At 63.1% G+C, this 55979-nt stretch carries 59 protein-coding genes, 3 tRNA genes, 1 other RNA gene, 1 pseudogene and 1 riboswitch (2 of these 65 cut by a window edge); of the genes and pseudogenes, 35 read left to right on the top strand and 29 right to left on the bottom strand.

The annotated features are described in order from the left end of the window. Positions 1-207 carry the 3' portion of a 30S ribosomal protein S7 gene (locus OB905_11400; GenBank protein MCU4926579.1) on the top strand. Its footprint begins 402 nt before the window's first position, so the window shows 207 of its 609 coding nt (coding positions 403-609); its start codon lies beyond the left edge, outside the window; its stop codon occupies positions 205-207. A gap of 118 nt (positions 208-325) precedes the next feature. Here OB905_11400 and OB905_11395 read toward each other — a convergent pair whose 3' ends face one another. Further along, entirely contained in the window at positions 326-1081 is a 756-nt protein-coding gene (locus OB905_11395) for a DUF5781 family protein (GenBank protein MCU4926578.1), read from the bottom strand. Positions 1082-1339: 258 nt separating this feature from the next. On the opposite strand from OB905_11395, the gene OB905_11390 reads away from it, so the two are divergent. Then, positions 1340-3526, top strand: coding sequence for an elongation factor EF-2 (locus OB905_11390; protein MCU4926577.1), 2187 nt, complete (start codon positions 1340-1342; stop codon positions 3524-3526). A gap of 27 nt (positions 3527-3553) precedes the next feature. Here OB905_11390 and OB905_11385 read toward each other — a convergent pair whose 3' ends face one another. Both OB905_11385 and serS read right to left on the bottom strand, forming a co-directional pair. Beyond that, positions 3554-4789, bottom strand: a complete 1236-nt coding sequence (locus OB905_11385) for an endonuclease/exonuclease/phosphatase family protein (GenBank protein MCU4926576.1) — start codon at positions 4787-4789, stop codon at positions 3554-3556. 105 nt (positions 4790-4894) lie between these two features. After that, positions 4895-6274, bottom strand: coding sequence for a serine--tRNA ligase (gene serS / locus OB905_11380; GenBank protein MCU4926575.1), 1380 nt, complete (start codon positions 6272-6274; stop codon positions 4895-4897). Between the two features lie 119 nt (positions 6275-6393). Here serS and OB905_11375 point away from each other — a divergent pair, with 119 nt between their 5' ends. The 3 genes from OB905_11375 (at position 6394) to OB905_11365 (ending at position 8700) form a co-directional block, all read left to right on the top strand. Next, positions 6394-6849 (top strand): universal stress protein, encoded by a 456-nt coding sequence (locus tag OB905_11375; GenBank protein MCU4926574.1) that lies wholly within the window; start codon positions 6394-6396, stop codon positions 6847-6849. A 107-nt stretch (positions 6850-6956) separates the two neighbouring features. Further along, positions 6957-8168: a potassium channel protein gene (locus OB905_11370; GenBank protein MCU4926573.1), complete on the top strand. Its 1212-nt coding sequence runs from the start codon at positions 6957-6959 to the stop codon at positions 8166-8168. Between the two features lie 136 nt (positions 8169-8304). After that, positions 8305-8700: a YccF domain-containing protein gene (locus OB905_11365; protein ID MCU4926572.1), complete on the top strand. Its 396-nt coding sequence runs from the start codon at positions 8305-8307 to the stop codon at positions 8698-8700. Positions 8701-8730: 30 nt separating this feature from the next. On the opposite strand, the gene OB905_11360 is transcribed toward OB905_11365, so the two are convergent. The 3 genes from OB905_11360 to OB905_11350 form a co-directional block, all read right to left on the bottom strand. Beyond that, a complete protein-coding gene (locus tag OB905_11360) occupies positions 8731-9108 on the bottom strand; it encodes a hypothetical protein (protein ID MCU4926571.1) in 378 nt (125 codons plus the stop codon). Positions 9109-9170: 62 nt separating this feature from the next. Then, positions 9171-9770, bottom strand: a complete 600-nt coding sequence (locus tag OB905_11355; protein MCU4926570.1) for a magnesium transporter — start codon at positions 9768-9770, stop codon at positions 9171-9173. Further along, positions 9770-10339 carry a magnesium transporter gene (locus tag OB905_11350; protein ID MCU4926569.1) on the bottom strand — a complete coding sequence of 190 codons (570 nt, stop codon included), beginning with the start codon at positions 10337-10339 and terminating at the stop codon, positions 9770-9772. Before OB905_11350 ends, OB905_11355 begins: the two co-directional genes overlap by 1 nt. 291 nt (positions 10340-10630) lie before the next feature. Between OB905_11350 and OB905_11345 the strand changes: the two genes are divergently transcribed. Further along, on the top strand, positions 10631-11572 hold the full coding sequence (locus tag OB905_11345) for a WbqC family protein (protein MCU4926568.1): 942 nt from the start codon (positions 10631-10633) through the stop codon (positions 11570-11572). A 53-nt stretch (positions 11573-11625) separates the two neighbouring features. On the opposite strand, the gene OB905_11340 is transcribed toward OB905_11345, so the two are convergent. Both OB905_11340 and OB905_11335 read right to left on the bottom strand, forming a co-directional pair. Continuing rightward, positions 11626-12042, bottom strand: a complete 417-nt coding sequence (locus tag OB905_11340; GenBank protein ID MCU4926567.1) for a CrcB family protein — start codon at positions 12040-12042, stop codon at positions 11626-11628. Next, the gene (locus OB905_11335) at positions 12039-12428 is read right to left on the bottom strand and encodes a CrcB family protein (protein MCU4926566.1); all 390 of its coding nucleotides are present in this window, start codon (positions 12426-12428) and stop codon (positions 12039-12041) included. Before OB905_11335 ends, OB905_11340 begins: the two co-directional genes overlap by 4 nt. 5 nt (positions 12429-12433) lie before the next feature. After that, positions 12434-12499, bottom strand: a riboswitch (Fluoride riboswitch). Positions 12500-12583: 84 nt separating this feature from the next. On the opposite strand from OB905_11335, the gene OB905_11330 reads away from it, so the two are divergent. From OB905_11330 to OB905_11320, 3 genes are all read left to right on the top strand, one after another. Next, positions 12584-13516 carry a cation diffusion facilitator family transporter gene (locus tag OB905_11330; GenBank protein ID MCU4926565.1) on the top strand — a complete coding sequence of 311 codons (933 nt, stop codon included), beginning with the start codon at positions 12584-12586 and terminating at the stop codon, positions 13514-13516. 47 nt (positions 13517-13563) lie between these two features. Continuing rightward, entirely contained in the window at positions 13564-14493 is a 930-nt protein-coding gene (locus OB905_11325) for an MBL fold metallo-hydrolase (GenBank protein MCU4926564.1), read from the top strand. Between the two features lie 66 nt (positions 14494-14559). Continuing rightward, positions 14560-16518, top strand: coding sequence for a long-chain fatty acid--CoA ligase (locus OB905_11320; protein ID MCU4926563.1), 1959 nt, complete (start codon positions 14560-14562; stop codon positions 16516-16518). Between the two features lie 27 nt (positions 16519-16545). On the opposite strand, the gene OB905_11315 is transcribed toward OB905_11320, so the two are convergent. The 4 genes from OB905_11315 to OB905_11300 all read right to left on the bottom strand — a co-directional run bounded on the left by OB905_11315 (position 16546) and on the right by OB905_11300 (position 20260). Continuing rightward, the gene (locus tag OB905_11315) at positions 16546-17187 is read right to left on the bottom strand and encodes a TIGR02587 family membrane protein (GenBank protein MCU4926562.1); all 642 of its coding nucleotides are present in this window, start codon (positions 17185-17187) and stop codon (positions 16546-16548) included. A gap of 94 nt (positions 17188-17281) precedes the next feature. After that, positions 17282-17611, bottom strand: a complete 330-nt coding sequence (locus tag OB905_11310) for a hypothetical protein (GenBank protein MCU4926561.1) — start codon at positions 17609-17611, stop codon at positions 17282-17284. A gap of 60 nt (positions 17612-17671) precedes the next feature. After that, positions 17672-19015, bottom strand: coding sequence for a serpin family protein (locus tag OB905_11305; GenBank protein ID MCU4926560.1), 1344 nt, complete (start codon positions 19013-19015; stop codon positions 17672-17674). Positions 19016-19123: 108 nt separating this feature from the next. Next, positions 19124-20260, bottom strand: coding sequence for a thiolase family protein (locus OB905_11300; protein MCU4926559.1), 1137 nt, complete (start codon positions 20258-20260; stop codon positions 19124-19126). Positions 20261-20427: 167 nt separating this feature from the next. Between OB905_11300 and OB905_11295 the strand changes: the two genes are divergently transcribed. The 3 genes from OB905_11295 to OB905_11285 all read left to right on the top strand — a co-directional run bounded on the left by OB905_11295 (position 20428) and on the right by OB905_11285 (position 22868). Beyond that, positions 20428-21201 carry a DUF5806 family protein gene (locus OB905_11295; GenBank protein MCU4926558.1) on the top strand — a complete coding sequence of 258 codons (774 nt, stop codon included), beginning with the start codon at positions 20428-20430 and terminating at the stop codon, positions 21199-21201. A gap of 111 nt (positions 21202-21312) precedes the next feature. Further along, a complete protein-coding gene (locus OB905_11290) occupies positions 21313-22215 on the top strand; it encodes a phosphatase PAP2 family protein (protein ID MCU4926557.1) in 903 nt (300 codons plus the stop codon). Between the two features lie 56 nt (positions 22216-22271). Next, positions 22272-22868 (top strand): GNAT family N-acetyltransferase, encoded by a 597-nt coding sequence (locus OB905_11285; protein ID MCU4926556.1) that lies wholly within the window; start codon positions 22272-22274, stop codon positions 22866-22868. 8 nt (positions 22869-22876) lie between these two features. On the opposite strand, the gene OB905_11280 is transcribed toward OB905_11285, so the two are convergent. Then, positions 22877-23404 (bottom strand): hypothetical protein, encoded by a 528-nt coding sequence (locus OB905_11280; GenBank protein MCU4926555.1) that lies wholly within the window; start codon positions 23402-23404, stop codon positions 22877-22879. 187 nt (positions 23405-23591) lie between these two features. On the opposite strand from OB905_11280, the gene OB905_11275 reads away from it, so the two are divergent. Then, positions 23592-24080, top strand: coding sequence for a PaaI family thioesterase (locus OB905_11275; GenBank protein MCU4926554.1), 489 nt, complete (start codon positions 23592-23594; stop codon positions 24078-24080). A gap of 135 nt (positions 24081-24215) precedes the next feature. On the opposite strand, the gene OB905_11270 is transcribed toward OB905_11275, so the two are convergent. Together OB905_11270 and OB905_11265 are read right to left on the bottom strand one after the other, a co-directional pair. Beyond that, positions 24216-25556 (bottom strand): transposase, encoded by a 1341-nt coding sequence (locus OB905_11270; GenBank protein MCU4926553.1) that lies wholly within the window; start codon positions 25554-25556, stop codon positions 24216-24218. 462 nt (positions 25557-26018) lie between these two features. Further along, positions 26019-26594, bottom strand: coding sequence for a cysteine hydrolase (locus tag OB905_11265; GenBank protein MCU4926552.1), 576 nt, complete (start codon positions 26592-26594; stop codon positions 26019-26021). Between the two features lie 95 nt (positions 26595-26689). Between OB905_11265 and OB905_11260 the strand changes: the two genes are divergently transcribed. The 3 genes from OB905_11260 to OB905_11250 all read left to right on the top strand — a co-directional run bounded on the left by OB905_11260 (position 26690) and on the right by OB905_11250 (position 29891). After that, on the top strand, positions 26690-28285 hold the full coding sequence (locus OB905_11260) for an Hvo_1808 family surface protein (protein MCU4926551.1): 1596 nt from the start codon (positions 26690-26692) through the stop codon (positions 28283-28285). A gap of 100 nt (positions 28286-28385) precedes the next feature. Beyond that, positions 28386-29600 carry a nicotinate phosphoribosyltransferase gene (locus OB905_11255; protein MCU4926550.1) on the top strand — a complete coding sequence of 405 codons (1215 nt, stop codon included), beginning with the start codon at positions 28386-28388 and terminating at the stop codon, positions 29598-29600. 24 nt (positions 29601-29624) lie between these two features. Further along, positions 29625-29891 (top strand): hypothetical protein, encoded by a 267-nt coding sequence (locus tag OB905_11250; GenBank protein MCU4926549.1) that lies wholly within the window; start codon positions 29625-29627, stop codon positions 29889-29891. Positions 29892-29902: 11 nt separating this feature from the next. Here the strand turns inward: OB905_11250 and OB905_11245 are convergent, their stop codons facing one another. From OB905_11245 to OB905_11235, 3 genes are all read right to left on the bottom strand, one after another. After that, entirely contained in the window at positions 29903-30802 is a 900-nt protein-coding gene (locus OB905_11245) for an ABC transporter permease (protein MCU4926548.1), read from the bottom strand. Continuing rightward, positions 30799-31824 (bottom strand): ABC transporter ATP-binding protein, encoded by a 1026-nt coding sequence (locus OB905_11240; GenBank protein ID MCU4926547.1) that lies wholly within the window; start codon positions 31822-31824, stop codon positions 30799-30801. Before OB905_11240 ends, OB905_11245 begins: the two co-directional genes overlap by 4 nt. Before the next feature lie 311 nt (positions 31825-32135). Next, complete coding sequence (locus tag OB905_11235) at positions 32136-32738, bottom strand: TIGR00296 family protein (protein ID MCU4926546.1); 603 nt, start codon at positions 32736-32738, stop codon at positions 32136-32138. A gap of 102 nt (positions 32739-32840) precedes the next feature. On the opposite strand from OB905_11235, the gene rnpB reads away from it, so the two are divergent. Together rnpB and OB905_11225 are read left to right on the top strand one after the other, a co-directional pair. Continuing rightward, positions 32841-33222: RNase P RNA component (gene rnpB / locus OB905_11230), an RNA gene on the top strand. Between the two features lie 108 nt (positions 33223-33330). Further along, complete coding sequence (locus OB905_11225; protein ID MCU4926545.1) at positions 33331-33486, top strand: rubrerythrin-like domain-containing protein; 156 nt, start codon at positions 33331-33333, stop codon at positions 33484-33486. Between the two features lie 389 nt (positions 33487-33875). Here OB905_11225 and OB905_11220 read toward each other — a convergent pair. Beyond that, a tRNA-Arg gene (locus OB905_11220) sits at positions 33876-33948 on the bottom strand. A gap of 138 nt (positions 33949-34086) precedes the next feature. Between OB905_11220 and OB905_11215 the strand changes: the two genes are divergently transcribed. The 4 genes from OB905_11215 (at position 34087) to OB905_11200 (ending at position 37703) form a co-directional block, all read left to right on the top strand. Continuing rightward, positions 34087-34572: a DUF4870 domain-containing protein gene (locus tag OB905_11215; protein ID MCU4926544.1), complete on the top strand. Its 486-nt coding sequence runs from the start codon at positions 34087-34089 to the stop codon at positions 34570-34572. Positions 34573-34733: 161 nt separating this feature from the next. Continuing rightward, positions 34734-36191, top strand: coding sequence for a single-stranded DNA binding protein (locus tag OB905_11210; GenBank protein ID MCU4926543.1), 1458 nt, complete (start codon positions 34734-34736; stop codon positions 36189-36191). Between the two features lie 66 nt (positions 36192-36257). Beyond that, positions 36258-36689: an NFYB/HAP3 family transcription factor subunit gene (locus OB905_11205; GenBank protein MCU4926542.1), complete on the top strand. Its 432-nt coding sequence runs from the start codon at positions 36258-36260 to the stop codon at positions 36687-36689. Between the two features lie 3 nt (positions 36690-36692). Further along, complete coding sequence (locus OB905_11200; GenBank protein ID MCU4926541.1) at positions 36693-37703, top strand: histone deacetylase; 1011 nt, start codon at positions 36693-36695, stop codon at positions 37701-37703. Positions 37704-37716: 13 nt separating this feature from the next. Here OB905_11200 and cca read toward each other — a convergent pair whose 3' ends face one another. Next, positions 37717-39081, bottom strand: a complete 1365-nt coding sequence (cca, locus tag OB905_11195) for a CCA tRNA nucleotidyltransferase (protein MCU4926540.1) — start codon at positions 39079-39081, stop codon at positions 37717-37719. 95 nt (positions 39082-39176) lie between these two features. On the opposite strand from cca, the gene OB905_11190 reads away from it, so the two are divergent. The 3 genes from OB905_11190 (at position 39177) to OB905_11180 (ending at position 40119) form a co-directional block, all read left to right on the top strand. Continuing rightward, positions 39177-39249 (top strand) — tRNA-Asn (locus OB905_11190). A gap of 139 nt (positions 39250-39388) precedes the next feature. Further along, positions 39389-39934: a molybdenum cofactor biosynthesis protein MoaB gene (locus OB905_11185; GenBank protein ID MCU4926539.1), complete on the top strand. Its 546-nt coding sequence runs from the start codon at positions 39389-39391 to the stop codon at positions 39932-39934. A gap of 110 nt (positions 39935-40044) precedes the next feature. Beyond that, a tRNA-Ile gene (locus tag OB905_11180) sits at positions 40045-40119 on the top strand. A gap of 218 nt (positions 40120-40337) precedes the next feature. On the opposite strand, the gene OB905_11175 is transcribed toward OB905_11180, so the two are convergent. The 3 genes from OB905_11175 to OB905_11165 all read right to left on the bottom strand — a co-directional run bounded on the left by OB905_11175 (position 40338) and on the right by OB905_11165 (position 44249). Further along, complete coding sequence (locus OB905_11175; protein ID MCU4926538.1) at positions 40338-40694, bottom strand: SHOCT domain-containing protein; 357 nt, start codon at positions 40692-40694, stop codon at positions 40338-40340. A gap of 346 nt (positions 40695-41040) precedes the next feature. Further along, positions 41041-43308 (bottom strand): heavy metal translocating P-type ATPase, encoded by a 2268-nt coding sequence (locus OB905_11170; GenBank protein ID MCU4926537.1) that lies wholly within the window; start codon positions 43306-43308, stop codon positions 41041-41043. A gap of 197 nt (positions 43309-43505) precedes the next feature. Further along, a complete protein-coding gene (locus OB905_11165; protein ID MCU4926536.1) occupies positions 43506-44249 on the bottom strand; it encodes a DUF305 domain-containing protein in 744 nt (247 codons plus the stop codon). A 248-nt stretch (positions 44250-44497) separates the two neighbouring features. Between OB905_11165 and OB905_11160 the strand changes: the two genes are divergently transcribed. From OB905_11160 to OB905_11130, 7 genes and pseudogenes are all read left to right on the top strand, one after another. Further along, positions 44498-44728: a hypothetical protein gene (locus OB905_11160; GenBank protein MCU4926535.1), complete on the top strand. Its 231-nt coding sequence runs from the start codon at positions 44498-44500 to the stop codon at positions 44726-44728. A gap of 9 nt (positions 44729-44737) precedes the next feature. Beyond that, entirely contained in the window at positions 44738-45154 is a 417-nt protein-coding gene (locus tag OB905_11155) for a PIN domain-containing protein (protein ID MCU4926534.1), read from the top strand. A 63-nt stretch (positions 45155-45217) separates the two neighbouring features. Next, positions 45218-46576, top strand: a complete 1359-nt coding sequence (locus OB905_11150) for a methyl-accepting chemotaxis protein (protein ID MCU4926533.1) — start codon at positions 45218-45220, stop codon at positions 46574-46576. Between the two features lie 88 nt (positions 46577-46664). Next, positions 46665-46922 (top strand): annotated as a pseudogene (locus OB905_11145) (transposase). Positions 46923-46983: 61 nt separating this feature from the next. Beyond that, positions 46984-47157: a hypothetical protein gene (locus tag OB905_11140; protein ID MCU4926532.1), complete on the top strand. Its 174-nt coding sequence runs from the start codon at positions 46984-46986 to the stop codon at positions 47155-47157. Between the two features lie 163 nt (positions 47158-47320). Then, complete coding sequence (locus OB905_11135) at positions 47321-48376, top strand: ion channel (GenBank protein ID MCU4926531.1); 1056 nt, start codon at positions 47321-47323, stop codon at positions 48374-48376. 243 nt (positions 48377-48619) lie between these two features. Beyond that, positions 48620-49867 carry a hypothetical protein gene (locus OB905_11130; GenBank protein MCU4926530.1) on the top strand — a complete coding sequence of 416 codons (1248 nt, stop codon included), beginning with the start codon at positions 48620-48622 and terminating at the stop codon, positions 49865-49867. Positions 49868-49918: 51 nt separating this feature from the next. Here OB905_11130 and OB905_11125 read toward each other — a convergent pair whose 3' ends face one another. Genes OB905_11125 through OB905_11115 form a run of 3 tightly spaced genes read right to left on the bottom strand, consistent with a single transcriptional unit; the run spans position 49919 to position 51681 of the window. Then, complete coding sequence (locus tag OB905_11125) at positions 49919-50161, bottom strand: hypothetical protein (GenBank protein ID MCU4926529.1); 243 nt, start codon at positions 50159-50161, stop codon at positions 49919-49921. A gap of 58 nt (positions 50162-50219) precedes the next feature. Then, a complete protein-coding gene (locus OB905_11120) occupies positions 50220-50879 on the bottom strand; it encodes a TetR/AcrR family transcriptional regulator (GenBank protein MCU4926528.1) in 660 nt (219 codons plus the stop codon). 55 nt (positions 50880-50934) lie between these two features. Further along, positions 50935-51681: a hypothetical protein gene (locus OB905_11115; GenBank protein MCU4926527.1), complete on the bottom strand. Its 747-nt coding sequence runs from the start codon at positions 51679-51681 to the stop codon at positions 50935-50937. Between the two features lie 189 nt (positions 51682-51870). Between OB905_11115 and OB905_11110 the strand changes: the two genes are divergently transcribed. After that, entirely contained in the window at positions 51871-52341 is a 471-nt protein-coding gene (locus OB905_11110; GenBank protein ID MCU4926526.1) for a zinc ribbon domain-containing protein, read from the top strand. Positions 52342-52353: 12 nt separating this feature from the next. Here OB905_11110 and OB905_11105 read toward each other — a convergent pair whose 3' ends face one another. Further along, positions 52354-52899 carry a DUF502 domain-containing protein gene (locus OB905_11105; protein MCU4926525.1) on the bottom strand — a complete coding sequence of 182 codons (546 nt, stop codon included), beginning with the start codon at positions 52897-52899 and terminating at the stop codon, positions 52354-52356. A 224-nt stretch (positions 52900-53123) separates the two neighbouring features. Here OB905_11105 and OB905_11100 point away from each other — a divergent pair, with 224 nt between their 5' ends. Together OB905_11100 and OB905_11095 are read left to right on the top strand one after the other, a co-directional pair. Then, on the top strand, positions 53124-54092 hold the full coding sequence (locus OB905_11100; GenBank protein MCU4926524.1) for a methyl-accepting chemotaxis protein: 969 nt from the start codon (positions 53124-53126) through the stop codon (positions 54090-54092). A gap of 8 nt (positions 54093-54100) precedes the next feature. Then, positions 54101-55150, top strand: coding sequence for a PAS domain-containing sensor histidine kinase (locus tag OB905_11095; protein ID MCU4926523.1), 1050 nt, complete (start codon positions 54101-54103; stop codon positions 55148-55150). A gap of 17 nt (positions 55151-55167) precedes the next feature. Here OB905_11095 and OB905_11090 read toward each other — a convergent pair whose 3' ends face one another. Next, positions 55168-55560, bottom strand: a complete 393-nt coding sequence (locus OB905_11090) for a DUF5811 family protein (GenBank protein MCU4926522.1) — start codon at positions 55558-55560, stop codon at positions 55168-55170. 79 nt (positions 55561-55639) lie between these two features. Beyond that, a protein-coding gene (locus OB905_11085) for a pyruvoyl-dependent arginine decarboxylase (protein ID MCU4926521.1) crosses the window boundary here: on the bottom strand, positions 55640-55979 show its 3' portion. It continues 140 nt past the right edge of the window; the window shows 340 of its 480 coding nt (coding positions 141-480); its start codon lies beyond the right edge, outside the window; the stop codon is at positions 55640-55642.

Raw genomic sequence — 55979 nt, 5'->3', positions numbered from 1 at the left:
AAGGCCGTCGACGTCGCGCCCCAGCGTCGCGTCGACCAGGCACTCAAATTCCTCGCCCAGGGCGTCCAGAGCGCCTCGTTCAAGTCGCCGACGTCCGCGTCGGAGGCGATCGCGAGTCAGCTTATCGGCGCGGCAAACGGTGACGTCAACACGTACGCCGTTCGCCAGAAAGAAGAGAAAGAGCGCGTCGCAGCTGCGGCACGCTAAGGAACACGTTGCGGTTTTTTGTCACTTTCTCCCGACAGACGCCGGTCCGTTCGGACCGAACGGATCTAGCTGCGAGGGGCGGAGGCGTTCATCACACGTCTCGCCCAGCAGGACGGCGTCAGTCAGCTGCCGTACTCGTCGCGCTCACGTATGACCTGGTGGCGTCGACCAGCGTCTCCCGATAGGCGCTCTCGTCGGTATCTGTCGCGAGCGTTCGGAATCGCTGGCGGAATCCCTCGAGGTCGATTTTGGGGGCGTCGGTTCCTGCGACGTGTGCGAGGTCGTAGAGCCGATGGTCCTCGCCGACGAGGTCGTGGCGCTCTGCGAGTGCGAGCGCAAACGCCGCGTTGACCGCGGTGATCTCCGGGTCCGCGGCGGGCGAGATGCGCTGTCGGCCCGTCTGCGGAGGCGTTCCCGGCCGGTCGGCGACCGCCGCGGCCAGCGAGGACTCGAGAAACGAGAGGAGTTTCTCGCCGGGACCGACCGAGAGGGTGATGTCGTCGGCGTAGATGTCTTTCATGTGGTTGGCGATCTGATAGCAGTGTGCGAGCTGTCGGCGCTCGACACGCTTGCCCGCCAGCGCGAGGTACAGCACTTCCTCGATCGACTGGGTGTGTGAGGGGTGGGCCTCCTCGTACCGAGCCATATGGGCGAACTCGTGAAGCGCGAGTTCGCGAGCGAGCGCGCTCGAAGCAGCCTGTCGCGAGATGTTCAGCACGTGGCGGTCGTCGTAGTGGCCCGCCCAGGTGCGCTCGTCGGGGTCGTCCCGGAGGCGAACGTAGACGGGTAACGAGAGATCGTACTCGGTCTCGAATCGGTCTCGAGCGCCGAGAAAGGGGGCCGTCGGCCCCGACCCCTGAATACGAAGCTCCATGTACACGGTCACGGGTCGCAGTTGTATGGCTCTTGTGCCCGTCTGTACGCGCTGGGTTTGGACTCGCGTCCGCGAGTTCGACACGCTGTGGATGCCACCTGCGGCGCTGTCTGTGCTGTCCCATCCCGAACTTGTGCTTGCTGCGTGCTATTCACTCACGCAAAATGGACGTTTCGCCGCGTGAACCGATCGAATCGGCCGTTTTCCGCGGCGACGAAACACTACCCTTTTGACCCCGCTACCAGTAACGAGGCGTATATGGGCCGACGCAAGAAGATCGTCCAAGAGTGTGAACGGCTGATGGACGAACCGGAGAACATCCGGAACATCGCCATCGCCGCTCACGTCGATCACGGAAAAACGACCCTTTCTGACAACCTCCTGGCTGGTGCGGGCATGATCTCCGACGAGACTGCCGGCGAACAGCTCGCGATGGACACGGAAGAAGACGAACAGGAACGTGGGATCACCATCGACGCGGCGAACGTCTCGATGACCCACGAGTACGAGGACACCAACCACTTAATCAACCTCATCGACACGCCGGGCCACGTCGACTTCGGTGGCGACGTCACCCGCGCGATGCGCGCCGTCGACGGTGCGCTCGTCGTCGTCGACGCCGTCGAGGGTGCCATGCCCCAGACCGAAACGGTCCTGCGCCAGGCGCTTCGCGAGGGCGTCAAGCCGACCCTGTTCATCAACAAGGTCGACCGCCTGATCTCCGAACTGCAGGAGGGGCCCCAGGAGATGCAAGAGCGTCTCCTCGCGGTCATTCGCGACGTCAACGAGCTCATCCGTGGGATGACCGAGGATATGGACGACATCGACGACTGGACCGTCTCCGTCGAGGACGGCACCGTCGGCTTCGGATCCGCGCTGTACAAGTGGGGCGTCTCGATGCCCTCGATGCAGCGTACCGGGATGGACTTCGGCGAGATCATGGAACTCGAGCGTGCCGACAAACGCCAGGAGCTCCACGAGCGGACGCCCCTGTCGGACGTCGTCCTCGACATGGTCTGTGAGCACTTCCCGAACCCCGTCGACGCCCAGCCGATGCGTATCCCACGCATCTGGCGTGGCGACGACGAGACCGACCTCGCGGAGACGATGCGTCTCGTCGACGAGGACGGCGAGGTCGTCTTCATGGTCACCGACATCGCGATGGACCCCCACGCCGGTGAGGTCGCCTCCGGCCGCGTCTTCTCGGGTTCGCTCGAGAAGGGCCAGGAGCTGTACGTCTCCGGGACGGCGGGCAAGAACCGCGTTCAGTCCGTCGGCATCTACATGGGTGGCGAGCGCGAGGAAGTAGACCACGTTCCCGCGGGGAACATCGCCGCCGTCACCGGCCTGCGCGACGCGATCGCCGGCTCGACCGTCTCCTCGGTCGAGATGACGCCGTTCGAGTCGATCGAGCACATCTCCGAGCCCGTCATCACGAAGAGCGTCGAGGCCCAGACGATGGACGACCTGCCGAAGCTCATCGAGACGCTGCGCCAGGTCTCCAAGGAGGACCCGACGATCCAGATTACGATCAACGAGGACACCGGCGAGCACCTGATCTCCGGGCAGGGTGAGCTTCACCTCGAAGTCATCACTCAGCGTATCGAGAAGAACCAGGGCATCCCGGTCAACACCGGTGAGCCAATCGTCGTCTACCGCGAGGCCGTCCAGCGCGCCAGCGACGAGGTCGAGGGTATTTCGCCCAACCGCCACAACCGCTTCTACATCTCCGCCGAGCCCCTCTCGGAGGACCTCGTCGAGACGATCAAGCTCGGCGAGGCCTCGATGGACATGCCCGAGCAGGAGCGCCGAGAGGCCCTCCAGGACGCCGGTATGGACAAAGACGACTCCCAGATGGTCGAGCACATCCACGGCTCGAACATCTTACTCGACCAGACGAAGGGTATCCAGCACCTAAACGAGACGATGGAGCTGTTCATCGAGGGACTCGAAGAGGCCCTCGACAACGGCCCACTGGCTAACGAGCCGGTTCAGGGGACGCTCATCCGTCTGCACGACGCCCGACTCCACGAGGACACCATTCACCGTGGTCCGGCACAGGTTATCCCCGCGACCCGCGAGGCCGTCCACCGCTCGCTGATCGACGGCCAGATCAAGATGCTCGAACCGATGCAGGATGCTCGCATCGACGTACCAAACGACCACATGGGCGCCGCCTCCGGCGAGATTCAGGGCCGCCGTGGCCGCGTCGACGACATGTACCAGGAAGGTGACCTCATGGTCGTCGAGGGTATCGCACCCGTTGACGAGATGATCGGTTTTGCATCCGACATCCGGAGCGCGACCGAGGGACGTGCCTCCTGGAACACCGAAAACGCCGGCTTCGAGGTCATGTCCGACTCCCTCCAGCGCGAGAAGATCATGGAGATCCGAGAGCGCAAGGGCATGAAGCTCGAACTGCCACAGTCGATCGACTACATCTAACTCACGCCGTCTCGGTTTCGGGTTTTATCACTTTTCGAGCGAGTAACTGTCGATACGCACGGATACGGGCAGGTGGTCCGATCGGTACCCCTCCTCGTGATCCTCGGGGATCACCTGGTAGCGCTCGACAGGTGCGGGCTCCGGGACGAACACGTAGTCGATTCGATCCTCGGGGTCGGGCTCGTCGTTCCAGCCGTGATACGTCCCTTCGGGGCCCTCGACCTCCGCTGAAACCGTTCGTGAGTCGACGAGCACGTCAGTCACCACCTCGTACGGCTCCTCGTCTACTCTGGCGTTGAAATCGCCGAGGACGATACACCGTTGGCCGTCTCCGAGCCGTTCTGTGACTCGTTCACGGATCATCTTCGCACTCTCGAGGCGTGCCTCTTCCCCCGAATTATCGAAGTGGACGCTGGCCACCCAGTGTCGCGTTCCCGAGCTTCGTTCCTCCAGTTCAGCCCAGCTGACGACCCGCGGGAATGCCGAATCCCAGCCTTGACTCGGTTCGTCCGGTGTCTCAGAGAGCCAGAACGTGCCCGTCTCGATCGCCTCGAAGCGATCCCAACGCCAACCAACGGGGACGGCTTCGCCCTCACCGTCCTCGTCACGCGCAACGCCGTACCACTCGTAGGCCGGGAGATCCTCCTCCAGGTGATCGAGCTGGTGTGGCAACACTTCCTGTGCACCGATTATGTCCGGGTCAATGTCGTCGACGAGATCAACCACCCGATCGCGTCGCTCGTCCCATGGATCCTCTCCATCGTCGAGGTCCACCCCTACACTCTCAAGATCCAACCGGATATTGTACGTCAGCGCCTCAAGTGCGGCCTCGACGGTGATCGTTCCGGAGGCCGCATCGTCGGCTGTCGCCACCGCGTGCTCGTACTCGCCGCCCTCGAGATCGGCGATGTCGACTGCGAACGAGACGTCCGCACGCTCGCCGCTCTCGAGGGTGAGCGTTTCGCTGTCGACGCCATCGTCGTCGATTCGGAGGTCGACGTCCTGGGTTCCCTCCTCGTCGCCGACGTTCTCGACCGTCGCGGTCACGTCGGCGGTTTGGTCACGCATCGCAGTCGCCGTCTCGGGATCCAGATCGCTCACTACGAAGGTCGCAGGATCGCTGTCGTCGTTTTCGTCGTCTGCGTCGTCACTGACACAGCCGGCGAACACGCTGCCGATTCCGGCCGCACCGACGCTCCGCAGAAATTGTCGCCGCCGACCGTTCACTGTTCTTTTTCCGCCAGGCTCCGCTCTTCGTACCATGTCCCTCACCAATGGCGATTGCCGGTAAAAACGTTCTGGCCGCTGACCGTTCAGATATGTGGACAGTCGGAGTATCGAACTCGCCAGCACCAACCGCGGCCTCGCTTACTCGCGCTCGCCCGCACCGACCGCGGCCTCACCGACTTTCTCGTGCCCCTCGATGACCTCCTGGCCACCCATGTACGGCCGTAGCGCCTCGGGGATCGTCACGGTGCCGTCGTCGTTCTGGTAGTACTCGAGAATCGCGACCATCACGCGGGGGAGCGCGACGCCCGAGGCGTTCAGCGTGTGGATGTACTCCGCGCTCTCGTGGCGCTCGGGCCGGTATCGCAGCCCGGCCCGTCGGGCCTGGAAGTCCTCGAAGTTCGAGGCCGAGGAGACTTCAAGCCAGCGACCGCCCTCTTCGGGGCCGTCGTCCATATCGTCGCCGGGCGCCCAGACTTCGATATCGTAGGTCTTCGCCGAGGCGAAGGTGAGGTCACCGGTACAGAGCTCGAGAATGCGGTAGGGGAGGCCGAGCTGTCGCAGAATCTCCTCGGCCTCGTCGAGCAGTCCCTCGAGACGATCGTAGCTCTCCTCGGGTTCGACGAAGTTGACGAGTTCGACCTTGTTGAACTGGTGGACGCGGACGATTCCCCGCGTCTCGGTGCCGTGTTCGCCGGCCTCGCGGCGGAAGTTCGGGGTGTAGGCCTGGTGTTTCAGGGGGAGGTCATCCTGTAAGAGCATATCTCCGGCGTACATGTTGGTGACCGGTACCTCCGCGGTAGGACAGAGCCAGAGATCCTCGTCGTCGTAGGCCTCGTCATTGGAGCCACCGAGGCGGTAGGCGTCGTCGGAGAACTTCGGAAGCTGGCCGGTGCCGCGCATCGACTCGCTTGTGACGGGAATCGGCGGGAAGAGATCGACGTACCCCTGTTCGCGGTGGACGTCCATCATGAACTGGACCAGCGCGTGCTCGAGACGTGCGCCATCGCCTTTGAGGAAGTAGAAGCCGGATCCGGTTGTCTTCGCGCCCCGTGCTTCGTCGATGATGTCGAGGTCCTCGCCGAGGTCGTAGTGAGGGACGACCCTCTCGGGCAGGTCGTGTTCTCGATCGAAGCCCCAGCGGCGGTGCTCGACGTTCTCGTCTTCGTCTTCGCCGACGGGGACGCTCTCGTCTGGTAGTTGTGGGAACTCGAGGAGCCGTTCTTCCAGTTCGGCCTCGAGCTCTGTCGCTTCCGCCTCGACGGCTTCGATCTCGGCTTTCAGCGACTGGGACTCCTCGATGGCCTCCTGGGCGGCCTCCTCCTCGCCTGTCTGTTTTAGCTCGCCGATCTGACTGCTAATCTCGTTTCGCTCGTGGCGTAAGCTGTCGCCGCGTTTCTTGTACTCGCGCCACGTCTCGTCGAGCTCGATCACCGCGTCCAGATCCACGTCGGCGCCTCGGTTCTCGAGGGCCGCGCGTACCGCCTCGGGACGCTCGCGAAGGTGGCTCCGGTCTAACATTGGGCGTGGTTTCTCCGTGCCCGGGCAAAACCGTGTCGGAAGGCTCCGTGTTCCGATTTCGTCGAGGCCCGGCGATGGGTGGTATGCGTATTTTGTAACCTCCCGTTGTACGCCTCTGTGTGACCGATCACATCGTCGTCCCGATGGACGGATCGCCCCTCTCGAAGCGGGCGCTCGACGTCGCCCTCTCAGAACACCCCGACGCCACCGTCGACGTGCTCCATGTCGTCGATCCGACCGAACCCGGCTACAGCTACCAGCCGTTCGACAGCACAGCCAAGTTCGACAGGGAGCCGCTGCACGGCTCCGAGGAGTGGTACGAACGCGCCGAGGAGTTGTCGGAGACGTTGTTCGAGGATGTCCGCGAGCAGGCGTCCGAACACGACGCTGAGATCGAGACCGAACTCGTCGTCGGACTGCCGGCTCGTGAGATCGTCGACTACGTCGAGGACCACGACGTCGACCACGTCGTTATCGGCAGCCACGGTCGCACAGAAGACGCGCGGATCCTGCTCGGGAGCGTCTCTGAAGCCGTCGCGTTCCAATCGCCAGTTCGTGTTACCCTCGTCCGGTGAGATCGCGACGATCCGCTGTCGGCTCACCCACGTTCTCTCACATCCCAGCCGCGTTGCGGGACGGGGAGACGGGAAACGCTTTTTTTCCGTGCGGATAGTGGGTACCTATGGATCCGTTTGAGGGCGAACCGTCGGCGACGACGGTCGAGTACGAGCCCGTCAGCGTGAAGGACGTGTTGGTGGAGATGAAAGATACCGCCGAGTTGCTGGTCGATCTCTCGTACTCGGCAGTGCTCCACCACAACGAGGAGCTGGCCCGGGAGGTGCTCCGGCTCGAAGCCCGGATGGACGTCCTCGAACTGCGAGCGCGGATGAGCCTGATGATGGCCGCCCGCAGCCCCGACGACGCGGAGCAACTCGCCCCTGTCCTCGGTATCGTCGCCGCAACCGGCACGATTAGCGACGCCGCCGGCGACATCGCCAAGGTGGTTCTGGACGACATTCGGCTTCCGGAGGCGATGCGCGCTGCTCTCCCCGAGGCCGTCGAGACGCTCGTTCGGGGCGTCATCGTCGACGATTCGGCGTACGCAGACCGAACACTCGGCGAGATCGACCTTGAGTCTGAGACCGGCGTCAGGGTTATCGCCCTCCGCCGCGGCGACGAGTGGCTGCTCAACCCCGGCCCGGAGACGACTCCCCGAGCCGACGACGTCGCCTTCCTCCGCGGCCCCGAGCCCGGAATCGGCGACGTCTACGAGCGCTTGACCAGTGTCACCTACGAACCCCCGACCGCCGAGAGCCCCGAAATCGAGGATCTCGAACGGGCAGTCGACACGATCGTCCACATGAAAAACCTCTCCGAACTGGCGGTCGATCTGGCCTACAGCAGCATTCTCTTCGACAGCGAGGAGTTAGCCGAGGAGGTTCGCAATCTGGAAGTCGAGGTCGACGCGATGGAGTCGCGGTTCGAGGCCTGGACGCTACGGGCGGCTGCCGACGCTGAAGATCCGATCGCTCTCCGTGGGCTCATCCACCTCGGAAGCGCCACAGAAGTCATCAGCGACGCCGCAGTCGACATTAGCGAGGGTGTCCTCCGGGATATCGCAGTCCATCCGGTCGTCGAGATGGCGGTCTCAGAGAGTGACGAGATTCTCACCCGGATCGAACTCGCGTCGGACAGCGAACTCGCGGGAACGACGATCACCGCTGGCGTCCCGGACGTCGACCCGACGATGTCGGTCATCGCCATCCGTCGACCCGAGGAGGGGTGGTTGCTCGTCGCCGACGCAGACGCCAACCTCCAGCCCGGCGACGTCCTGATCGCGAAGGGGACCCGGACGGCCGCTGCTGCCTTCGAAGAGCTGGCTGCGGTCGGATAACGCCGGAACCGAACGATTCGTCGGCGGACGGCCGCTTCGGGCCGACACCAACCTTGATGGCGCTCCTCTCGAGAGTAGGGACGAATGTCTCCGTTCACTGCATCCGCTGCTCCACTGCGGCCCGAGGTGTCGACCCATGGCTGGTAACAGCCCGAATCTGCTCGTCCGGGCGATCTGGTTCGTCTTCGTCGGCTGGTGGCTCACTGGCCTTCTGCTCTCGATCGCCTGGCTGCTCAACCTCACCATCGTCGGCCTCCCGCTCGGAATTGCGCTGATCAACAAGGCACCGTACGCCTTGACGCTCAAACACCTCGCGACACGAGACGACATCGACGGGGTCGCGGTCGACAGTAGCGGAACCTCTCCACCGCTCGTCCTCCGTGGGCTCTATTTCGTGTTCGTGGGGTGGTGGGCGAGTGGACTCCTCATGCTCGTCGCCTACCTGGTTAGCCTCACCGTCATCGGGCTCCCGATCGGCATCATGCTGTTCAACTACCTCCCGTACGTGACCTCGCTGAAAAAACACAACTGAGGGCCGCGAGACTGCGTTGGTGACCCCGTTTTACCGATCGTTCGTGACCGCGACCGCGGCTGCGACCAGCAACACCGCTCCGGCAATGATCATCGTCCCCTGCGTGACAGCTGCGAGCGTCGACTCGGGTGAGCCACCGGTAACGAGTTCGATAATGTCCGGGAGCCCTTGTGCGGAGCCGGAGATCCCGAGCAGCGCGAGCACGGCGATGCCGTAAGTGCTTATCCGCCTGCGCTCTGGCTCGCGGGCGACGGCGCCCAGAATCACGAACAGGATGCCGAACAGCGCCGGAATGAGCGCCGTCATACTCGCGAAGTCCGAAAGCACGTACGCGGCGACACCGATCACCGCGAGTGCGGCGCCGGTCGCGATCGTGACGGTTGGAAGCATCGTGTCGGTATCTGTCATCGGCCGATATATTCGGCTGGACGAGTCTAAGGACTTTCGAGTGACGCCGATCGGGCCGGCGCTCAGAACGGTGCCGGAAGATCGAACTCCAGTACCACCGCCGAGACGCCGATAAAGATGACCATCCCAAAGACGTCGACGACGTTCGTGACGATCGGGATCGTCGTGTCGTCGGGATCGATCCCCAATCGGTAGGAGCCGTAGGTCGCCGCGAAGCTGAAGACGATCGCGATCACGGCCACCGACATCCCGCTGACCAGCGAGATGAAAAGCAGCGTTCCGAGTTCGATCGCGGTGTCGAAAAAGAGGACGCCGAGCAGGTAGGCACCGATCCCCAGTGCGGTAAAGATCGTCGCCGCGAGCGCCAGGATCGCGCCGACGTTCGCCCACAGCACTCGATCTCGGGGATCGAGTTCCGTCGTCCCGAGGTGAAACCGCGTCGATAGCCGCGAACTCAAGATCGCGCCTAAGTTGCCGCCCATGTCGACCATCGTCGGCACCATCACGGCGAGGATCGCGAACTCCTCTAACATCTCTTCGGCGCCCTCGAGGGTGATCCCGGCCCAGAGGACGATGATCGAGAGGATCACGAGCAGCGGGAACATGTTGCCGACGATCGACTTCCACTCCCAGGTGCCAAGCGAGCCCTGTGGAACGACCATCAGACGAGCACCTCCACGAAGCCGATGGCGAACAGCATGAACAGCATCCCGAAGATATCACCGAGCGTCGTCACGATGGGCCCGACGAGGTTGTCGGGATCGTAGCCGTGCTTGTAGCCGGCGAAGATGAGCGCGAGCAAGCCGAAGATCAAGACGACCGATGTCAGGACGCCGGCGATCAGCATGATGCCGACCAGTTCGTAGAGTGCGGCGGGCTCCCACCCGAGAATCAACAGCGCCAGCCACGTGACGACGCCGATCACGATCGAGATACCGATGCCGTTGATAAACGAGGCAGCCACCGCGTTGACGAGTCGTTCGTCCCACTCGAAGCGCGGTTCGATCAACCCTTGGTGGAGTCCACTCGCGATCCGGCCCCCGAGGGCGCCGTAGACGTTGCCCCGGGTAGCGAGGAACACCGGGACCATCACGAGCAGCCCCGGAAATCGCTCGACGCTCTCGAGGATTCCTTCGAGCACCAACCCGGCGAAGAGACCGCCGCCGAGGGCAACGAACAGGATGGGTATCGTCTCACGGTAGATCGACCAAAAGTCGCCGCGGACGCTCATATCCCTGAGTCACACAGTATCGTGTTAAACGTATCGAGTGTCGCTACTGCGACAGCCCGATCGAGACGCGAAACGACGCCCATATCGGTTGGTAGGGTGTCATTTCTCTGGCTTGGTGATGGTCTGGTGTGTTGCGGGCGCGCTGTTGGAGATGCGAGAACGGGGTTTCACTCTCTACCACTGTGACTGTCTATCTTCCGCGACCATTTTCCACTCATTAACAATAGGGGACTACCGATTCGGTTCGTCCGAACTGAGTGGTGTCAACGCCAGCACCATTTGCACGACGACATGAGACAACCATCCGACCGATCCGACCTGACCGATCTGGACGAGCACTGCCGACGAACAGCGTTGCCACACGACTCGCATCACTCCGAGCACGCCGACGCAACCGATGCCCGAAACTTTCCATCCACGTCGGCCGAGCGCGGGCCACAAAATGCCAGTCAGACGCCGATAGTCCCCGAAACGGATCCGAACCGGTCTGGTATTGCGTCGCCCGAGACGGGGCCGGTAAACGCCGCTGTCTCTGACACCGAGACGGTCACTGTGGCGGCCCATCAGCCCAACTACTTGCCGTGGCTCGGCTACCTCCACAAGCTCCACCGCTGTGACGTCTTCGTCCTCTTAGACGACGTCGAGTACACGAGCGGTTCCTGGATCAACCGAAACCGCATCAAGACGCCCGACGGCTGGACGTGGCTCACCGTCCCGGTCAGAGACACCGGCGGTCCCATCGCCGACGTCACGATCGCCGACGATACCGGCTGGCGAGCGGACCATCGCAAGAGCTTCCAGCAAAACTACGGTAAGGCGGCCGCCTTCGAGGAGTTCGAGGAGCGCTTCGCGGACGTGTACGAGCGAGAGTGGGAGTCGCTGTACGCGCTCAACACCGAACTCCTCCGTCGGCTCGTCGACCGGCTCGGGATCGACTGTACGTTCGTCAGGTCGTCCGATATCGGTGTCGACGCCACCGACTGCAAGCGGATCGTCGAACTCTGTCGCGCCGTCGGCGCAGACCGGTACCTCTCAGGAACTGGCGCACGATCCTACCTCGAACAGGATCGCTTCGACGAGGCGGGGATCGATCTGGCGTACCAATCTCTCGATCATCCAGAATACGAACAGCGGTTCGACGACTTCGTCCCGGAGCTGTCGGCTGTCGATGCTGTGCTCAATCTCGGCGCCGACCGGACGATGGAGCTCGTCGAATCGCTCGACGACCGCTAAGCAGCCGGCGACGGTCGCCGCCACAGTTGGGCCCCAGCCATCGCCACTACTGCTCAGACGATACTGGCCACCACCAGCCACGCCAGCCCGATCGCTGCCAGCGAGACGAGCAGGTTCGCGGCCGCATTGGCCGCGGCCAGTCGACGGTCCCCCCGTTCCCACAGCTGGACCGTTTCGACCGAAAACGAGGAAAACGTCGTAAACGAGCCACAGATCCCGATCCCGAGGAGCTGGATCATCGATGTCCCTGCCCCGGCGAACACTGCTGCCCCGAAGACGAAACTCCCCAGGACGTTGACCGCGAGCGTCGCTGTCGGAAACTCGTCTTGGGGAACGTAGAGGTAAACCCAGTGGCGCAACAGTGCGCCGACCGCCCCGCCGGTGCCCACGAGGTGGGCCGGCTCCGGCTCGATCGCTGTGGCGAGGCTGGCCAGGAGGTCCGCGACAGCAGCCACGAGCCCCGAACTCACTTTTCACCACCCCGAACCCACCGAGCGATCCTTCGCCCGACGAGGACGCCGGCAAAGCCCAGGCCGTAGTTCGCCGCGACGATTCCCATCGTCAGGAGGGGTCCACCGGCGGTCGCGGTCTGGACGGCGAAGGTGCTGTAGGTGGTCAGCGAGGAGAGAAACCCGGTCGTCAGAAGCAGCCGGGACTTCCGGTCGACGATCCCGGTGTAGGCGGCTTCGTAGACCAGAACGCCGAGTGCCGCGCTTCCGAGGACGTTGACGAGCAACACCGCCTGGATCTCGGGGAGCGTGCCGACGGCGAGAAACCGAAGATTCGAGCCGGCGAAGCCGCCGATAGCGATCAGGGCGAGCGTCTCGAGACGGGCTATGGGGTGGGCATCAGACATGGCTGATCGAAACAGGGACCGTCAGCCGGTGACGGCGGTTGGATCAGGCGGGCCCCATCGCCCGGATACGGCCCGCTACTCAGGTGGGGACAAAGAGGATTCCGGAAGTCACCCCAAACGAAAAGACCCAAGTTTAGACTCCATCTAAATGTGGTATGGCCGACGTAACGGAGGACGGAGCCAGCGCCGCGCAGCGACGCCAGTTTACCAAGGCGTCGGCGGCGAACGTCCTCGGAAATACGGCCAAGATCGCCGTTGAGGGCGCCGTCGGCCTCGCCTTCGGCAGCGTCGCCCTGCTCGCGGACGCGGCCCACTCCGTCGCCGACCTCGTTGCGAGCGTCGTCGTCCTCGTCTGGGGGCGCAGCTCCTTCGACGAGCCGGACTCGACCCACCCCCACGGTCACGAGCGCATCGAACCGCTCACGGCGCTGTTCGTCGGCGCGGTGATCGCTCTGCTCGGCTTGCTGTTGCTCTCCGAGTCCGTCCAGGGGCTTCTCGATCTCGACCCACCCGAGGCGAACCTCCTCTTGCTCGGCGCGCTGGCGTTCGCCATCGTCGATATGTACCTCGTCTACCGCTACACGGAGTGGATAAACGCCGATCTCGACTCGACGGCGCTGCGGGCGCTGGCCACGGACTGTCTGAACGACATCTACACCTCTCTCGCGGCGGTCGTCGGCGTCGTCGGCGTCCTGCTTGGCTACCCAGTGCTCGACGCCCTCGCCGGCGCCCTGGTGAGTCTGCTGGTTATCTACCAGGGCGTCGTCATCGCCCGCGAGAACGTCGACTACCTCGTCGGCGCGGCAGCCTCGCCGGAGCAACGCGATCGCATCCATCGAACTCTCGAGTCCCACCCGGACGTCGAGGGCGTCCACGACCTGACCGTTTTCCACGACGGCCCCGACCTGGAGGTCGAGGTTCACGTCGAAGTCGACGGCGAGATGCCGTTTCGCGAGGCCCACGATATCGAGACGGACCTCGTCGCCGCGCTCCGCGGGCTGGAGGCAGTCGGCGACGCCCACGTCCACCTGGATCCCTCTGGGATCGGTGAGTGGAAGACGGGCGACGACGCGGGGAGCGACGACTGACGGGCCCATATTTTTAATCCGTTCGCCGACGCCCTACCGGTATGGACATGCACCCGGATCGCATCCGCGAGGTCACCGCCGGCGACTGCACCGATCTCTACTGCGTCGACACCGGGATGTTCGACGCGCGACGATACGGCGCCGCCTACGTTCTCGACGACGACCGACCTGCGATCGTCGAGACCGGAACCGGTGCCAACCACGAGCGCGTGCTCGACGCGCTCGACTGGGCCGATATCGATCGCGAAGCCGTCGCGGCTATTGCCGTCACCCACGTTCACTTAGATCACGCCGGCGGCGCCGGACTGCTCGCCGAGGCCTGCCCGAACGCCGACGTCTACGTCGCAGAACCCGGCCGCTCGCACCTCGCAGACCCCTCGCGGCTCGTCGAGGGAACGAAACGCGCCGTTGGCGACCGCTGGCAGTACTACGCCGAGCCAGCCCCGGTTCCCGACGATCGGCTCGTCGCGGTCGAAGACGGCGACGTCGTCGATCTCGGAACTCACGAACTGCACGTCCACGACGCGCCGGGTCACACCTTCCACCAGGTGATCTTTGCGGATCCGGCCAACAACGCGGTGTTCACCGGCGATGCCGCCGGCATCTGGGTCCCCTCGCGATCGGAGATCCGTCCCACGTCTCCACCCGCGGACTTCGATCTCGAGGAGGCGCTCGCAGATCTCGGGACTATCGCCGAGATCGATCCCGACGTCCTCCTCTACACTCACTTCGGTCCCCGAGCGGTCGACGGTGATCTCGAGACCGTTCTCGAGACGTACGCCGATGCACTTCGGAAGTGGGTCGACGACGTCGAGACCACCCGCGAGAAACTGCCCTCTGACGAGGCCGTCGTCGAGTACTTCGGCGAGGCGGTCACGCCGGTCGAGGAGTGGGGCGAGGGAACCGCTCGCGCGGAGATCGAACTCAACGTGCGCGGCGTCTTGGGGTATCTCGACGAACTGGAGGAGTCCAGATAAACGCTGGTACACGTCCTGCTCGTTTCGCTACGTTTTATCGTGCGGGAGCCTCTACCACGCACTCGTATGGACTGGCGGGACGCCGAACGCGAGTACGACGACGAGGTGACGGGCGAGACTACCCTCGGACGCCTGTTCGAGGACGCCGCGGATCGGTTCCCCGACAGACCGGCCCAGCGGTACAAAGGTGGCGTCTACGATCGGTCGCTGGCGCCGGACATCGTTCCTGCGGCCGAGATCGGCGAGTTCCGGGCGCTCACCTACGCAGAGATGCGCCAGATTGTCCGCCATCTGGCGGCCGGCTTTCGCGATCTCGGCGTCGACCGGGGCGATCGCGTCGCCATCTTTGCGAACACCCGTATGGAGTGGGCCCAGACGGACTTTGCGTTGCTGTCGGCCGGCGCCGTCGTCACCACGATCTACCCGAAATCCTCGACGGACAACGTCCGCTACCTCCTCGACGACCCCGACGCCGACGGCGTCGTCGTGGAGAACGAAGCGCTGCTCGAACAGGTGCTTGCAGTCGAGGACGACCTCGATCTCGAGTTCATCGTCTCGATGGACGGTGTCGACGGCTACGGCGACCGCGATGACGTCCTGACGCTCGCAGATGTTCACGACCGCGGCGCGGCCGCGTTCGACGAACCGACCTATCAGGAGTGGGTCGATGCGCCCGCGATGGACGACGTGGCGAGCCTGATCTACACGAGCGGGACCACCGGAAAGCCAAAAGGCGTCAAACTCACCCACCGAAACTTCCGGTCGAACGTCTCCCAGATCCGGCGTCGGTACGGTCCCAGGCCGGACAAACCCGACGGGATACCCGTAATCGACGAGACGACTCGCGTCGTCTCGTATCTCCCCCTCGCACACGTCTTCGAGCGCACTGCAGGACACTTTCTGTTGTTCGCAAGCGGGGGCTCGGTCGCCTACGCCGAGAACCCCGACACCCTCCGGGACGACTTCGCGCTCGTCAGTCCGACAACGGCCACGAGCGTCCCGCGGGTCTACGAGAAGATCTACGACGCCGCCCGCGAGCAGGCAAGTGGCTCCCGGATCAAGCGGCGTATCTTCCGCTGGGCGGTTCGAACCGGGGCGACCTACCAGCGCACCGACGACCCGGACCGGGGGCTCCGAATCAAACAGCGACTCGCCGATCGCCTCGTGTTCAAATCGATTCGGGAGGCCCTTGGTGGCGAGATCGAACTGCTGATCAGCGGCGGCGGTAGCCTCTCTGCTGACCTGTGTACGCTGTATCACGGGATGGGACTGCCGATCTACGAGGGATATGGGCTGACCGAGACCGCCCCGGTTGTCGCAGCTAACCCGACGGAGGCGCCCGAGATCGGGACGATCGGTCCCTCGCTTCCTGGCGTCGAGATTCGCATCGACGAGAGCGTCGTCACCCAGTCGTCGTTCGAGGACGACGAGGGCGACGTCGGCGAGTTGCTCGTCCGAGGGCCGAACGTCACCGACGGCTACTGGAACAAGCCCAGGAAAACCGAGCGCGCGTTCGTCGAGGCCGACGACGGCGGCCGACCGTGGTTTCGCACCGGCGACATCGTCCACCGCCGGCCCGACGATTACCTCGAGTTCCGCGAGCGACTGAAACGGATTTTGGTCCTCTCGACCGGGAAGAACGTCGCGCCGGGACCGATCGAGGACGCCTTCGCGGCCAGCGAGGTGGTCGAGCAGTGTCTCGTCGTCGGCGATGGCGAGAAGTTCGTCGGCGCGCTCTTGGTGCCGAACACCGACCACATTCGGAAATGGCTCTCCGGCGTCGGTCTCGACATCCCTGACAACCCGGAAGCGTTCGTCGACAACGAGCACGTTCGGACCTACGTCAGCAAAGAGGTCGACAAGATAAACGAGGGGTTCGAACCCCACGAACAGATCAAACAGTTCCGCCTCCTCCCCGAGGAGTTCACCGAGGAAAACGAGATGCTCACGCCGACGATGAAGAAAAAGCGCCGAGTCATCTTAGATCGGTACGACGACCGCGTGGCCGATATGTACGCTGAGTAAGCGCTCGTCTGCGCCCGACCCTCCACGCTATGCTTCTCGTGTCGCGGTCTCCTCCCCTGTCGCGTTCGCCGTCTCCGCTCGCGAGTGCTCTCCTGGAAGGATATCACCCAGCGATCCGCCGACAGCCATCCCGGTGGCGATCACCGACACCTGACAGACCGCGAGCCACGGCTCTTCCCACGAGACGCGCCCCCACAGCGTCATCATCGCGCCCGCCGTCGCGACCGCGATTCCGAGCACCCAGACGGGCCGTCGCGGAACGACACCGAAGTAGGGCCGGGAGACCCGCACGTCCCGAAAGTCAGCTACGTACAGAATGCCGACCACGAGCGCGACCGTCAGCCCCGCGTTCGCGAGGAAAAACGCCGGTCGGTCCGCGAGGAACGCACCGATATCGAGGACACCGTCTTCGACGAGCAGGGGGAGACCCACGAGGACGCTGCCGATGAACGCCTCAGCTTTGTCCTTTCGTGTAAACTCCGTGATTACGCGACTGACGACCCCGTTGGTGCCGATTCGCGAGGCGAGTCGCATCGATTTTCGCACTTCGCGACGCTCCTCGGGATCGTCGACGGTCTCTGCCAAGGTGTCGAGTTGTTCGAGCAGCGCGTCGACGTCTCCCGTCCCCCGCTCGTCCGTTCCGGGTGTTCGATCCGGTGGCGATGACATGCTCGGACGTGACGTGGCGGCCGAATAAAGTCTCGCGACTGCGTCGCTTCACGTTCCCTTTTTCGGCCGTGCCAGCGCACTCCGAGGACGCCACTTACTGGTCGTCGTGCTCTCGTTGCTCGTCTACCCGGCGTCGCTCTCGGTCGACATCCTCACCATCTTCCGCGAGCGGGAAATCGTCCGCCCGCGAGGGGTGGACGTTGTACTTGCCCCCTGCGTACGGATCCTCTTCGGGGTCGTAGTCGAGTTCGCTACGCTCGAAGAGGTACATGAAGAAGCCGAATATCGGGATCAGACCGACGATGAGTAGCCATTTGCGCCGCTCTAAGGGCATGCGACCGGTATCGTAGTAGACCACCGCAATCAGCCCGAGGTGCCACGCCAGCGGGATGAGGACGATGATCGCGAGGAGTACCCTGCTCATTACCGGCAATTCGTTAGCCGGCGTTGTAAATTGCTCCCTAATTCCGACCGGCAAGATGGCTTACGGATCCCTCGGAACCGTGACGACCCGTCCGAGGAAGAGCACCGAATCGGTCGGCCGATCGCGGATCAGGAACAGAAACGGTCGGTCGACAGTCAGCTCGAACTCTACAGCCGGTGGCGCCGAGTCGGCGCCGCCGATCACCGCGGTCGCAGCGGCGGCTTCGGTTCCCTCCTCGTCGACGGCGACGAACGCCTCGTGAACCACGTCGGTGATGTGCAGGTCATCGCGATCGATGAGCCCGGTGAGGTCCGACTCGTGGGAGTCGAACGGTCGCTCCATTCCGAGCGCCTCGAGCACCGTGTGCAGTTCGTAGTCGGATTCGATCTCGAACCGAGGCAGTTCGACCTGGCCGTGTTGCTCCTCGAGTTCCGCGAGCAGGTCGTCTACGCGGTCGGTATCGAGTGACGCCTCGAACGCCTCGAACTCGCCGGCCTCGGGAAGGAGGACGACCATACTGGTCTCCCCGCCGACGTACGGAAGTTCCACGAGCTGGTGGCCGTCGACCTCGGCGTAGGGGAACGTCTCGGTCTGGGACATCATCGCCACCTCGTCGGTCGTCCCATCGAGCGCCGTGAACGCGGCGTCGTGGGTCCCACTCTCGTCGAACTCCTCGGCCCAGCCCGCGAGGAAGTAGATCGCGTTCGTCAGCACGATCGCCGTCAGGTCGTCGAACTGGCCCGGGGACACGAGGTCGTCGATCCGCCCCTCAGTCTGGTCGTCGACCCAGTCGTTGATCGTCTCGCTCGCACCCTCGGGATCGCCGCCGAAGTCTAGGGAGACGGGCCTGGCGCCGTAGTGGTCAGCCATCGTTTCGAGAAACGGCTCGCGAACGTCGAAGCGCTCGGCAGGCCAGAGTGCGTTGGCGACGTTCAGCTCGAACGGGTCGCCGTCGTCTTCCTCGTTCCCGCTGCCCCCACCGCCCTCACTTCGCTCTGCCAGCTCCCGATCGAGCGCGTTGAATGCCGGGTGAAGGTCGTCCTGATCGAGCGCGAAGTGCAACGTGTCGGCCATCTCCGGTTCGGTCTCGCCGCGGGCTCCCGCCCAGGTCATCGCCAGCGCTGCGGAGATGCTAAACGGCGAGACGAAGTGATCCGCGGCGGGTTCGGCGTCGACGAGCGCCTCGAACAGGTCGAACGCAAAGCGCGTGTTCCCCTCGACGAGCGCATCTACCGCTGCCGGTTCGATCTCGGGCTCGATGCGCTCGGCGGTCGTCTCTACCGTCGTTTCGCCACCGCTTCCGTTCCCGTCCCGGTCATCGTCTGGCTCGTCGCCCAGACAGCCGGCGAGGCCGACGAGGACAGCGCCCGAGAGCGCCAGCAGTTCCCGTTTCGTAGCAGTCATATGATCGCTTTCGACGGAGGATAGGTTAGGTGTACTCCTGGCTCAAAAATCCATTTTAGCTTTCGATGGCCAGTCGCCTGAGCTGAGAGCAAGTCAGTTTGTAGCCGCTCACCGCACGTCGAACTCGATCGCCGCACCCTGCCCGAAGCCGACACAGAGCGTCGTCAGGCCGCGCCCACCGCCGCGCTTTCGCAGCTCGTGGATCAGCGTCACCGGGAGCCGGGCGCCGGAGGCGCCAAGCGGGTGCCCGATCGCGATCGCGCCACCGTTGACGTTGAAGCGCTCGGGATCGACGCCGAGTTCGTTCCGGCAGTAGACCGCCTGGCTGGCGAACGCCTCGTTTAGCTCGACGAGGTCGTAGTCCTCGATCTCGGTGCCGGCGCGCTCTAAGAGACCGCGCGTCGCCGGAACGGGTCCAATTCCCATTACGGTCGGGTCGACGCCCGCGACGTGGTTGGCCCCGACCTCGGCGAGTATCTCCAGATCGTGCTCCGCAGCAAACGATTCGCTCGTGACGAGCACGGCCGCGGCACCGTCGGAGATCTGGGAGGCGTTCCCGGGGGTGACCGTGCCGTCGGATTTGAACACGGTCGGTAGCTCGGCGAGTGTCTCCGCTGTGGTCCCTGGTCGGAGCCCTTCGTCTTCGGCGATCGTCTCGCCGTCGACCTCGATCGGGACGATCTCGTTGTCGAAGCGCCCCTCCTCGGTCGCTGCGACGGCGCGTTGCTGACTCTGGGCGGCGTACTCGTCCTGTCGCTCGCGGGAAATCTCGTAGCGCTCGGCGACGGTCTCTGCGGTCATCCCCATCTGGAGCTCGCCGACGTTGTACTGTTCGGCCAGCTTCGGATGGATCTCGGGGATTGCTTCCCCCATCGGGACGTGGGTCATCGACTCGACGCCCCCGGCCACGATCGCCTCGCGGTTGCCCGCGGCGATCGCGTCGGCCGCCGACATGATCGCCTGCATTGAGGAGGCACACCACCGGTTGATCGTCGTCGCCGGCACGTCTTCGCCGAGCTCCGAGAGCAGCGCGATGATGCGCGCGAGGTTGTTCGCCTGCTGGCCGCGCTGCTGGGCACAGCCCCACATCAGGTCGTCTATCTCCTGGGCCGTGAGTCCGGTTTCGGCCAGGATGTGGTCGATCAGCGGTACCGAGAGGTCCTCGCTTCGCAGGTCGGCGAAGACACCGTCTTCTTTCCCCTGCGGGGTGCGGCAGGCGGCCGCGATCACTGGCGTCTCTGTCATACGATGGCATTCCTCCCTCATGGACTTAAATGCGGCAGAACGCGGCGAGACGGAACGCGAGTTTACGGCCGTCGCCGGTCTTCCACTGTGCCTCGACGATCTTCCGTCCACTGGCGGCCGATCGGTCCGTCCAAACCCTTATTCCGCGTCCACGGAAACTCCGTCACATGACCGACGATATCGACGGAACGCAGCGCCACAGCGTCGAAGACGAGGGCGCTGACGCTACGGAATCGGCCCCTGCGGACGTTCGGGACCCACCGCTAGGAGGGGAGGCGTCCGGCGATGCTTCTGATGCGGACGACACGTCCGCCAACGGTCCCGGCTCTGATAGTGACGATACTTCTGACGACGCCTCTGATGCCGGCGACACGTCTACCGACGCGTCGACTACGGACGATACCGTCGCCGACGCTGCGGACGCTTCCGGCGCTGTTCCCGACGACGATGTCCCCGCGGACGTACAGAAGTACGCGCGCTTCCAGAAGATGGACGGCGCCCAGTACGACCGGGTCAACGACTTCCTGCGGGATCGGACCTACGTCACGGCCCGCGAGTGGGCGATCGCCCGCCTCTGTGCGGACTTTCGCACCGAGACCGGTGTCGAGATGACCAAAATCGGCGAGAACCTGCCCGAACTCGTCCCCTTTATGACCGACACGTACAGCCCGCAGGCGGTCAATCAGGCCCGGTCGTCGTTCGAGGAGAAGGTGTGCATGGCGGGCGCGACCTTCCTCTACGGTGCGATGTGTGATTTCTTCACCGCCGAGGAACTCGACGACGTGATGTACGAGGCGACGGAGGTCGCGAAGTTCTTGCTGGAAGTCGAGGGCGTGGATCTCGACGTCGAAGAGGAACTCGAGGCCGAAGAGCGCATCTCGGCGGTGATGCGGGAGGTCCGCGAGGCCAGCAAGGAACTGCGTGAACAAGACGCCGACTGATCTTTACGGAACCCGACCCGCGTACCGTCACCGGTGGCCCCATACCTGTTACTATCCGAGAAACTGATCCCGTGAATTTATATCGTCTCCAGACTGGCGAAACGGTAGAGAATGCTCTTCGATCCAGCCACCGTCGAAGCCGTCCGCGATCTCTCTCCGGTCTGGCTCGTCCTGTTGCTCACAGTCCTCTCCTTTCTCGGGAGTACGTTCTACCAGGTGCCGATGTTGATCGTCTGCTACGTCATCGAGGCCCGTGAACGGACTGCGACCTGGCTCGCGATCGTCGCCGGCGGCTACTCGTTTCGCTCCCTCCTCAAGCACCTAAACGACGTCTCGCGGCCGCCGGTCGATTCGCCGATGGATCCCGCATCGTTTCCGGCGCTCGTCAGACCGATCTACGAGCATCCCGCCGAAATCTCGACGACGTCGTTTCCAAGTGGACACGTCATCGCGGCCACGGTCCTCTGGGGGCTGCTGGTCGTCGACACCGACGTTGGCACCCGTCGGCAACGGCTCTCTCTCGCCGGGACAGTCGTGTTCATCGTCGCCGCCTCGCGGGTCGTCCTCGGCGCCCACTACATCGAAGACGTCGTTGCCGGCTTGGTCTTCGGTCTGGTCTTCCTCGGTGTCGCGCTCTCCGTTCGGGACCGAAGCGCCCGACCCGTCGCAGCGACGGCTGGACTCGCGGCGGCCGTCTCGCTGACAGTCGTCTCGTTTACCGCGAGCACCACCGCGAGTACGGTCCTCGGCGCTTCGGTCGGTATGCTCGCGGCCGTCTTCGCTCCTGACGTCGCGCACCGTCTGCGTCGCCTCCCGCGACGGATTGCAGCAGCGTGGCTCCTGGCGGGAACAGCCGTTGCTGCCGCGGTGATCGTCCTCTCGTCGGTCCTCGTCCATCTGCTGGCGATCGGCTTTGTGGCCGGCGCGACCGTTTACTGGCTCCCGCGACAGCAGCCTATCCGATCGCTGATGCCTACTGTCACTCGCCGCGTCCGCGCTGCGAGCAAACGCTAACGCGTTCGCTTCCGGTCCGGTCGGGGATATATGCCTCACGCCGCGAAAGCCGACCTATGTCGTTTTGCCTTCGACTGGCAACTCCCGATGACGCCGCCGCGATTCGCGACATCTACAGTCCGTTCGTCGCCGAGACGCCGATCTCCTTCGAGACGGAGCCACCGTCGGTCGCGGAGATGGCGACGCGTATCGAGGAGACACTCCCGGACTACCCCTGGCTCGTCTGCGAGGGCGAGGAGGGGGTACTCGGCTACGCGTCGGCTGGACCGCTGCGGGCGATGGCAGCCTACGACTGGTCGGTCGAACTCTCGGTCTACGTCGCCGAGTCCGCCCACGACTCCGGTATCGGCACCGCGCTGTACGACGCGATCCTTCGGACCTTGGCTGAACAGCCGGTCTACGGCGCGTATGCGGCTGTCACGGTGCCGAACCCGGCCAGCGAGCGCCTTCACGAGCGCATGGGATTCGAGCCGGTGGGAATCTTTCCCGCGGCCGGCTACAAACGCGAGGAGTGGCACGACGTACAGTGGTGGTACCGGGAGATAGCCAGGCGCCCGTCAGACCCCGAGCCACCACAGCCGGTCGACACCCTCCGCGAGACGGGCGCACTCGAAACAGCCTTTCAGGCCGGCGAGAGCCATCTCGAACGCTGAACGAGGAGTTACGTCTCCTCGGGGTCCGAGTCAGCGTCCCCCTCGAGGTACCACGATTCGTCTTCGACGAACAGCGACGGGTCGTCGTGGGAGAAGACTACCCAGCCATCTGCGCCCGCCTGCTCGACGTAGGTAAACAGCGTTCCTTCCTCGAGGGCGGTTCCAAGCGCCGATCGGGCATCCGTTCGGTCGTAGTACAGCGGGAGGAGTACGGCGTGTTCGCTCTCGTCGTCGCGCTCGACCGCCAGGACGACCGTCGTCTCTCCCGACGTCTGGTAGTAGACGTCGACCGCGCTGAACGTCACGTCCGCACTGGAGACGACGTCCTCGACTGCGACGTACGCCTCGTCGCTGACGATCGCTCGGAGTCCGACTCGTTCGCCGGTCTCGACAGGCTCGACGCGCTCTGGCTCGACCGCCACGGTCGTCCAGCCCGCCTCACGGAACTCCGTCTCGATGGTTCTGGCGTCCTCCAGTAGCCGTTCCCAGGGCTCGTCGTCGCCGGGAATCGGTGCGGTGGTCGTCTCGTCTGTCATCGGTCGATCACACCTGCTGGTCGGTCGGCGCTCATACGTTCGTTCACCGACAGACGGCGTCAAAAGCGTTGGCTCACGGCTTTTGATACGTTTTCTGGATCGATACGCCGACTCCGATTTAGGCGATCGATACGGCGAGTCGGGCCCGAAGCACAGCGATCAAGAGCGCGGCTCGTGAACGGACCGTATGGTAGATTCCGACACGTCGTCGAACCCGCTCGGTGAGGGCGATCTCGAAACGCTGTTACAGCACTACGTCGACGATCACCAGGAGTTTCTCTCGTGGATCGGCACCGGTGTCGAGCATCTCGACACCGGAACCCTGACGCTCTCGATTCCGTACGACGAGAAGCTGACGAACGCACGACCGCAGGCGCCCGAGGGGACGCGGCCGGATATCCACGGCGGCATCGCCGCGACGCTGATCGATACGGCAGGCGGACTCTCGCTTCGGACCGAACTCGAGAATCCGATTTCGGCGGACGTGGCCACGATCACGCTCAACGTTAACTATCTGCGGCCCGCGACTGGCGACCTGACCGCTACCGCCGACGTGGTCCGCGTCGGTTCGACGGTCGGCGTCAGCGAGGTCGTCGTCGAGAGCACCACACCAGACGGCGAGACGCGGGAAGTTGCGACCGGACAGGGCGCCTACCGCATCTTTCGGGGGGAGTGACCAACGGGCGCTACCGGGCCTTGGTCCAGACACGACCGTCTATGTAGAGCCCGACTACCATGACACTGAGACAGTAGAGATGACATCCTCCGCGCCGTAAACGGCGCGGTTTCCTCCGTGGGAGTCTCAGCCGGTCTAAGACTCGCCGGAAGCAACATTCCCGTCACGGTGGACGGTACTCGGGTCTGTGCGCTGTTCTTTGGGACGGTGAGAGCGTGGTAACTCCGACCAGTTGTGGTCGTCCCACTCGAACCGCACGGGCCGTGCCATCGGCCTGACTGCTTTCTCTGTGTGCCGTCTCAGGAACGTTTCTGACGCTGTAAGGTCGGCGTGCCCCTCGAATCCACACGGACAGGTGAGCGTGTCTTGGTGCCGTGTCGTTCGGTCTGTCGAACCGCACTGGGGGCACTCTTGGCTGGTCCATGCCTCTGACCGCACTTCGACTGAGATGCCGTATTCCTCGGCGTTACACGCCAGTCGCTCGGTAAACTGCTTGAACGCCCAGAAGTTGTGGGTCTTGGCGTTCGTCTCAACCGACCAGTGGGTGTCGAGTACATCGGTCAAACCGCCGATATACACCGTGTCCACGCCCTCGCCGTACAGCCGTTCGAGCAAGTCACGACACAGTGTCTCTTGTGCGTGGTCGCGGCGACGAGTCCGTTTCCGATACAGTCGCCGGATACGCTCGCTACTGTATCGGCCTTCCGGTAGCTTGGACTGCAACCGGGATATTTCTCGCGTCGTCTCACGGAATCGCTGGAACAACTCGCGGCCTTCGTAGAGGTATTGCTCGCCGGTCGTGGTGGTACAGGCGACGAGATTGTTTGCACCAATGTCCAGAGCGGCCTTTTCATCGGCCAGTGGAGTATCCCGTGTCTCGTCAGAAACAGTCACGGGTTGCGAAGCTCGGAAGGTGTTGTCAGTCTCGTCGTACCACAATTCCAACCGGCTCTGGTCCTCGTAGTCGGGCCAGCTTGGTTTACCAACGATTTCGAGCCGAAGACGGCTTTTCGGGCTGTTGTGCCTATCACGGAGTTCTTTTCCGACAACCATCTCAAGCCGAGAGCGGTCGCTCCATTCGACGGTGTAAGCGTCCTTTCGGACGACGCCTTTGAGAACACGTCCGTCGTCTTCGTTGCCACGGAAGCCCGGCGGTTCCGGGTGTTCCGTAACCGACGTGTTCGACTCGTCGTGAAACTTCTTTTTCAATCGAAAGAACGACCGCCACGCTTCGCTGTTTGCTCGCCGGACAGTTTGAGCGGTAGACGCACCGAGAACGCCTTTGTATTTGCCTTCGAGAGCGCCGGTATCGGCGTCCCACACGTCACCGTCGAAGCCGTCTTCGTCGTTGTAGCGCATGAGACGCTGGTAATTGATCTCGTTCCAGAGAGCGGCGGAAGCGTCCAACAGGTCGTGTAGCACCTGCTCATCGTCGTCGGTGAGCGGTCGCACGGCAAACGTGTTGGCACGCTTCACGACGACAGATTGTTAGGTTTCCGTGCATAAAAGACTGTTGGACCATGCGACCAAACGTAGAAATAACCCACACGTTACAGGGACGTATCAAAGACTTCGCAGAGGAACGCGATCTGACGCTATCAGAAGCCTATACAGAGTTGTTAGAAGCCGGACTCGACACGTTGGAGACTCAAGACCAGCAGTAACTCGGCGGCTTCTCACCAGAGCTTACGCGATTCACTCCCGCCCTGCTCAGTCCTCGGTTCCGACTGAGCGTCGGAACACTCGTCCTTCGCGGGAAGGGCGGGATTCTCTCGCTGAATCAAGATAGATCGCGGTCTGAACGACAGGTGAGACCGGTTCGATCATACCTACTCTGAAGGGCCGGAGCCCCTCCCTCTGTGGCTCAACGATTGCACTCGCTAAATCGGGCTCCCATCTACAGGCGCCCTCGTGGCGTCACCACGGAGGGTCATCCTCTCAAAAGGGGAGCACGGCCGCCTCACTCGAGACGACCTCGCCGAAGAGCCACTCGGCGTGGTCCAGTGCGTACTCGCGGTGGTCGTCCTCGATGGCACCGATGCAGTCTTCGACCAGGATCGGCCGGAAATCTCGCAGTCCGGCGCTCCCGGCACTGTGGAGGACACAGACGTTGGCGAGCGTTCCACAGAAGGCGAGATTTTGGATGTCCCGTGCCTCTAGCCACCCCTCCAGTTCGGTCTGATAGAACGCGTCGTAGGTGTGTTTCTCGACGACGTGGTCGTCGTCTCGGACGGTGAGATCGTCGACGATCTCGGCACCCCAGGATCCCTCGAGGACGTGTTCGCCCCACTGCTCGAACTCGTCGTAGTAGTTGGTCTCGTCGAACTGGTCGGGCGGGTGAACGTCTCGGGTGTAGATCACCTGGACATCGGCTTCGCGGGCCCGCGAGACGAGGTCGGCGACCGGCTCGACCGCGGCTTCGCTTCCCGGTGCGTACAGCGCCCCGTCAGGGTGACAGAAGCCGTTTTGCATGTCCACCACGACGAGTGCAGTCTCGTTCGGTTCGAGTGTCATAGTCGGTCGTAGGGAGTCTCCCCTCAAAACCCCCCTGACGAGGTGGCGGCGCGCTTTTTAGCACCGGGGTCATATCATCCGCCATCGCACCTGAGATGCCTTCGAATCGATCGGTTCTCCTCTCCGTCCTCGCCGTCGCATCGATACTCGTCGTTGGGCTGGCGCTCGGCGGGGTCCCCCTTTTCGATTCGGTCGCGGGCGACGACGACCGCACCGGGAATCACGAAACCGCGGAGACGCTCGGCTACGTCGAGGGCTACTGGTACGACGACACGCTACCAGTCGACGACCGCGACGACGCCGTCGTGGTCGACGACGAACTCGACGCGGTGGTCTACCGGTCGATGGCCCGGGTCGAGCAGATCCGCGAACTCCCCTTCGAGGAGACGCCGCCGGTCGAGGTCCTCTCGCGCGAGGAGTTCCAGGACGAAGAGCAACTCGTCGCCGATCGCAGCTCCGAGGAGGCGTTCGTCGAGAACGTCCGGCTCGAGGCGCTGTTCGTCGCCGACCGCGACCGGGACGCCGGCGACGCCCGCGAGACCCTCTATGGGGATTCCGTGCTCGGCTTCTACGATCCCGGCGACGAGCGTATCGTGCTCGTCTCCGAGCAGGCAGACGAGCCCGAACTCGACGAAGTAACCCTCGCCCACGAGCTGCTTCACGCCCTCCAGGACCAGCACTTCGGGCTGGCGGATTTCGACCGTGAGACGCAGGATCAAGATCACGCAGTCAACGGTCTCGTCGAGGGTGACGCGGTCTGGGTCGAACGCGAGTATGCAGATCGCTGTGACACAGCGTGGGACTGTACGCTTCCCGAGACGAATCCGAGTCCGCCGCCATCGTCGTTCAACTGGGGGCTGTACTTCAGCACCATCTACCCCTACGTCGACGGTCCGGCGTACGTCGATCACCTGCTCGACACCGGCGGGTGGGACGCCGTCAACGCCGCCTACGACGACCCACCCGCGAGTTCGGCTGAGGTGATCCGTCCCGGTGAGGACCGCGAGCCGCGATCGATCGAGGTCGCGGACCGCTCGGACGAGGGCTGGCAGCAGTACGAGGTCGACGGCGAGGTCGCACGCGACACGATCGGCGAGGCCGGCATGGTCGCGATGTTCGCGGACGGAACCCGCGACAGCTCCCCTTCGGTCCTCGATCCATCCGGCTTCCTCTCGCCCGGCGGCGCGGGCGGCGCACAGTACGAGTACGACCAGACCTACACCGACGGCTGGGCCGGCGACGAACTGGTCGTCTACGCCAGCACGGACGTCGATCCGGCAACCGACCTCGACGCGGCGCTCTCGGAGAGCGGCTACGTCTGGCAGACCGAGTGGACCGAAGAATCCGAAGCTGAGGCGTTCCTCGAGGGCTATCGCTCACTGCTCGAGATCCACGACGCCGAGGCGGTCTCCGAGACCGGAGACGTCTACGAGATCGATGCCGATTACCCCGGTGCCTACGCGATCGAGCACGACGGCGACACCGTGACGATCGTGCGCGCACCGTCTGTCGACGATCTTTCGGCGATCGAACCCGGCGTCACCACCGGTCAGAACGGGGGTGCAGGATCCGTGGACGAACCGGCTGACGACGATTCGTCCAGCGCTATCGACGCCATCCCCGGTCTGGGCGCCCCGGTCGCCGTCGTGGCGCTGCTGGTCGCCGTGCTTGCAATCCGGCACCGTTCGTAGCCCTAACTCGCCGTCATGGACGGAGACGGGCACACATTCCCGGAGCTGCGCTCTGGTGGCGAGAGGGTAGCTTTTTCGCGCTCCGGAGGAAAGCGACCCTATGTCAAACCCGTTCGACACGGTCCCCTCGGAGGCGATTCTCGAGGGGACGGCGACGGACGCCTACTTCGAGCGGACCCAGACCACGCTCGAGCACGCCGAAAAAGATCCCCACGTCGTCGCCGAGGTGACCGCCGACCAGTTCCCGACCGGCGCCTTCGAGGTGTTCACCGGCGTCCGTGAGGTCGCGACGCTGCTCTCGGGCCGGTCGCTCGACGTCGACGCGTTGCCGGACGGTCAACTCTTCGACGGCGGTCCAGTCATGCGAATCGAGGGCCCCTACCGGGAGTTCGCCGAACTCGAGACCTCGCTGCTTGGCTTTCTATCACAGCCCAGCGCGTTTGCGACGGCGGCGCTCGAGGCGCGCCGTGCCGCCCCCGACTCGCTCGCGCTTTCGTTCGGCGCGCGCCACGTCCACCCCGCCATCGCCGCAACCGTCGAGAGAGCGGCCCTGCTGGCAGGATTCGACGGCTTCTCTCACGTCGCTGCAGGCGAACTCCTGGATCGTGAGCCAAGTGGCACGATGCCCCACGCGCTCGTCTTTGCCTTCGGGCAGGGAAATCAGGCTGACGCCTGGACGGCCTTCGACGAGGCTGTCCCCGAGGACGTCCCGCGAATCGTCCTCGTCGACACCTTCTGGGACGAGAAAGCAGAGAGTCTGCTGGCCGCCGAGACGCTCGGCGACCGCCTGGATGGCGTCCGGATCGACACCACGGGCTCCCGGCGCGGTGACTTCCGGCATATCCTCCGGGAGGTCCGCTGGGAGCTCGACGCACGGGGCCACGACGACGTCGATATCTTCTGTAGCGGCGGCATTACGCCCGAGACGATGCGGGAACTGCGTGACGTCGCCGACGGCTTCGGCGTCGGCAGCCACGTCACGAACGCTGATCCCGTCGACTTCAGCCTCGATATCGTCGAACTAGGAAACGAGCCAATCTCGAAGCGCGGCAAGCTCTCGGGCGTCAAGGATGTCTACCGGACGCCCGACGGCGGCCACCACGTCGCGTTGGCGGATGCGGCCTCTGCGGGCGAGTCGGGGTCCGAGTCAGACGCCACGGCAAGAGGAACAACCGCTGCCCCCGCCGACGGTGAGGCGCTGCTCGAACCGCTGATCCGGGATGGTGAGATCGTCCGGGAATTCGACCTCGACGCGGCCAGCGATCGCTGTCTCGCCGACGCCGAGGCGGTCGAATTCGACAACTCAAATGTATAAGTATCCCGTCGCGAGTGTGTCGATATGGCAACTCCCTCTTTCGATACCGAACCGACGACCCACGATATCGCCAACCGGCTGGTCGTTCAGTTACTGCTTATCGGCATCCTCTCTCTGATCGCGAGCGCCGTCGCCTTCACTATTGCCAGCCCATTCGGCTTATTGGCGTACGTCGCCGTCGCCATCGTGAATGTTCCCGTACTCTGGCTCGTCGTCCACGCCGGCTTCGACGCCTTCGAGGACGTGCTCCAGGCGAATCTCGAGTGCGATGCAGATGTCGACACGACCTGACACAACACCTGTCAGTTGAGATCCGCCCGCTCGAACCACCAGTAACCGATCGCGAGCGGAAGCACGATCCAGAACAGCAAGATTACGGCGGCGAACCAGTCGCTGAGGTAAAAGGGCAGGTCGCCGCTCACCCGGTTCGAGACCAGGAGTGCGTTCGGCTCTTGCATCGTCTCCTCGGGGATGTCCTCGATCATGTTCTGCCAGCCGAGCATCGGCCAGATGAACTGGTCTGCTAGCTCGCTTGAGACGGCGCGGTAGGCCTCGAGCGGATTCAGACTCAGGAGGAAGAAGTACCACTCGGGAGCCTCGAGCCCCGGCAGCTCTCCTTCGACGAGGTAGTGGACGGCCGTGACGGCCGGATGCCAGACGAGCGTGAACACGACGTAGCTCCCGATCGCGCCGGCCATCGCCTGCATTCGCGAGGACGCCATCGCCGAGACGCCGACGCCGATGGCGGTAAAGGCCATCCCCAGAAGGATCGTCAGCACCGAGAAGCCGAGGAAGGTCCCGATCGGGACATCCTCGAAGAGCCCGACCGCGATCACGATGGCGACGAGGCAGGCGACCACTGACGCGATGGCGATAACTCCCAGTCGACTCAGCAGCTTGCCGGCGAAGACGTCCCAGCGGCTGTGCGACAGGCCGAACAGCACCCGCAGACTGCCCGACTGTCGCTCGCCGACGATGGCCATGTAGCCGACGAGCAGGGCCAGAATCGGGATGAGCAGGAGTCCCCCGATGTTGGCGACGACGCCGATTACCTCCGTCGGCTCGGCTTCTGAGAGGTTGTCGGTCGCCGCGCCGACGGCGATAATTCCCATCAGGAAGACGAAGACGCCCATCACCGCCCAGATCATCTTCGAGCGAATCGCGTCCTCGAAATCCTTGCGGGCCAGCAGCGTCGTACTCATCGATCCACCTCCGTTGGCGCGGCTGCTGGTCCGTCCGCGTTCTGGGCTAACTCGCCGCCATCAGCCGCCGCCGTCGCCGCTTCGTCTGCGTTTGGAGACGACCGCTGCACGGACTTCGCGTCGACCCCCGTGAACGCCGAGAAGAGGTCCTCCAGGGTCGCCTCTTCTATCTCGAAGTCGAGGACGGTGGCTCCGGAGTCGACGAGCCGGTGGATCGCCAGCCCCTTTGCGGCCGGGTCGGCGTAGGTGATCCGGAGCCGACCGTCGTCTTCGGCTGTCACCTCGGTGACGCCCTCGATCGACGCGAGGTCGGGTGCGGGCTCCCCGGCGACGTCGACGACGAGGCTCGAGCCGACGCCCGAGCGCTCGCGAAGCCCCGCGATGGTGTCGACGGTGACGAGCTCGCCGCCGTCTAAGATGGCGACCCGGTCACAGACCGCCGCCACCTGTCCGAGGATGTGACTCGAGAAGAAGACGGTCGTGCCGCCGGCAGCCTCCTCGCGGATAATCTCCTGGAACGTCTGGATGCCGTGGGGGTCGAGCCCCGACGAGGGCTCGTCGAGCACCAGCACGTCCGGGTCGCCGACCAGTGCCATCGCCATCGCCAGGCGCTGGCGCATCCCCTTCGAGTAGTCCCCAACTGGCCGCTCGGCGTCACGCTCGTCTAGGCCGACGCGATCGAGTAACGCCTCCGGTGACTCCGTTCCGTCTTTGGATTCGAGGGCGAACTCCAGGTGTCGGTACCCCGAAGAGCGCTCCCACAGGTCGAAGCCGTCCGGGAGAATGCCGACCCGGTCGCGGACCGCGTCGGTTTCGGCTTGTGCGTCGTATCCCAGGACGCTCGCCGACCCCTCGGTCGGTCGGATAAAATCGAGCAGCAGGTCGATCGTCGTCGTCTTTCCGGCCCCGTTCGGTCCTAAAAACCCGAACACCTCGCCTTCCTCGACTGCGAGGTCGAGCCCGTCCAGCGCCGTCTCGTCGCCGTACCGTTTCGTCAGGCTCGCCGTTTCGATCGCGGTCATCGACGCCACCCCCCTCGGCGGAGATCCCGCTGCCGTCGACTCCCGCAGGCTGTCGGCTCTCCGGTCTGCGGCGTGTGGCAGTCTGTTCGTTCCGTCACTGGCTTTCGACACGGTGTGTCGGCAGGCCCGATCACGTCGCGATCGGTGCAGGTGTGGCGATCTCTCATCACGACTTGGCTGTCGACCGACACCACCGTATAAACCCACTCACGACTGTCGAGCGCTCAACTGTGGCACAATAGTTATATAGCTGTTTGCTACCAGCTCCCGGCTGGCTGGTTCGTTTGGTGATCGCGTCGTGTCGACGCCGCTTACAACTGCTCGATGCTGCCGTCGCCGGCCCGCTCGCGGAACACCTGGCCCTCGAAGAGTGTGACGACGACATCGTCGTCTTGCCACGCCGTCGGCGGGAGGCGAGCTTTGCGACAGGTTCGATCTAGGTACTCGTGTTCGCTCCAGCCGTTCTCGACGGGGACGGTCGGGTAGAGCCAGCCCCCCTCGCCGCCGCCGTCGACGGCGACGCCGTGCGTGCCGAGCTCGATGTCTGCGACTGGATCGTCGGTCAGGACCACGCTTCGGACGGTACAGACCGAGACGGTGAGATTGTCGAGCTCCGAAGGAGTGACCTCCGACCCACAGGAGTCGCCGCTTGCAGCTTCGATCGCTGCGTCGACGATGACGTGGCCGAGCTGTTCGTCCGACCGATAGCCCCCGGCGCAGCCGCGAAGACTTCCGCGTCCGCGGGTGGACTCGAGCCTGACGAACGCGCCCGTTCGCTCGTAGAAGGCTTCGCGCATGCTACCCGGATGTTCTCGTTGGCCGTGACGAACGAAGGATTCGACGGACTCACGTGCAAGTTCGACGGCACGCGCGCCGTCTTCGTAGGAGAGGTCGACACCCTGTCCCTGTGACATACAGGTGTACATGAACGGCTCGCTCTAAAACGCTTCCATTCGAAGAGACGCGAATGACCCCCCGACCGAGGGACTTATTCGCCTGAAGGCCCTACTCTAGCTGGGAGAGAGAGCCTGGCTGCCGCGATGGCCACGCTGGCGACGGTGTGGCCACCCAACGTGGTTCGTCCCTCCGGGACGGGCCACGCACGCGAGGAAAGTCCCCCCACCGTTCGGGCAGGTGACCGGACGCAAGTCCGGAGCGGGAGACCGCTGGCTCTGGAACAGAAACGACACGTCTCGGCTCGACCGATGAGGCGCGCGAACCCGACCGCGAGGAAGGGGAGCTAACCCGCGGAGGGTCGACGGCCGAGGATCGATGGAACGGCGAATCCTCACCGGTGCAAGTCCGCGTCGTAGGTAGCCCGAACGCACCGCTTTGCGGGCGGCGTGGACGCTCAGCCGAATGCCGGGGTGAACAGAAGGGGGCTTACTCCTCTCGCCCAGTTATCAGTCGTGAGTGGCGACGCTGTTCTCGTCTCTTCGGCGAATCTATGTCAGTAAATGACATGTATCCGTGCAATATTTGCCTTCTGGGATCGAATCGTTACATATGCCACAAGGCCAAGACGTCGAGAACGACACCTCCGAGATCGATTCGGAGTACGAGTGCCTCCAGTGTGGGCGGATCGTCGCGGCCGAAACCCACCCCGGAACCTGTTCGGAATGCGGTGGCGAGTTCCAGAACCGAGCGAAATCACTTGAGTAACGCGGGGACGAACAAAACTCACCGCTTCTCTGGTTGAGCGTCCTGACGGAGTCCAACGCGAACGGAGTGAGCGTTGGGCACGTCAGGACCGAACCGAGAGCGACGGCTGAGCAATGCGAAGCCGTCGCGATAAGTGAGCGTCCTGACGGAGTTGTACGCGAAGCGGGCGGGACCTTCGGTCCCGCTGGAAACCGGCGGCGAAGCCGCCGGTGACAAAGCGAGCGTACAGCACGGAACGTCGAAGACGTTCCGGAGATTTGAACTCGCCCAGAGGTTCCTGCTCGGGCCTCCGGCCCTTCGCGGGCTGCCACTGGTCTGCTCAAATCTCCGGTGGAGTTTCCTGCAGCACAGACTCCTCGCTTTGCTCGTCGTGTTGTGCTGCAGAGAAACGTCCTGACGGAGATTTGAACTCCGGTCCCTGGCTCCGCAAGCCAAGAGGATAGTCCACTACCCTATCAGGACTCATCTACTCGTAGCCCTGTCCCGGTTAAAGCCCTTTCGAAAGGGCGGGGCGGGCGGGCCTCGCCACCGGACCGCACGGGCCTCCGCGAGGGAAACCGCGCCCCGCGTTTTAAGCACCTCGGGTAGCGAGTGAGTGGCATGTCGGACGACTACTGCGACAACTGCGGCTCTGCGCTCAGTCCCGGAGCGAAGTTCTGCTCCGAGTGTGGCGAACCCGTCGCCGACGACGGCTGGGGAGCGTCGTCCAGACGTGACGATGCGTGGGACGAACCGACCGGAGACGATTATCAGACTCGGCCGACGCCGTCCCAGACGACCGGCGACCAGACGGCGCTCGCGGTGCTTGCCCACGTCCTCCCACTTTTCACGTGGCTCATCGGTCCACTCATCGTCTACGTCGTCGCGGACGGTCAGTTCGCCACCGAGAACGCCAGAAACGCGCTCAACTGGCAGCTCATGTTCACCGTCTACATGCTCGTCTCGTTCGTTCTCGTCTTCGTGGCGATTGGAATCGTCCTCCTGTTCGTCGTCTCGATTCTGAACGTCGTCTTTTGCATTCTGGCTGCGGTAAAGGCCTTGCAGGGCGAGACCTGGGAGTACCCGGCGACGCCGCGAATCGTCTGATCCACGCCTTCCCTCGCGAGCGTTTATATTCGATGACGAACCAGGCTCCGGTATGATCACGATTCGAGACTCGGTTCCAGACCGGCCACGGCGTCGCTTGCAGGGTCACACCGGAGGAATGGACAACGCTTATGCGCGGCCTGCGCCTGGTCCGCAGTAGTATGAGCGACATCGAGGAGGTCTACGAGGACCTCGAGGCCGACGTCTCGCTCGAGCGCTTTCGCGAGGCGGTCGAGGCGAAGGTCGAGCAGATGGGTGGACTCGCCGACGAGGAGACGGCAGCGATGCTGGTCGCTCACGAACTCGACGAGAGTGAGGTCGGCGGTGTCGGGGACATCGAACCCGGAATGGAGGAGGTGAAGTTCGTCGCGAAGGTCGTCTCCATCGGTGAGGTCCGGACGTTCGAGCGCGACGGCGAGGACGAAGACGGCCGCGTCGTTAACGTCGAAGTCGCAGACGAGACCGGCGCCGTGCGTGCGGCCTTCTGGGACGAACACGCTGAAGCCGCCATCGAGGAGCTCGAGGAGGGGCAGGTCCTCCGCGTGAAAGGCCGCCCGAAGGAGGGCTTTTCGGGCGTCGAGGTGAGCGTCGACGACGTCCAGCCCGACGACGACACCGAGATTGACGTCCAGCTGTCGGATACCCACACCGTCGAGGCGCTCTCGCTCGGTCTCTCGAACGTCAATCTCGTCGGCGAAGTGCTCGCCACTGACTCGGTCCGAACGTTCGACCGCGACGACGGCTCCGAGGGGAAGGTCGCGAACCTCACGCTCGGCGACCAGACCGGGCGCATTCGCGTCACCCTCTGGGACGACCAAGCGCCCCGAGCCGAGGAGATCGACGTCGGTAGTGCCGTCGAAATTGTCGACGGCTACGTCCGCGAGCGCGACGGCGACCTCGAACTCCACGTCGGCGATCGGGGTGCGGTCGAGGTCGTCGACGAAGACGTCGCCTACGTCCCCGACAGCACGCCGATCGAGGCCGTCGAGATCGGTCAGACGGTCGACATCGCGGGCGTCGTCCGCTCGGCCGATCCTAAACGCACCTTCGACCGCGACGACGGCTCTGAGGGCCAGGTCAGAAACATTCGCATCCAGGATGCCACCGGCGATATCCGCGTGGCGATGTGGGGCGAGAAGGCGGATTTCGACATCGGCCCCGGCGACGAGGTTGCCCTCGCCGACGTCGAGATCCAGGACGGCTGGCAGGACGATCTCGAGGCCTCGGCAGGCTGGCGCTCGACGGTCACTATTCTGGACACCGAGACGGCCGCCGAAACCCCTGATTCGGCGGCCGACGACACCGCCTCGGCCGGACTCTCGGCATTCGCCGACGGAACCGGAAGTGACGGCTCTGAGGGCGCGGATGGTGACGACTCCGAACGCCCCGCTACACCGGACTCGAGTTCCGACGTCGCGAACTCGTCCGATGGTGAGCCAGCCGAGGGCGACGAACTCGAGTTCACTGGTGTCGTCGTTCAGGCCGGGGAACCGGTCGTCTTAGACGACGGCGAGACGACGATGAGCGTCGATACCGGCGCAGACCTCGGTCTCGGTGAAGAGGTGACCGTTCGCGGAACCGTCCGCGATGGACGACTCGAGGCGAACGACGTCTTCTAGCGCGCCGGTGACTGTCTTCGCGGCGTTACGAAAAGCGTTAAGGGCGTTAGCTCCAGCTATCACATCATGAACGTCGAACTCCCGTTCGCGCCGGTCGACACCATCATCCGGCGGAACGCGGGCGATCTCCGAGTGAGCGCCGACGCGTCACAGGAACTCGCGACGCGAATTCAGACCCACGGGAGTGAGCTGGCGGTCGACGCCGCAGAACGGGCGACTGCGGACGGGCGAAAGACCCTGATGGCCGACGACTTCGGGGTCCAGACGGCAGTCGACGCCGACGAGCTCGAACTTCCCATTGCGCCGGTCGACCGCATCGCCAGACGCCGAATCGACGACCGGTACCGCGTCTCTATGGATGCCCGCATCGCGCTCGCGGATATCCTCGAAGATTACACCGACAACGTCGCTCGGGCTGCGGCGATTCTCGCCCACCACGCCGACCGGCGAACGATCACCGACGACGACATCGAGACGTACTTCTCGCTGTTTGAGTGACCGATGCAGTTTGGCTACAACGAGGCCTGTCTGGCACACGACCCTGGCCAACGCCATCCGGAGTCGCCGGACCGACTTCGGGCGATCCGACAGCGCCTCTCACGACTCCACGGCGTGACGTACGTCGATGGAACCCCTGCCTCAATGGAGACGATGGCTCTCGCGCACGACCGTGAACACGTCGATGCTGTCGCCGAGTTCTGTGCCGACGGCGGTGGTGAGTGGGACCCGGACACGACCGCCAGCGACGGAAGCTGGGACGCGATCCGCCACAGCGCTGGCCTCGCCTGTTGGGCCGTCGAAGCCGCGCTCGGCGGTGCCGACGGACGACAGACACCGTTCTCGCTCGGACGGCCGCCTGGCCACCACGCCGTCGAGGACGACGCGATGGGGTTTTGTTTCATCAACAACGCGGCCGTCGCTGCCAGACACGCACAGGAATCACTCGGCGCCGAGCGCGTCGTCATTCTCGACTGGGACGTCCACCATGGCAATGGCACGCAGGACATCTTCTATGACGACGAGTCCGTGTTCGTTTTCTCGCTACACGAAGAGGGGTTGTACCCCGGTACGGGCGAACTCGAGGAGACCGGAGCCGGAACCGGCGACGGCACGACAATGAACGTCCCCTTGCCAGCGGGCACCGACGACGACGATTACGTGGCCATCGTCGACGGTCCAGTCGCGACCGCGATCGAATCGTACGACCCCGATCTCATACTCGTGAGCGCCGGCTTCGACGCCCACAGACACGATCCCATCTCCAGGATTCGTCTCACGACAGAGGCGTACGCGTTGCTCGCAGACCGGATGCGATCGCTGGCCGAGACGACCGGTGCTGACCTCGCATTTCTCCTCGAGGGTGGCTACGGTCTCGAGGTTCTCGCTGACAGCGTCGCCACCATCCACGAGACGTTCGATGGCCGGGAGCCGGTCGAGCCGGCCAATGAGGTGAGCGACGGCACGCTGGAGTTGATCGAAGCGGTTCAGGATGTTCACGACCGTTCGTCCTGAGAGGCTGGAACCCTCAGGGCCGTGGGTCGAAGTAGACAGCAAGTTCGTGGCCGAACGTCGACGCCAGCTCGACCGTCTCCGACCCGACAAGTACCTCGTACCCCTCCTCGAGAGCTGTCGCGACGTGGGCCCCGAGTCCGACGTCGAGGAGACGGTCGCTCGCTAAGAACTCCTGTGCGGTAGTGAACTCTCGTGGGCGCTCGACGACGTACCGGTCTCCGTCGATGAACGGCCCGTAGGCGGTTGTATCGTCGGCGTAGGCGTCGTAAAACCCTTCGGCGTGCTCGCGGACGTGGACTGGTGGGCCGTCGTGGTGTTCGATCCGAGGGCGGTCGGTCACCGCCAGTTCGACGAGGACGGCCGCACTCTCGTTGGCGAACGCGGCCGATCGAACGACGTCGAACCCCCGCTCGTCGAGGCCGCTGACGATCCCCTGGCGCGACTTTCGAAGCTGTGGGTAGAGCTGGTCGTCGACGAGATCTGGTGTGTCAAACCGGATCGCAACTGGTGTCGTCTCCCGGCGCTCGATTTCGGCTCGGACTTGGTCGGCCGACAGTGGCTCGGGAGATCGCGGCTCGAACAGCTCGATCCGGGGATTCTCGAGGATCGTGCGGGCGTAGTGCTGAAATCGCGCGACGTTTTCGGGTGCACAGACTGCGGCGACGTTTCGCTCGGGATCGGTCGGATCGATCACGACCAGCGGGTCGTCGAACTCGGCCTGTCCGTGGGCTTCCGGATCGAGACGAACGGGCGGGTGCCAGTCGGCAGCCGCGGTAAGCAGCGGGCGGAAGCCGCCGTACTCACAGACCAGTAATTCGGTCAGATAGCCGCTGAATCCACGTGTGCGGAGGTTACTGCCATAGACACCGATTCCCTTCATGAACTGTTTCGTGACGCGAACGTCTGCGGCCAGCTCGGCGGTAAGCTGCTCGCGCAGATACTGGGTGTGAAATGGCGTCCGGTCGACGGCCGATCGGATCTCGGTCGCGCGCTCGAGCCGGAAACAGGGGACGATGTCGACGTCAAAGCCGTCGTACGTCCCCGACACGTAGGGATGTTCGGCGTACTCCTCGTGGCCCTCCGGCAACGTCGCATGCCCGACTTCGAGCCCATACTCGGCTAGCGTCTCGCGATCGAGTTCGGGCGGAAACCGGACGAAGACGTCGATATCCCGGTCGCCGCTGATCCAGGTTCCTCGGGCCGTCGAGCCGACCTGTAATACGTCTGCGTTCGGACACAGCGCTGTCGCAGCGCGCTCGGCGCGTTCTCGTAGTGTCTCTGCGATGGTATCCATCGCCGCGCGCTCGTCGCCGTCCGGATCGACCCGCTCGTGGACCCGCGCGACGACGGTCTCGAGATCGGCCTCGTCGGCTGTCATCGGATAGGGGTACTCGGCCCCCTCGTGAAAGGGTGTCGAACTCATAGCCGGCAAAACGAAAGCCCTATCAAATGCTCGCGAGTACCTGAAGACGAGCCGAAGTAGCTCAGATGGTAGAGCACCTCGCTGTTAACGAGGTTGTCCCAGGTTCGAGTCCTGGCTTCGGCGTTCGAAAATTTCGAAGAAATTTTCGCGCAAACGGGAACACTATGCGTTCCCGTGACGCTACTTATCCGCGCATCCCTCGCGAGGAGCGAACGCGATCCTCCCACGAGCATATTTGTAGCGCCAACCCAGAGACAACGGCATGCCGACAGACGACTCCAGACGCCAGACGGACGAGCACGGCCACGACGTCATCGATCCCCTGTACGTCGCCATCGTAACGGTCTCGAGCTCTCGAGCTGACGAATCCGACCCTGACGACCCCGGCGGTGATACGATCCGGGACTGCTTCGAAGCCGAGGGCCACGACGTTCGCGAGCGCGCTCTCGTTCGGGACGACTACGCCGCGATCCGGACGGCGGTGCGCGGCTTCGTCGCCCGCGACGACGTCGACGTCGTACTTACGACGGGTGGCACCGGAGTTACGGCCGACGATGTCTCGCCGGATGCGGTTCGTCCGCTGTTCGAGCGCGACCTGCCCGGCTTCGGCGAACTGTTTCGGTCGCTCTCCTGGGACGAGGTCGGTACGCGAGCGATGGCCTCCCGGGCGACAGCCGGTATCGCCGTCGACACCCCGGTCTTCTGCCTCCCCGGCAGCACGAACGCCTGTCGGACCGCCTGCGAGGAACTGATCGTCCCCGAAGCGCCCCACCTGGCCGGGCTCGCGACGAGCCATCGTTCGGGGTGAGCAGTCGGTCTCGAGTGGGTGTGTGAGCCGGCAACCGACAGTCGACCGAACTCGCGTCTGGCGGGGAGAGAGTAACTGTTATCTGTCGAACCTGACTTGGTTCGTAGTACGGGCCCTTAGCTCAGTCTGGTTAGAGCGCTCGGCTCATAACCGAGTGGTCGATGGTTCGAATCCGTCAGGGCCCATGGTTTGGGGATTTGGCGTAAGACCTCTCCAGGAGGCCAAAAACGGCACTTATTCTATTACAGAACACTTCGACCTGACGCGAGCATCCAAAATGTGCGGGGTTCTGAGCCAGCCGAATTCGGGACGGTGACACGTGTATGATTTACTGACTTCGATCCTGAGAAACTGGATCCACTTTCAAGAATCAATGAGACTTCTGAACTAATTTTCCTAGAAACTACACCTTGCTTTGGAGTCGCTCGCGGCGTTCTTCGAACTCTTCATCCGAAATATCGCCACGGGCATAGGCCGTTCTCAGCTCTTCGAGTGCAGTATCACTTTGTTGAGTACTGGACTGGCGAATCGAACTGTACAGGAGGTACCCGGCCCCGAGAATTATGAGCAAAGGCACCACCGACATGAGAAGCCACATCCACGTGGCTCCTGTGCCGTTCCACATACTACCGTCCCACATGTGTCCCCATCCCCATACGCCCATCATCGGCATCATCACTACCATCATGAGGAAGGGCAGAAGCAGGATCGCAGCGATGACGATCAGGACCGTCCGAACTAGCGAATCATCGGTTGTCATATTCTGAGATACGCTGTCCAAGTATGTTAGTTAGTCCCCGAATCCCACGCATCAGGACACGTAGTGCGATCAGATATGATTATGATCAATATCTTACTCCGGAAGTTCGTCGATAAGCACGGTCGAAACGACTCCGGATCGAGCGGATAGAACGTCATCAGCGGCCACGAGACGAGCAGCAGCAACTCGGGTCGGAGTACTTCAATCCACGCTCGTTCTGGCGTACACTCCAATTCCGTCGTGATACGTGCCTGCATAGTGGAAGTACTACACCATCCCGGCTAATGAATTCGTGAGCGTCTCTCAACGGTCTTCTTCGCCAGTAAGCTACTGATCGGAGGCCAACTCATACTGTGAGATCAGCCCCTCGCAGGAGTTGGGCGTTGATTGCGACGATGACAGTACTCGCCGACATCAGGACAGCACCGATAGCTGGTGAAAGTAGGATGCCGATCGGAGCCAACACGCCAGCAGCGAGCGGCAGCGCGAACACGTTGTAGCCGGCCGCCCACACGAGGTTCTCCCGCATCTTCCGGTAGCTCTTCCGGCTCAACTGCACGAGGTGTGCGACGTCTCGCGGATCGTTCTCCACGAGGACGACATCAGCGGATTCCACGGCAACGTCAGTCCCCGAGCCAATCGCAATGCCGACATCAGAACGCGTCAGTGCGGGTGCATCGTTCACCCCGTCGCCAACCATCGCTACCAGTTTACCCTGGTCTTGGAGTTCGACGATTTTCTTGTCCTTGTCTTCCGGAAGGACTTCGGCGAAGTACGTGTCGATGTCGAGTTCCTCGGAGACGGCGCGGGCGACGTCTTCCGTATCGCCGGTGAGCATCGCAACCTCGACGTCCATCTCGTGGAGCGCATCGATCGCCTCGAAACTCTCGTCGCGGATCACGTCCGCGAGCGCGACTGCGCCCACGGCCTCGCCGTTTCGAAGCAGGTAGACGACTCCCTGGCCGCGTTCCCCAGCCTCGTCTGCGAACGCTTTGAGGTCGGTGTCCGGTTCAACATCGAGGTAGCGTAGCAGGTTGGGTCCACCGACGTGGACCGTCTCGCCGTCTCGCACGCTATCCCCGTCCACGCCGGGAGTCGCCGCCGCTTCGACTTCAACGGTCGCACGGACCCCGCGGCCTTCGAGCGCCTCGAACTCTCGCACACTTGGTACGGAAAGCCCTCGTTCATCGGCCTCCTCACGGATCGCCTCCGCGATCATGTGTTCGGAGTCGCCTTCGGCGGCAGCCATCACTGCCAGCAACTCGTCTTCATCCCAGTCGTCAGCCGTGGCCACATCGACGACCCCCTGTTCCCCTTTCGTGAGGGTCCCTGTCTTGTCGAAGACGATCGTATCGAGGTTACGTGCCTCTTCCATGGCGATCCGATCACGGATGAGCATCCCGTTGCGCGCTGCCATCGTCGTGTTGATGGCGACGACCAGTGGAACGGCAAGTCCCAGTGCGTGTGGACAGGCGATCACGAGTACGGTGACGACCCGTTCCACGACTGTCAATCCGAACCCGGCAGCGACGGTCCACGCGACGGCAGTGACGGCAGCTACTGCGATCGCGGCGTAGAACAGCCAGCCCGCCGCTCGATCGGCGAGTACCTGCGTCCGTGATTTACTCTGCTGGGCCTCCTCGACCAGCCGCATGATGCCCGAAAGCGTCGTCTCCTCGCCCGTCGCGGTCACGCGCACCCGGAGGCTACCGTCGCGGTTGGTTGTCCCGCCGATCACCTCGTCGCCCGGTTCTTTCTTGACCGGTCGGGACTCGCCGGTGACCATCGCCTCGTTAACGTTCGACTCGCCCTCCTCGACGACGCCATCAGCGGGAACATTCGCACCCGGTCGCACGAGCACGAGGTCGTTTTCAGTGAGGTCGTCAACGCGGACTTCTTCGGTCTCACCGTCCTCGGTGATCCGTTCGGCTGTGTCCGGCATCAGCTCGGCTAACTCGTCGAGCGCGCCCGAGGCGCGTCGGACGCTGCGCATCTCGATCCAGTGGCCGAGTAAGAAGATGACGATCAGCGTGACGAGTTCCCAGAAGAACGGCTCGCCGATCCCGAACGCGACCGCAGCGACGCTGTAGACGAACGCAACGGTGATCGCCAGCGAGATCAACAGCATCATCCCCGGTTCGCGGTTCCGCACCTCGACTGCGCCCATCCGTAGGAACGGAATTCCACCGAAGAGGAAGACGATCGTACCAAGAACCGGCCCGACGAACTGACTCCCGGGGAACGTTATGGCGGCGTAGCCGAACCACTCCTGGAGCATTGGGCTGTAGTACAACACCGGGAGTGAGAGCACGAGGCAGACGAAAAAGCGCTGCTTGAACATCTCCTCGTGACCGGCGTGATCGACGTGCGCCTCGTGATCGTGGTCAGCGAGATCTTCGTGTGCGTGGTCAGACGGCTCGTGAGCGTGTTCCGCATGCTGTTCCTCCCGAGATTCGTGTCGAGCCGGCGGCTTTTCAGAACGGTCGGCCCTCTCGGCGGCCAGTCCACAGACTCGACAGCACGGGCAATCACGGTCAGTCGGCTTTTCATCGCGTGATTGCTCTTCGTGGACGTGATGCGAATCGGGCGTGTCCGCGGGATCGTATTGTGACATGGGTAGTGCCTCCCTTGCAGCCGTTCCCCGGAGTCGTCGGGTCCTTCACTGGAGAGATGTCCGCGAGGAACGAACGGAACGATTCATTGACGGCCGCTGTTCTTGTTGTTCGTCACACAGAATCCTAATTATTGGGTGTGTTATCTCCTTGAATGGCCAGAAATACCTCCGAACGAGACCAAGTTGGGGTTTGTAAATCAACAATCCCAGTCGTCTCGCCACTCTTCCATCAGTTCAATCTCTTCCTGCTGGGCATCGATAATATCATCCGCGAGGTCGGCAACGCGCTCGGATTCACCTTCGTCCAAGACGTGTTCTGACATTGCGACGGCACCTTCGTGGTGGCGGATCATGTGTTCGGCGAACAGGCAATCGAACTCCTCGTTTTCGGCGCGACGGAGTTCACGCCTGTCGTCGTGGGTCATCATGTGCTCTCGCGGCATCATGTGCTCTCGCGGCATCATCTCCTCCATCTCGTCGGGTCCCATTCCGTCGCCCATCTCATCGTCGTCGTGCATTCCGTTACCCATCTCATCGTCGTGCATCTCGTCATCGTTATCGTGCATCCCGTCGCCGCGCATCATCTCTCCCATCTCGTGGGGCATCATGCTCCCTACCTCATCACAACCGGCGACGCCGGCATCGTCGAGCAATTCACACATGAGATCGATCTCTGCTTCTTGCTCCTCGATGATCTCTGTCCGAAGATCGAGCAATTCCTCCCGGTCGGTTCTCTCCGGGATGAGTTCGGCCATCTGGATCGCCCCCTCGTGATGTGGGATCATCATCCGTACGAACATGACGTCCACGGCGTTGAATTCGGTGTCTTCGCCCTCATCCTCGTCGTCCTGTGTTCCAACGGTCACGTAGCCCGCGAATCCGGCCGTGCTCGCCGCACCAGTCGCACAGAGCATCTGCCGTCGTGTTGGGTTATCCACCATCGTTCTATGATCCCACCAACCTATCCAGTAAAACGCGGACTGGAATACGCAACCTGTTGTCGTGATCAGCTATTCGTGAGCGATGGTACTACCGGAATTCGAGTTCACAGTACCTGGATTTGGACAAAACGTAAACAGCGGACCCAGTTCGGCTGTCGAACGGATTGGTCTTTGTGCCGTTGACTTCTGTGTGCAAGGAAACGGACGCACCGGAAGACACAGTATTCTGTGTCTGCATAGATTCCTGTATGCCCAGTATCACGGTTAACGTGGACGACGACCTCAAAGAGCGAATGGAACAGCACCCGGAGATCAACTGGAGCGAGGTCACGCGACAGGCCATCCAAGAGAAGGTCGAGGCGCTCGAAATGATGGACGAACTCACCAGCGAGAGCGAACTCACCGAGCGCGACGTGCAGAAAATCGCCGATAGAATCAACGAGCGTGGACGCAAGCGCGTCGAAGAAGAATCGGCGTAGACTCGACGAATGAAGTTGGTCATCGACGCCAACGTCGTCATCTCTGCACTCATCGCTGACTCGAAGACACGGGAGCTCATCGTTACACTTGAACCAGATCTCCTGACGCCAGCGTTCGTCCACGACGAAGTCGAGAACTACGAAGACCTGATCGTGGAGAAATCCGGACTGGAACCGGACAGAGTGGCACAATTCATCGACCTCCTGTTCCAGTACATTGCGGTCGTTCCTGCCAGCGACTTCTATCCGGCTATCGAGACAGCGGAAGCTGCGATCGGAGACACCGACCCCGACGACGTGCTGTACCTCGCGTGTGCGATCGTCAGCGAGGGGGCTATCTGGAGCGACGATTCTGACTTTGACAAACAGGACCTGGTCGATACGTACTCGACGAGTGACGTGATTACCTCGTTTGACACGCTCTAATACAGGGTCTGGACACGATAGAGTAGGCATAATATTAATAATTGTCTGCCACTATGTTAGCATATGTCAAATGAACTGGGGGCTCGGGCTGTCGAGGGAGCCCCTGACACTGAAGTTGAACAAGACGAACTTCCTTCAGAACACTTCAAGCTCGGCCAAGGTGTCTGTGAGATAAGCGAAACAAAAGCCAGGGTGGAGTTGCAGGAACGGACAAAGGAACTCGCATGTGTTAAACGGGCAACCGAGCTTTTCACGGAATTCGACAAACGGACTGAAGAACTCGCCGATATCTACGTTGACGAACTTAACCAGTGGTTCCAGTATCCGGAGGTAACTGAAGCACAAATTCAGGTCGGTGATACAGTCGTTGAATCCCCGGGATACAGGCGAACCGAGCATCCGTTGACCGCGGAAACGACCACCAGTGCAGGAACGCAAATAGCTATCAGGCTCACGTACACCGAACAGCGGCCCGACGAAGACACTGGTCCCTGGCTCACCGAGGAACAGAAACTCCTCGACAAAGTCGTTTCAATTATCAAGTCCTACCAGAACCAGTGGGAACTCAGAGAGGAAGTCGAAACCAAGGTCGGATCTGCAGTCGAAGAAGTCACACAGACTGCAGATGACGTAGCGAATAGTACTGAGGAGATTAGCGAACGCACCCGTTCCCAAGCGAACTCTGCCGAGGAAGTAGCGAGTGAGATTGCAGATATGTCGGCAACAATTGAAGAAATCGCATCGGCTGCCGAAGAAGTAGCCGCGACCAGTAAAAAGGCTGAGACACTCGCTGAAGAAGGGCAGGCTGCTGGGAGAGACGCTGTCGAAAAAATAAAACGTATTGATGACTCTGCGCAGACCGCCGCCGACAACGTGGAGCAGTTAGAGAACCGAATCGATGAAATCGACGAAATAGTCAAAGTCATTAACGACATCGCAAAGCAGACGAATTTGCTGGCATTGAACGCCTCGATCGAGGCTGCCAACGCTGGCGAGGACGGAGATGGGTTCGCCGTCGTTGCAAACGAGGTGAAGAGTCTTGCCGAAGAATCTCAGGAGAACGTTAGTGAGATTGAAGAAATGGTCGGAGATATCAAAGAAGATACGTCTGAGACCGTCTCCAGCCTGCAGCAAACCACCAAGGAAGTTGACCAGGGAATCGAGCAGATTACCGGAGCGATGGACACACAACAAGAGATTGCTCAGTCCGCCCAAGAGGTGTCACAGGGCATCCAGGAAGTATCTGACGTGACGGACGATCAGGCTGCCAGTAGCGAGGAAGTCGCTTCACAAGTTGACAAACTTCTTGAACAATCCAGGCAGATTGCAGATGAAGTAGAAACCGTCGCAGCCGCTAACGAGGAACAGGCCGCGAAAGTCAAGGAAATTAGGAGTACGGTTGGGAACCTGACTAGTGAATAATGGCGCTGTTGGTGGTTGGAAAGACACCAATGACGAGCGAGTGCAAAAGCAGCGGCTCTGCAGGTATACACAATTCTGAGTTTTGGGAGAGGAAACCGATCTCACTGCGAACCTCGTTCAAGAAGCCATCCGACGCGCCGTCCAAGCGACGAAAGGGTGCGTCGAACGGTGGAAACAGGGCAAACGTGTGAGCCAGCCAGAGTTCACATTGTGGAGTCTGCTTTACCATAAGCGAAGCGCCACATTCTACCGGAACAAAGTCTCGCTCTCAACCGTCAACGGGCGTGTTGAGTGTGAATTTGAACTCCCGGCGGACAGCCCGACGCCCTACGAACAGTACGTTCTTATCGGAATGGAACATACTGATCACAGAATTTATTATCCAAATATCCGGACTCTTTGGCAAAATGGATCAGGAGAGGTATCGGAAGGTCGCCGAGGTTGCATTGGTTCTCTTGGGCTTCATACAGGCCCTCTACGGTTACTGGCACTGGGACTATGTGATTCTGATACTCGGACACGTGTACGCAATTATGGGCGGAAGTCTTCTCGGACTGCGGCTCAGGGTCGACGAGCAGTAGAACCGGACACGTAGCTTTTTCCACCTCGGGATTCCTCGCTTCGGTCGGAACCGCTCGGCGCAAAAAGCTACGCTTCGGTGTCTCCGAACGTTATCTTGGTTGCAGTGGATCTACGAACATAGTTCACGTCCCACTGCATCGGAATCAGGACAGTCATGCTGCCGTGTTGATTGTCGTCACCGTCGCAGTCGTCTCGATCGTGACGGGGCTTGCAGCGATGGTAGCCGAGCCATTCCTCGACGGTGAGAGCGTCATCGAACTGCAAACGGCCACGGGATTTAGCACCGTCAGCGTCGGGTTTGCCCTCCTCGCGGCCGCGTGGGGGATGGTCCGTGGATTTCGCCTCGCGTACGTTCTGGCGTTGTTCTTGCTGGTTCTCGCGGCGATGAACGGTATTGCCCAGACCCGCCTCACCGCAATTCCACTCGTCGTCTTCTCGGTGATCGCAACCATCCTTCTCGTTCGATGGGGTCGAGGTCAGTTCGTTCGCTCGACCGCCCTCACGGCGACCCAGACCGGCGCGTTGCTCGCAATCGGCGGCTTCCTCCTGTACGGGACGGTTGGCTCCTACGTCCTCCGAACCGACATCCACGGCGTCGACGGACTGATCGATGGGCTGTACTTCACCCTCGTCACTGCGAGCACCGTCGGCTACGGCGACGTCCACGCGACTACCGAGGCGGGACGCCTGTTCGCCATCACGCTGATTCTCCTCGGGCCGGCGAGCATCCTCGCCGTTGCTGGCTCCCTCTTCGGACCGGCACTCGAGTCCCGCCTCACGCGTGCCGGTGCCCGAGCCACCCGCGCCGACCGATCCCGCGATAAGCACTCACTTCTGTTGCTCGGCAGCGCCGATCTCGGCGAGCGAATCGCCGATGAACTCGCTGAGCAGGCATCGCTTACGGTGGTGACACCTGACGACGACTGGGCGCGGAAGCTCGAGGCCGATGGGATCGATGTCCGTGTCGAGAATCCCGCAGATGACGCGGTCATCGAACGCGAAACTGCTGGAGAGCAGGCTACAATCGTCGTCGCGACTGGGGCCGAGACGACGCCCTATGCCGTCCTCGCAACTCGGCGAGTCGACCCGGATGCGCGTCTCGTTGCTCTCACGCCGTCGGGCCACGAAGCGGACCTCGCCGAAATTGGTGCAGACGCGACGATCGACCCCGAGGGGCTACTCGCCAGGACGACCGCGGCAGCCGCGTTCGGGGAATAAGTCAGCTACAGCGGGCTAGTGATCCAACTCAACGGCGCCGCGGACGGCCCGCTGTTCCGACAGGTGCTTTTGGGACTCACCGAACAAACCCTCTCGGACCTTCCCCTTGTCGAGAACTCGCTGCGTCCCACCGCCCATCCTCCACACCAGATTTCGTAGGGCCGGATAGCGCCTCCGTGGCGTACCGACTTGTGTCACACCCGACGAAAAGATACTCGAACCCCCCCTCCCTACGTGGCGACCGTGCGCGTCGAGATTCGACCCCGAACGGCGGTCGCGTTGCTCTTTGCGGTGTTGTTAGTGACGGTGACGGGGTCGATGGTCGGCGCCGAAATCAGTGACGGAACGGACAGCGAGGAGTTCCAGACCGAGACCCTCGCGGACGGAAGTGAACTGTATCTCTACACCAGTTCGGGCGAGTCCACCGCCCAACGAACGCTGGCGCTCAACCTGCTCGTCTACGGCGACGCGGAGACGACCGAGGACCTGCTTCGCCAGCAGTCTACAGGCGAGTGGGAAGAACTGGACGAGGACGAGGCCGACGTGGGCCACGACGAGGACAGCATCCTCAACGACTCCTCAACCGCGTGGGGCAGTGCCGACGGCTCGGTTCGCTACACCTACATCGATCCACCCGGCGAGGACGGCCGCTGGGTCGACGAATCCTACCAGCTCAAAGACGGCGCCTATCTCGGTGAACGCCATCACATTCGCGCCTACACGGACCCTGCCGACGACAACTGGACGGCGATGCAGGCCCACTGGGAACACTGGGACTGGTTCGAACTGCGCCACTCGGTCCACAGCATCGAGGAGTCACAGTCGTACGTCGAAGCGGAGTTCTTCGACCGCTGGTACGTCGACTCCCTCTCGCGGGAGTGGATGGGCAACGACCGCAGCTCCGACAGCGACGGTTGGATGACCGTCGTCGAGATCGACGAGCGGGCGACGGTGCTGCTGAGTCTCGTCCTGGTCGGATCGTTCGGCGTCCGAGCGCTGACGCGGCGCACGGAGGTCACCAACTGGTGGGAAGACGACGGCGTCCAGGCGACCGTCCGGGCGTTGCTCGTCATTGCCGCCATCGTCGCCGTCTACACGGTGGTGCGGGTCGGCGGTGTGCAGGCCGAGTTGCTGTTCTCCGAGACGAACCCGAAGCTCATCGTCGCCGCCTTCTACCCACTCCTGATCTGTGGACTGCCGATCGTCACCTACCTCAGCGCCCGCCATCTCGACGTCCTGCCGGCGTTTACCGCCGCGGCGATCGGGTTCGTCGTCGCCACGTTTCTCGACCTCGGCGGGCTCGGCGTGACGTCGCTGGCGCTGCAGACGATTATTCACCGGATCTCCCTGGCAGTAGCCCTCGGATTCATCGCCGCCGGCGCCTCGCAGACGGCTCGCTCACCCGTCGCCAGCTTCGGTCACGTCAGAACCGGCGTCTTGCTCTGGCTCGTCGCCGTCGGCGTTCCGCTGTTGCGACACGTTCCGCTGTGAGGGGCTGTACCTGTCCTGTCGACGACAGTCCGTCAGTCCAGGCTCCGACTCTCAGTCCGGGCTCCGATACGGGCGCTCCCAGGTCGGGGTAATACGCGAGTAGAGCACGACGCCGGCGAACAACACGACGTACAGCAGCCAGGTCGGCTGTTCGAGCCAGTCGAAGGCGGCGGTCGCCGTGAACACCCAGACGATCAGCAAGGACAGATCCGCCACGATCCGCCCGCCGTTGTGTTTCGCGTACAGCACGAGCCGGCGGTACCGTGACTCGACCAGCGGCCGATCGCCCTCCATGGCCGATGCACGGCCGTCGGCGAGTAAAGTGTATCGTCCCGGAACGCTCGGCGTCGTCTCAGGCCGACTGTGTCGTCGAATCGGTGGCTTCCGTCTCGTCGGCGGTCGCAAGCAAGGAGTGTTCGATCCGCTGGGTCAGTGCCTCCCGGTTTCGCTCGAGGAGCGCTCGATCTTCGAGCGTCGTGGCCCGTTCTATGATTCCCATCAGCGAAGAGAAGATCAGCTCGGCTCGCTGGCTCGCATCGACGTCGCGGTACCGTCCAGACTCGATTCCCCGCTCTATCGTTTCGGTGAGTGCGTTCAACACGAGCTCGTCGGAGCGGCTGATTTTTTCCTGGTAGGCTCGGTTGTGTGGCGCCTGCGCTCGGATCTCGAAGTACGCCTGCCGGAACTGGAACTGCTCGTCGTTCGACGCCGAGGGGAGGATTCGGTCGAGTAACGCCAGCAGCTGTTCGTGTGGATCCTCGTCAGAGTGGTCGGCCAGATCCTCTTCGAGGCGGTCACAGAGGAAGCCGAAGAAGTCCTCAAGCAGCTCGTCTTTGCTGTCGTAGTGGTAGTAGAGAAGCGATTTGCTCTTGTCGAACTCCGCGGCGATGCGGGCGATCGTCGTCTCCGGATAGCCGTGCTTGCTCAGCGCCCGGTAGGTCGCTTCGATAATCTCGTCGACCGTTTCGCTCGACCCCGACCCGTCGAACCGGTTGTCCCCTTGCTCACTCATATGGGTGGTATTGACCACTGGTGTATATATTCCCGGTGGCTCCGACGGTGTTCGGTCACGGCTCCGGCTCTCGAACCGCGGATCGCGTCCGTGAGACGATGCCGTCGATCCGTGCTCGTTCGACGTCTGTGGCGCCGATCACATCGAGCAACTCCTCGACGGCATCGTCGACGCCGCGGCTGCTGTAGGTGCGGAGGTTGTGCTGTGGCGTTCGAACCGGAGTCGCCGCAGCCGTCGCCCGCGCGCTTCGTTCGATCGACGCCGCGACTGGCCGGTCGGCGCCGCCGAGTACCGCTCCGATCCGGGCTGCGACGCCCGTTATTGGTGCGAACGTCGTGGCGTCCGGGCCGCCCTCGTTCTCGGCGAGACGCTCGTAACTGTGGATCGACGCCCGCGAGAGATGGCGACAACAGCGACTCGTCGTCTCCGGCTCCTCGACCGCCGCCGAGAGCCGGGCGAACGCCTGTGCCTGGAGCAGGTCCCCGTCGAGGATCGCCGCGATGGTGTTTCCGTCGTACGGTGACTGGGCGGCGGGTGCGTCGAGCGCTCCCTTCACTCTCGGGATCGCGTGGAGGTACTGGTGGAGCCACGCCAGTTCGACGGCGACTGCGGCGTCGAGTGCCGTCTCGGTGGCGACCTGCCGATCAGTGAGGTCGGCTATTTCGAGCAACAGCTGTCCTGGGAGCCTGTTCGGGACGTCCGCCGTGATGACGCTCGATACGCGCTCACAGCCGCCCTCGCCCTCGAGGACCTCGAACAGGCGCTGATCGAGCCGGCCATCGTACCGTTCTCGCTCGTTCATGCGCGTTGACTGGTGACCAACTATTCAGTCAGACTGGTTAATACTTCTCGTTACGATGTGTGTCCCGCCGCTGGCACTAGCTGACTGAATGATCAGTCGGCACTTCTCTCTATGGGATCCTCGACAGGCCACCCTGATTCGTATCGGTAGAGAGTAAGGGTTAGTACTGACTGGACATTCAGTTATGGTATGGGGACGCAGCCGTCACAGAAACGACCGTGGTTGGCCGCTGGACTCGGGCTTCTCGTGACCGGGCTCGGGCAGGCGTATCTCAGACGGTGGCTGCGCGCGGCCGGGTGGCTCGCCCTCGCGATGCTCATCGGCGGCCTGTTCGTCCCCACGTCTGCGATCACTGATCCGGGCGGGGCGTCGTTCTGGGACATCGCGCCGGTCTCGATCGTTGGCGGGTTGAGCATGCTCGACGCGTATCTCCTCGCGCGACGACACAACGCTCGCACGCCCGTCGTCGAGTCGGATGGAGAGACAGTGGACGATCCGTACACATCGGACGATTCACACGCGCCGGACGATCCGCACACACCGGTCGATCCGCACGCATCGGAGACGGTGGCACGGTGTCCAGCCTGTAACCGTGAACTCGACCCCGAGATTTCGTTCTGTCAGTGGTGTGCGACCGAGCAGACTGACTCGACGGCGTGAGTTCGTCGCGACTCAGCCGGCAAATCCGGCGGTCACGACGCGGACGACTGCCCGTCCGGTCGACTCGTCGGTCTCGATCACATCCTCTTCGGCGACGCTGAGAACGAAGCCACTGACCGCCGTCGGTGGCGACAGCGGTACGTAGACCGTCACCTCGCCGTCGACCGGTTCCGGATCGGCGACGAACCCGGTCATTCGGAGGTCGTCCCACATCTCCACTTTCACCGATTCGACCGTCGCCCGGTTTTCGACGACCGCTTCCAGGGCGGTCTTCGAGCCGTTATAGACGACCCGCAGCCCCGGAACCCGGTCGGCCGTACTATCCATGGTCGACGTCAGGATAACGCCAAACAGCGACCGGGAGATGTGGCCGGCGACGACGAGCAGCCCACCGAGTGTCAGCACTGTCACGATCACGCGAAGAGCCGCTGGTTCGATCAGTTGCACCGCTGGCAGTCCCGCGACCAGTCGGTACAGATACCAGCCCACGAACGCAGTCACTCCTATCGGTAAGATCACGACCAGCCCGCTCAGAAACTGCCGCTTTAGGTTACCCACCGCTCCTCCCGTCGCCACCGCTCCTCTCGACAGGTGCCGAGTGGCCGTCGGTTGCTGTCCGTCGTCGTCGGCTACTCGTCTCCGGCCCTCGCGTCCGTCTCCACCGCATCGCCCTGACTATCTAGTCAGCCGCGTAAAATCCTATCGCTCTGTACGTCCGCGTTCAATCCCCACCAGTCTAGTTTGGGATAAAGATTAATGTAAGCGCCTGACTATCGATGGCTGTGACACAACAGTCTCTCGACGACGAAGAGGCCGTCGAGGACATCGATACGGACGATATGTCCGACATCGATGCCGACACGACGTACGAGAACGAGGCGACACGCCAGATCCAGTCCTCTCTCGCACAGTTGAGCGATACGACCGTCGAGATCGACGGCCGACTCACCGAGATCCACTCGGAGGCCCAACAGCAACACGAGTCCGTCATGCAGGTCGCCAACGAGACGTCGAACCTGTCGGCGGCCGTCGAGGAGATCGCCTCCTCCTCCGAGGAGGTCGCCTCCGGCGGGGAGCAGGCCCGCGAACTCGCCGAAGCCGGCCAGGAGTCGGCGACCGAGATCAGCGAGGCGATGGCGGGGATCCAGGCGGCTGCTGACGACGTTGCAGACGACGTGCGGACGATCCGCGACAGCGTCCAGCAGATCGACGAGATCGTCGAAGTGATCAACGAGATCGCCGACCAGACGAACATCTTAGCGGTCAACGCCTCGATCGAGGCGGCCCACGCCGATGAGGCGGGCGCCGGCTTCGCCGTCGTCGCCTCAGAGGTCAAATCGCTCGCCGAGGACTCGAAAGAGCACGCGACGGAGATCGAGCGGATGGTCGAGACCGTCCAGGAGAACACCGACGCCGCCGTCGATAATCTCGAAGAGAACAACGAGCGGATCGAACAGGGAAGCGACGCCGTCGATGAGGCCGTCGACATCTTAGACGAGATTCACGACGCCGTCAACGAGGTCTCGGCTGGCATCGCCGAGGTCGCCGATGCGACCGACCAGCAGGCGGCGAGCACGGAGGAGGTCGCCAGCATGGTCGACCAGACCGTCGCGAGCGCCGAAACGGTCGCCGAAGAGACCGGCAGCATCGCCGAGGTCGTTCAGACTCAGACCGAACATATCGAGGACATCGACCAGACGCTCGCCGATCTCGACGATGCGTTTGGCCCAAACCCCGATCCGGCTCGGTGATCGGCCGGATGAGTCGCTCCGCCGACGTTCGGTTGCCCGCCGCCTTCGATGATCTCGATACCGGGATCACGCTTCACCACGGGGAGACGGCCGCTATTTTGGACGGGAACGACGCCCTTTCGCGCCTCTATGGCTACTCTATCGAGGAGTTGCGCGGGATGGAGATCGAAGATTACACCGCACCCACGACGACGTATACCCAAGCGCGTGCGGTCAGTCAGATCCGTGACGCCGCCGAGGGGGAGTCCCAGGTGTTCGAGTGGCAGATCCAACGCGCCACCGGCGAGCTCCGGTGGGTTCGGGTCCACCTCAACCCGACGACGATCGACGACACTCGATGCGTGCTCGCCGAGATCCACGATATCACTACCTACCGCTCCCAGGAGCGACGGCTTCGTCTGTTGAACCGCGTGATCCGACACAACTTGCGAAACGAGATGACCCTCCTCGGTGGCTACGCTGACCAGATCAAGTCGGCCGTCGAGGACGACCGCCTCGAAGACATCGCCGAGACGGTCGTCGACATCGCCTACGAGATCGGCTCGTTGAGCGACTCGGTCGGCCAACTCGAAGCGATTGCCAGCCCAGATGCGACGGATCGGTCCCCGACCGATCTCACGGCCGCCGTCAGGTCCGCTGCTGAGGAGGTCGCCACAGCCCACCCCGACGCCGACGTGGCGATCTCCGCGTCCGAGCCGGTCTGGGTCGTGGCCGATGACGGTATCGAGTACGCGATCACCCATGCCGTCGAAAATGCGATCGTCCACAACGACCGCGACGCGCCATCGGTCTCGGTTACGGTGACGGACGAGCCAGCCTCCGGTCGGGCTATCGTTCGCGTCGTCGACGACGGGCCACCGATTCCCGCCGTCGAAACCGAGGTCCTCAATCAGGACGTAACGGCCACCGAGGTCTACCACGGCTCCGGGATCGGTCTCTGGATCATGCAGTGGTGTGTGACCTCCCACGGCGGGGATCTGACGTTCGAAGAGAACGACCCGCGAGGAAACGTCGTTCGGTTTTCGCTGCCACGAACCGAGCCGCCGACAGACGACTGACTCGCCGCGCTCGCAGACTACTTCGCGGTCGGCTGGACGCCGTCTCCGACCGCCTGTTTGACCTGTAAGGCGGCGCTCGCGGCCAGCCCGCGGGCGACCTCGTCGCGGTCGGTCGCATCGATCAGCTCTTCGGGCGTCTCCTCGAGATCGGGGGCGAACCCGGCGCTGACGGGGTGGCCGATCGGCGGGCGGACGGCGACTACGACCTGTGGCCCAGCCGTTCCTTCGGAGACGTCTGCGTCGACTGTGTACTCGCTCGGGAGGAGCGCACGTGTCCGGTCGGCGATCTGTGTGACCGCCTGCTGGAGCGAGCGCCGTTCTCCCGTCGAAAGGTCCGGTCTGTCCGCCGCGGCACGCTGTCCGGCACCCGATACTCCCGGCAAGCCCGCGTACGGCGTATTTCCGTTCATCAGAAATCAGTACCACTTCATCGGTCCGGGACGTAAAAAAGCGTTCGTCTTCCGACAATGGAGGTGGGGTTCGCTCTCGTCAGACGATCGGCTCGCTCTCGCCGTACACCGCCAGTACGAGGCTCGTCGTGTACTCCCCGTCGCTTGCATCCGTACTCTCGACGTGGACCGTCGACTCGCCGAACGGCCAGTCACGAAGCGCCGCGCCGGCTTCGAGTCCGGCCTCGACGCGGCGCTCGACGTCGTCGGGATCGGTGTCGTCTGCGACTTCGTAGAACAACCCTGGCCCGTCCCCCGCCGATCGCACCCAGCCGAGCCCGGCGCTGATTTGGCCCGCCTCGCCGGTCGTCGCGCGCCCCTCGACGACCGTCAGTCGCTCACCCGCCGGTCCCAGATCCGGCGCGGTTCCGACCGCCTCG

This window comes from Halobacteria archaeon AArc-dxtr1, from assembly GCA_025517425.1.
Taxonomy (GTDB): Archaea; Halobacteriota; Halobacteria; order Halobacteriales; family Natrialbaceae; genus Halostagnicola.
This window is presented reverse-complemented; position numbering and strand designations above follow the sequence as displayed.

Coding starts and splice junctions, on each gene's coding strand:
- OB905_11395 (MCU4926578.1), bottom strand. CDS start 1,081: ATGGAGCTTCGTATTCAGGGGTCGGGGCCGACGGCCCCCTTTCTCGGC.
- OB905_11390 (MCU4926577.1), top strand. CDS start 1,340: ATGGGCCGACGCAAGAAGATCGTCCAAGAGTGTGAACGGCTGATGGAC.
- OB905_11385 (MCU4926576.1), bottom strand. CDS start 4,789: ATGGTACGAAGAGCGGAGCCTGGCGGAAAAAGAACAGTGAACGGTCGG.
- serS (MCU4926575.1), bottom strand. CDS start 6,274: ATGTTAGACCGGAGCCACCTTCGCGAGCGTCCCGAGGCGGTACGCGCG.
- OB905_11370 (MCU4926573.1), top strand. CDS start 6,957: ATGGATCCGTTTGAGGGCGAACCGTCGGCGACGACGGTCGAGTACGAG.
- OB905_11365 (MCU4926572.1), top strand. CDS start 8,305: ATGGCTGGTAACAGCCCGAATCTGCTCGTCCGGGCGATCTGGTTCGTC.
- OB905_11360 (MCU4926571.1), bottom strand. CDS start 9,108: ATGACAGATACCGACACGATGCTTCCAACCGTCACGATCGCGACCGGC.
- OB905_11355 (MCU4926570.1), bottom strand. CDS start 9,770: ATGGTCGTTCCACAGGGCTCGCTTGGCACCTGGGAGTGGAAGTCGATC.
- OB905_11350 (MCU4926569.1), bottom strand. CDS start 10,339: ATGAGCGTCCGCGGCGACTTTTGGTCGATCTACCGTGAGACGATACCC.
- OB905_11345 (MCU4926568.1), top strand. CDS start 10,631: ATGAGACAACCATCCGACCGATCCGACCTGACCGATCTGGACGAGCAC.
- OB905_11335 (MCU4926566.1), bottom strand. CDS start 12,428: ATGTCTGATGCCCACCCCATAGCCCGTCTCGAGACGCTCGCCCTGATC.
- OB905_11330 (MCU4926565.1), top strand. CDS start 12,584: ATGGCCGACGTAACGGAGGACGGAGCCAGCGCCGCGCAGCGACGCCAG.
- OB905_11325 (MCU4926564.1), top strand. CDS start 13,564: ATGCACCCGGATCGCATCCGCGAGGTCACCGCCGGCGACTGCACCGAT.
- OB905_11320 (MCU4926563.1), top strand. CDS start 14,560: ATGGACTGGCGGGACGCCGAACGCGAGTACGACGACGAGGTGACGGGC.
- OB905_11315 (MCU4926562.1), bottom strand. CDS start 17,187: ATGTCATCGCCACCGGATCGAACACCCGGAACGGACGAGCGGGGGACG.
- OB905_11310 (MCU4926561.1), bottom strand. CDS start 17,611: ATGAGCAGGGTACTCCTCGCGATCATCGTCCTCATCCCGCTGGCGTGG.
- OB905_11305 (MCU4926560.1), bottom strand. CDS start 19,015: ATGACTGCTACGAAACGGGAACTGCTGGCGCTCTCGGGCGCTGTCCTC.
- OB905_11300 (MCU4926559.1), bottom strand. CDS start 20,260: ATGACAGAGACGCCAGTGATCGCGGCCGCCTGCCGCACCCCGCAGGGG.
- OB905_11295 (MCU4926558.1), top strand. CDS start 20,428: ATGACCGACGATATCGACGGAACGCAGCGCCACAGCGTCGAAGACGAG.
- OB905_11290 (MCU4926557.1), top strand. CDS start 21,313: ATGCTCTTCGATCCAGCCACCGTCGAAGCCGTCCGCGATCTCTCTCCG.
- OB905_11285 (MCU4926556.1), top strand. CDS start 22,272: ATGTCGTTTTGCCTTCGACTGGCAACTCCCGATGACGCCGCCGCGATT.
- OB905_11280 (MCU4926555.1), bottom strand. CDS start 23,404: ATGACAGACGAGACGACCACCGCACCGATTCCCGGCGACGACGAGCCC.
- OB905_11275 (MCU4926554.1), top strand. CDS start 23,592: ATGGTAGATTCCGACACGTCGTCGAACCCGCTCGGTGAGGGCGATCTC.
- OB905_11265 (MCU4926552.1), bottom strand. CDS start 26,594: ATGACACTCGAACCGAACGAGACTGCACTCGTCGTGGTGGACATGCAA.
- OB905_11260 (MCU4926551.1), top strand. CDS start 26,690: ATGCCTTCGAATCGATCGGTTCTCCTCTCCGTCCTCGCCGTCGCATCG.
- OB905_11255 (MCU4926550.1), top strand. CDS start 28,386: ATGTCAAACCCGTTCGACACGGTCCCCTCGGAGGCGATTCTCGAGGGG.
- OB905_11250 (MCU4926549.1), top strand. CDS start 29,625: ATGGCAACTCCCTCTTTCGATACCGAACCGACGACCCACGATATCGCC.
- OB905_11245 (MCU4926548.1), bottom strand. CDS start 30,802: ATGAGTACGACGCTGCTGGCCCGCAAGGATTTCGAGGACGCGATTCGC.
- OB905_11240 (MCU4926547.1), bottom strand. CDS start 31,824: ATGACCGCGATCGAAACGGCGAGCCTGACGAAACGGTACGGCGACGAG.
- OB905_11235 (MCU4926546.1), bottom strand. CDS start 32,738: ATGTCACAGGGACAGGGTGTCGACCTCTCCTACGAAGACGGCGCGCGT.
- OB905_11225 (MCU4926545.1), top strand. CDS start 33,331: ATGCCACAAGGCCAAGACGTCGAGAACGACACCTCCGAGATCGATTCG.
- OB905_11215 (MCU4926544.1), top strand. CDS start 34,087: ATGTCGGACGACTACTGCGACAACTGCGGCTCTGCGCTCAGTCCCGGA.
- OB905_11210 (MCU4926543.1), top strand. CDS start 34,734: ATGAGCGACATCGAGGAGGTCTACGAGGACCTCGAGGCCGACGTCTCG.
- OB905_11205 (MCU4926542.1), top strand. CDS start 36,258: ATGAACGTCGAACTCCCGTTCGCGCCGGTCGACACCATCATCCGGCGG.
- OB905_11200 (MCU4926541.1), top strand. CDS start 36,693: ATGCAGTTTGGCTACAACGAGGCCTGTCTGGCACACGACCCTGGCCAA.
- cca (MCU4926540.1), bottom strand. CDS start 39,081: ATGACAGCCGACGAGGCCGATCTCGAGACCGTCGTCGCGCGGGTCCAC.
- OB905_11185 (MCU4926539.1), top strand. CDS start 39,389: ATGCCGACAGACGACTCCAGACGCCAGACGGACGAGCACGGCCACGAC.
- OB905_11175 (MCU4926538.1), bottom strand. CDS start 40,694: ATGACAACCGATGATTCGCTAGTTCGGACGGTCCTGATCGTCATCGCT.
- OB905_11170 (MCU4926537.1), bottom strand. CDS start 43,308: ATGTCACAATACGATCCCGCGGACACGCCCGATTCGCATCACGTCCAC.
- OB905_11165 (MCU4926536.1), bottom strand. CDS start 44,249: ATGGTGGATAACCCAACACGACGGCAGATGCTCTGTGCGACTGGTGCG.
- OB905_11160 (MCU4926535.1), top strand. CDS start 44,498: ATGCCCAGTATCACGGTTAACGTGGACGACGACCTCAAAGAGCGAATG.
- OB905_11155 (MCU4926534.1), top strand. CDS start 44,738: ATGAAGTTGGTCATCGACGCCAACGTCGTCATCTCTGCACTCATCGCT.
- OB905_11150 (MCU4926533.1), top strand. CDS start 45,218: ATGTCAAATGAACTGGGGGCTCGGGCTGTCGAGGGAGCCCCTGACACT.
- OB905_11140 (MCU4926532.1), top strand. CDS start 46,984: ATGGATCAGGAGAGGTATCGGAAGGTCGCCGAGGTTGCATTGGTTCTC.
- OB905_11125 (MCU4926529.1), bottom strand. CDS start 50,161: ATGGAGGGCGATCGGCCGCTGGTCGAGTCACGGTACCGCCGGCTCGTG.
- OB905_11120 (MCU4926528.1), bottom strand. CDS start 50,879: ATGAGTGAGCAAGGGGACAACCGGTTCGACGGGTCGGGGTCGAGCGAA.
- OB905_11115 (MCU4926527.1), bottom strand. CDS start 51,681: ATGAACGAGCGAGAACGGTACGATGGCCGGCTCGATCAGCGCCTGTTC.
- OB905_11110 (MCU4926526.1), top strand. CDS start 51,871: ATGGGGACGCAGCCGTCACAGAAACGACCGTGGTTGGCCGCTGGACTC.
- OB905_11095 (MCU4926523.1), top strand. CDS start 54,101: ATGAGTCGCTCCGCCGACGTTCGGTTGCCCGCCGCCTTCGATGATCTC.
- OB905_11090 (MCU4926522.1), bottom strand. CDS start 55,560: ATGAACGGAAATACGCCGTACGCGGGCTTGCCGGGAGTATCGGGTGCC.